The sequence below is a fragment of the Streptomyces sp. LX-29 genome, assembly GCF_029541745.1.
Classification (GTDB): Bacteria; Actinomycetota; Actinomycetes; order Streptomycetales; family Streptomycetaceae; genus Streptomyces.
In genome coordinates, this window is the sequence record NZ_CP089746.1 from 3,163,507 (window position 1) to 3,219,142 (window position 55,636).

Here is a 55,636-nt window from a genome sequence, read left to right on the forward strand (position 1 = left end):
CCTGCCCGGCGGACATGATCGATACGCCGTCGGAGAGTGAAAGATCGTTGCGCCGCGGACGCCGCGCGCCCCCACGACCGGCGCCCCCGGGCCGCTACGCCAGCGGGTCGGGCGCGGCCTCGACGCCGTACTCGGCCAGCTTGGCCTTGCCGCCGTCCACGGCGGTGAGCACCAGCGGGCCCTCCTCGGTCAGCGCGACCGAGTGCTCCCAGTGCGAGGACCAGGAGCCGTCGTCCGTCTTGACGGTCCAGTCGTCGGCGAGCACATGCGTCTTCGCGGTGCCGAGGCTGACCATCGGCTCGATCGCGATGCAGAAGCCGGGCACCAGCTTGGGGCCCTTGCCGCGCTTGCGGGCGACGTAGTTCAGCAGGTGCGGATCCATGTGCATCTCGCTGCCGATGCCGTGCCCGCCGTAGTCCTCGATGATCCCGAACTTGCCGGAGCCGTGCTCACCGGCGGCCGGCCGCGGCTGGCGGCGGATGTACCCCTCGATGGCGCGGGAGATGTCGACCAGACGGTTGCCCTTGCGGACCGCGGCGATGCCCGCCCACATGGACTCCTCGGTCACCCGGCTGAGCTCGACCAGCTCCGGCGCGTGACCGCTGCCCACGAAGGCGGTGAAGGCCGCGTCCCCGTGCCAGCCGTCCACGATGGCCCCGGCGTCGATGGAGATGATGTCGCCGTCCTTGAGGACGGTCTCGGTGTCCGGGATGCCGTGCACCACGACCTCGTTCACCGAGGTGCAGATGGTGGCGGGGAAGCCGCCGTACCCCAGGAAGTTCGACTTCGCACCGTGGTCGGCGATGACCTTGCGGGCCACGTCGTCCAGGTCCTTGGTGGTGGCGCCCGGCACCGCCGCCTCCGCGCAGGCCCGGTGGATGGCCGCGACGACCAGCCCCGCCTCGCGCATCTTCACGATCTGCTCGGGGGTCTTGATCTCGACCATTACCGCTGACGCCTTCCTCTACCTGTACGTGTCTGTACGACGACTGCATCCATCTTGCGCCACCCGACCGCCCACGGCCACGACGGACCCGTCACACCATACGGCGGCCGAAACCCCTCAGGGCTTCGGCCGCCGTACGCACAGGTCTGACGCCGATCGCGGGACCGGTCCCGGTGACGGGAGCCGGCTACGCGTCCTTGCTCGAGCCCCCACCCGGCAGCGCGTCCATCGCGCGCTGGGTGACCTCGGCCACCTTGCCGAGCGCCGAGATGGTCACGACCAGGCCCTGGGCCTTGTAGAAGTCGATGATCGGCTCGGTCTCGCTGTGGTAGACCTCCAGCCGCTTGCGGACCGTGTCCTCGCTGTCGTCATCGCGCTGGTACAGCTCGCCGCCGCAGGCGTCGCAGACGCCCTCCGCGGCCGGCGGGCTGTAGCTGACGTGGAAGACGTGGCTGCTGTCGTTGCGGCAGATCCGACGACCGGCGATCCGCTTGACCACCTCGTCCTCGGGGACCTCGAGGTCCAGGACGGCGTCGAGCTTCTGCTCGTTCTCGGCCAGGATCCGGTCCAGCGCCTCGGCCTGGGCCAGGTTGCGCGGGAAGCCGTCCAGCAGGAAGCCGTGCGCGGCGTCCGACTGGTCCATGCGGTCCTTGGCCATGCCGATGGTGACCTCGTCCGGCACCAGCTGGCCGGCACGCATGTACTCCTGCGCCTTCTGGCCCAGCGGCGTGCCCTGGCTGATGTTCGCGCGGAAGAGGTCGCCCGTGGAGATGTGCGGGATAGACAGGTTCTTGGCGAGGTACGCGGCCTGCGTACCCTTGCCAGCCCCAGGAGGCCCGACGAGGACGATTCGCATCAGCGGAGGAACCCTTCGTAGTGTCGCTGCTGAAGCTGGCTCTCGATCTGCTTCACCGTTTCGAGACCCACACCCACGATGATCAGGATGCTGGTGCCACCGAACGGGAAGTTCTGATTTGCTTTGAGCGTCACCAGCGCCACGGTGGGCACCAGAGCGATCAAGCCCAGGTAGAGCGAGCCGGGCCACGTAATGCGGTTCAGCACATAGCTCAGGTACTCCGCGGTGGGGCGACCAGCCCGGACACCCGGGATGAACCCACCATACTTCTTCATGTTGTCAGCAACTTCTTCGGGGTTGAAGGAGATGGCGACGTAGAAGAAGGCGAAGAAGACGATCAGCAGGAAGTAGGTGACGATGTAGATCGGGTGGTCACCGTTGACGAAGTTGCGCTGGATCCAGACGGCCCAGTCCGCGTTCGAGTTACTGAACTGGACGATCAGCGCCGGAATGTAGAGCAGCGACGAGGCGAAGATGACGGGAATCACACCCGCCTGGTTCACCTTCATCGGGATGTACGTCGAGGTGCCGCCGTAGGAACGGCGACCGATCATGCGCTTCGCGTACTGCACCGGAATGCGGCGCTGCGCCTGCTCGACGAAGACCACCAGGCCGACCATGGCCAGACCGCAGGCGATGACGAGGCCGAACTCCAGCCAGCCGTCCATGATCTTGCCGGACTGCTTGATCTGCCACAGGGAGGCCGGGAAGCCGGAGGCGATGGCGACGAACATCAGGATCGACATGCCGTTGCCGATGCCGCGGTCGGTGATCAGCTCACCGAGCCACATGACGACCGCGGTGCCCGCGGTCATGCAGATGACCATCGTGATGGTGGTGAAGATCGCCTGGTCCGGGACGATATCGCCACGGGCGCTGCAGTTCGGGAAGAGCGAGCCGCTGCGGGCGGTGGCCACCAGGCCGGTGCCCTGCAGGATGGCGAGCGCCACGGTCAGATAGCGGGTGTACTGCGTGATCTTCGCCTGACCGGCCTGGCCCTCCTTCTTGAGGGCTTCGAGGCGCGGGATCACCACCGTCAGCAGCTGCAGGATGATGCTCGCGGTGATGTACGGCATGATGCCGAGCGCGAATACGGTGATCTGCAGCAGTGCGCCACCGCTGAACATGTTCACCAGGCCGAACAGACCCTGCTGGGCCTTGGCCTCGTCCATGCACGTCTGAACGCTCTGGTAGTCGACACCCGGGACCGGGATGTGTGTCCCGAGCCGGTACAACAGAATGATGCCCAGCGTGAACAGCAGCTTCTTGCGCAGGTCGGGTGTCTTGAACGCCCGGGCGAACGCGGTGAGCACGGTGCCTCCTGCGCCCCCCGCGTGCATAGCGCGAGAGGTGACGGTCTTGAGGGTCGACGAATACGGAAACAGCCGCGCGGACATGCCGCGCGGAAGGTAACAACGCACGCCACCTTACCGGCGAGTGCGCCCCCCTTGGAACGACCAACCGGGGATGCCCCATTTCAGGGGCATCCCCGGCCGATTGTGCATCGGGCTCAGACGAGCTCGGTGACGGTGCCGCCGGCGGCGGCGATCTTCTCCTTGGCGGAGCCGGAGACGGCGTCAACCGTCACCTGCAGCGCCACGGAGATCTCGCCGGTGCCGAGCACCTTGACGAGCTGGTTCTTACGAACCGCACCCTTGGCGACCAGGTCGGCCACCGTGACCTCGCCACCCTGCGGGTAGAGCGCGGCCAGCTTGTCCAGGTTCACGACCTGGTACTCGGTGCGGAACGGGTTCTTGAAGCCCTTGAGCTTCGGCAGACGCATGTGGAGGGGCATCTGCCCACCCTCGAAGCGCTGCGGAACCTGGTAGCGGGCCTTGGTGCCCTTGGTGCCACGACCGGCGGTCTTACCCTTGGACGCCTCACCACGACCGACACGGGTCTTGGCGGTCTTGGCGCCCGGGGCGGGCCGGAGGTTGTGGACCTTCAGCGGGTTGTTCTCCGCCATGTCAGTCGACCTCCTCGACCGTCACGAGGTGGCGGACGGTGTGCACCATGCCGCGGAACTCGGGGCGGTCCTCCTTGACAACCACGTCGCCCAGCCGCTTCAGGCCGAGCGAACGCAGGGTGTCGCGGTGGTTCTGCTTGCTGCCGATGTAGGACTTCGTCTGCGTGACCTTGAGGCGAGCCATTACGCACCCACCCCGGCACGCGCCCGCAGCAGAGCTGCGGGGGCGACGTCCTCCAGCGGCAGGCCACGACGGGCCGCGATCTCCTCGGGGCGCTGAAGGCCCTGAAGCGCGGTCACCGTGGCGTGCACGATGTTGATCGGGTTCGACGAACCGAGCGACTTGCTCAGCACGTCGTGGATGCCCGCGCACTCCAGCACGGCGCGCACCGGGCCACCGGCGATCACACCGGTACCGGGGGAAGCCGGCTTGAGCAGGACGACGCCCGCGGCCTTCTCGCCCTGGATCGGGTGCGGGATGGTGCCGCCGATACGGGGGACCTTGAAGAAGTGCTTCTTGGCCTCCTCAACACCCTTGGCGATGGCGGCCGGCACCTCCTTGGCCTTGCCGTAACCGACACCGACGGTGCCGTCACCGTCGCCCACCACGACCAGCGCGGTGAAGCTGAAGCGACGACCACCCTTCACAACCTTGGCGACGCGGTTGATCGCGACAACGCGCTCGACGTAAGCGGTCTTCTCGGCAGCTGCGCCGCCGTCCCGCCGGTCCTTCCGGTCCCGCCGCTCGCCGCCACCGGCGCCGCCACCGCGGCGCTGGGGTCCAGCCATTGGATTTACCTCTCTCGTTTGTCCGCTAGCTCCGGAACCGGGGCTTAGAACTTCAGCCCGGCCTCGCGGGCGGCGTCCGCCAGGGCGGCGATGCGCCCGGCGTACTGGTTGCCACCACGGTCGAACACGACGGCCTCGACGCCGGCGGCCTTGGCACGCTCGGCGACCAGGGCACCGACCTGCTTGGCCTGGGCGCTCTTGTCGCCCTCGCCACCGCGGATCGAAGCGTCCAGGTGCGACGCCGACGCCAGGGTGTGGCCCTTGATGTCGTCGATGACCTGGGCGGTGATGCCCCGGTTGGAGCGCGTCACGACCAGGCGCGGACGCTCGGCCGAACCCGAGATCCGCTTGCGGATCCGGATGTGGCGACGCTTGGCGGCAGCACGCTTGTAAGCATCGCCCTTAGCGATCTTCACACCGTATGCCATGGCTTACTTACCAGCCTTTCCGACCTTGCGGCGGATGACCTCGCCCGCGTACTTCACGCCCTTGGCCTTGTACGGGTCGGGCTTGCGCAGCTTGCGGATGTTCGCGGCGACCTCGCCGACCTTCTGCTTGTCGATGCCCTCGACGCTCAGCTTGGTCGGGGACTCCACCTTGAAGGTGATGCCCTCGGGGGCCTCCACCACGATCGGGTGGCTGTAGCCCAGGGCGAACTCCAGGTTGGAGCCCTTCGCCTGGACGCGGTAACCGACACCGCTGATTTCGAGCGCCTTGCTGTACCCCTGGGTCACGCCGGTGATCATGTTCGCCACCAGCGTGCGGGACAGGCCGTGCAGGGCCTTGTTCTGACGCTCATCGTTCGGGCGGGTGACAACGAGAGTGTTGTCCTCGCCCTTGGCGATCTCGATGGGCGCGGCAACGGTGTGCGAGAGGGTGCCCTTGGGGCCCTTCACTGCGACCGTACGGCCATCGATGGTGACGTCCACACCAGCGGGAACCTGGATGGGCAGCCGTCCAATACGCGACATGGCTATTCCTCCGTTCCCGGGTTACCAGACGTAGGCGAGGACTTCCCCACCCACGCCCTTCTTCGATGCCTGCTTGTCGGTCAGCAGACCGTGGGACGTGGAGATGATCGCCACGCCCAGGCCGCCGAGGACCTTCGGCAGGTTGGTGGACTTTGCGTAGACCCGCAGGCCCGGCTTCGAGATCCGCTTGATGCCGGCGATCGAGCGCTCGCGGTTCGGGCCGAACTTCAGCTCGAGGACGAGGTTCTTGCCGACCTCGGCGTCCTCGACCTTCCAGCCGGTGATGTAGCCCTCCTGCTGGAGGATCTCCGCGATGTGCGACTTGATCTTGCTGTGCGGCATCACGACGGAGTCGTGGTACGCCGAGTTAGCGTTTCGCAGACGCGTGAGCATGTCTGCGATCGGATCGGTCATGGTCATGATGGCCTTCGGCCTCTCTCGCCGGGGTTTCCTATCTGCGCCATCCCTCTCCCCGATCACGTAAACGGTCGGGACGGGTGCGGCGCGGGGACCTACGGCGTAGTAAGACGGTCATGGGCGGCGGGCGCCCAACCCTTCTACTCTACGTGAGCGTCAGGGTCATACAGGACGAGCGCCCGCCATCCATTTGCTTACCGAGAGCCCGGTACCAACCCAAAAGGGCTGGTTACCAGGAGCTCTTGGTCACGCCCGGCAGCTCGCCACGGTGAGCCATCTCACGAAGGCACACGCGGCAGAGGCCGAACTTGCGGTAGACGGAGTGCGGCCGGCCGCAGCGCTGGCAGCGGGTGTACGCGCGCACGCCGAACTTCGGCTTGCGGGCGGCCTTAGCGATCAGAGCCTTCTTCGCCACGGTCAGTTCTCCTTGAACGGGAAGCCGAGGTGACGCAGCAGGGCCCGGCCCTCGTCGTCGTTGGTCGCCGTGGTCACCACGGTGATGTCCATACCCCGGACCCGGTCGATCTTGTCCTGGTCGATCTCGTGGAACATGACCTGCTCCGTGAGACCGAAGGTGTAGTTGCCCCGGCCGTCGAACTGCTTCGGCGACAGACCACGGAAGTCGCGGATGCGCGGCAGCGCGAGCGACAGCAGGCGGTCCAGGAACTCCCACATGCGGTCACCGCGGAGGGTGACGTGGGCACCGATCGGCTGGCCCTCACGCAGCTTGAACTGCGCGATGGACTTGCGGGCCTTGGTGACGGCCGGCTTCTGACCGGTGATCGTGGTGAGGTCGCGGATGGCGCCCTCGATCAGCTTGGAGTCGCGGGCGGCGTCGCCCACACCCATGTTGACCACGATCTTGGTCAAGCCCGGGATCTGCATGACGTTCTCGTAGGAGAACTCCTCACGCAGCTTGCCGGCGATCTCTTCGCGGTAGCGCGTCTTCAGACGCGGCGCGTTGGTGGTGGCAGTCATCAGATGTCCTCACCGGTCCGCTTGGCAACGCGGATCTTGTTGCCGTCCTCGTCGAAGCGGTACCCGACGCGGGTGACGACCTTGTTGCCGTCCTTCTCCACCACGAGCTGAACATTGCTCACGTGGATCGGGGCCTCGACCGTGATGATGCCGCCGGTCTTGGAACCACGGGCGGTCTGACCGGCCTTGGTGTGCTTCTTGACCCGGTTGACACCCTCGACCAGGACGCGGTCCTCGCGGGGGTAGGCCTCGATGACCTTGCCCTGCTTGCCCTTGTCCTTACCGGTGATGACCTGGACCAGGTCGCCCTTCTTGATCTTCATCGGTTACAGCACCTCCGGCGCGAGCGAGATGATCTTCATGAACTTCTTCTCGCGCAGCTCACGGCCCACGGGGCCGAAGATACGGGTGCCGCGGGGGTCGCCATCGTTCTTGAGGATGACGGCCGCGTTCTCGTCGAAGCGGATGTACGAGCCGTCCGGGCGGCGGCGCTCCTTGACGGTGCGCACGACGACGGCCTTGACGACGTCGCCCTTCTTCACGTTGCCACCGGGGATCGCGTCCTTGACGGTGGCGACGATGACGTCACCGATGCCCGCGTAGCGGCGACCGGAACCGCCGAGAACACGGATGCAAAGGATCTCCTTCGCACCAGTGTTGTCGGCGACGCGCAGTCGCGACTCCTGCTGGATCACGTCTATCTCCTGATCGTCTGCCGGTTCCCGGCAGGGGCTTGGTGTGTCAAGCCCCTGCCGAGCCTGGCGGAACTGTCCAGAAGGCGAATGCCTTCAGGAATTACTTGGCCTTCTCGAGGATCTCGACGACGCGCCAGCGCTTCGTCGCGGACAGCGGCCGGGTCTCCATGAGGAGGACGCGGTCGCCGACACCCGCGGCGTTCTGCTCGTCGTGCGCCTTGAGCTTGTTGGTACGGCGGATGACCTTGCCGTACAGCGCGTGCTTGACGCGGTCCTCGACGGCGACGACGACGGTCTTGTCCATCTTGTCGCTGACGACCAGACCCTCACGGGTCTTGCGGAAACCGCGCTGGGTCTTCTCAGTCACATTCTTCTCGCTCATCAGGCGCTCTCCACCGTCTCGATGCCGAGCTCGCGCTCCCGCATCAGGGTGTAGATCCGGGCGATGTCCTTGCGGACGGCCTTCAGCCGGCCGTGGTTCTCGAGCTGTCCGGTCGCCGCCTGGAAGCGGAGGTTGAACAGCTCCTCCTTGGCCTCACGAAGCTTGGCAACGAGGTCCTCGTTGTTCAGCTCGCGCAGCTCGGACGCCTTGGTACCGGCCGCCATCACGACTCACCTGCCTCGCGCCGAACGATCCGGCACTTCATCGGAAGCTTGTGCGCGGCGCGGGTGAGCGCCTCGCGAGCAGTCTTCTCGTTCGGGTAGGACAGCTCGAACATCACCCGACCGGGCTTGACGTTCGCGATCCACCACTCCGGGGAACCCTTACCGGAACCCATGCGGGTCTCGGCCGGCTTCTTCGTGAGCGGCCGGTCCGGGTAGATGTTGATCCAGACCTTGCCGCCACGCTTGATGTGGCGGGTCATGGCGATACGAGCGGCCTCGATCTGCCGGTTGGTGACGTACGCCGGGGTGACGGCCTGGATGCCGTACTCGCCGAACGCCAGCTCCGTGCCGCCCTTGGCCATACCCGACCGCTTCGGGTGGTGCTGCTTGCGGTGCTTGACCCTACGGGGGATCAGCATGGGGGTCAGGCCTCCGTTCCGGTGCTCTCAGCAGCCGGAGCAGCGGACGCGGCGTCGGCCTTGGGGGCCTCGGCGGCGGCGTTCTGCTGCTGCGGCTTACGGCCACGGCCACCGCGCTCGCCACCACGGCGCTGCGGGCGGTCGCTGCCACCACGCGACGGGCGGTTGCCGGCGCGGGCGGCGGCGTTCTCGGCGCGGACCTCGGCGATGTTCTTCACGTCGCCCTTGTAGATCCACACCTTGACGCCGATGCGGCCGAAGGTGGTCTTGGCCTCGAAGAAGCCGTACTCGACGTTCGCGCGGAGGGTGTGCAGCGGCACACGGCCCTCGCGGTAGAACTCCGAGCGGGACATCTCGGCGCCGCCGAGACGACCACCACACTGGATCTTGATGCCCTTGGCGCCCGCCTTCATGGCCGACTGCATGCTCTTACGCATGGCGCGGCGGAAGGAGACGCGGGAGGAGAGCTGCTCGGCGACGGCCTGCGCGACCAGCTGAGCGTCGACCTCGGGGTTCTTGACCTCGAGGATGTTCAGCTGGACCTGCTTGCCGGTGAGCTTCTCCAGGTCGCCACGGATACGGTCGGCCTCCGCGCCGCGACGGCCGATGACGATGCCCGGCCGGGCGGTGTGGATGTCGACGCGGACGCGGTCACGGGTGCGCTCGATCTCGACCTTGGAGATGCCGGCGCGCTCCATGCCGGACGTCATCATCCGACGGATGGCGACGTCTTCCTTGACGTAGTCCTTGTACAGCTTGTCGGCGTACCACCGGGACTTGAAGTCCGTGGTGATGCCGAGCCGGAACCCGTGCGGGTTAACCTTCTGGCCCATTACCGGGTTCCTTCCTTGCTGCTGACGACCACGGTGATGTGGCTGGTCCGCTTGCGGATCCGGTAGGCACGGCCCTGGGCGCGCGGCCGGAACCGCTTCAGGGTCGGGCCCTCGTCGACGTACGCCTCGCTGATGAACAGCGTGGAGGCGTCGGTGTGGTCGTAGTTGTGCGCGGCGTTGGCAATGGCGCTGTCCAGCACCTTGCCTACCGGCACGCTCGCGGCCTGCGGGGCGAAACGCAGGACCGCCTGAGCCTCCGTGGCATCCATGCCACGGATGAGGTCCACCACGCGGCGGGCCTTCATGGGCGTGACGCGGATGTACCGCGCCTGGGCCCTGGCTTCCATGGTTGTCCCTTCGGTGTCAGTCATTGGTCTTCGCTCTCCGCAGATCAGCGACGACGCGACTTGCGGTCGTCCTTCTCATGGCCGCGGAAGGTGCGGGTCGGCGCGAACTCGCCGAGCTTGTGGCCGACCATCGACTCGGTGACGAACACCGGGACGTGCTTGCGGCCGTCGTGCACCGCGATCGTGTGGCCGAGCATGGCCGGGACGATCATCGAGCGGCGGGACCAGGTCTTGATGACGTTCTTGGTGCCGGCTTCGTTCTGGACATCCACCTTCTTGCTCAGGTGGTCGTCGACGAAGGGCCCCTTCTTGAGACTGCGCGGCATCTAAACCCGCTCCTAGCGCTTCTTGTTCGTCTTGCGGCGGCGGACGATGTACTTGTTGCTGGCCTTCTTCGGCGAGCGAGTACGTCCTTCCTTCTTGCCCCAGGGCGAGACCGGGTGGCGACCACCGGAGGTCTTACCCTCACCACCACCGTGCGGGTGGTCGACGGGGTTCATGACCACACCGCGGACGGTCGGGCGAACGCCCTTCCAGCGCATACGGCCGGCCTTGCCCCAGTTGATGTTCGACTGCTCGGCGTTGCCGACCTCGCCAACGGTGGCGCGGCAGCGGACGTCGACCAGGCGGACCTCACCGGACGGCATACGCAGGTGGGCGTAGGCGCCCTCCTTCGCCAGCAGCTGCACGGACGCACCGGCGGAGCGGGCGAACTTGGCACCGCCGCCGGGACGCAGCTCGATGGCGTGGATGGTCGTACCGACCGGGATGTTGCGCAGCGGCAGGTTGTTGCCCGGCTTGATGTCGGCCCCGGGGCCGTTCTCGATCCGAGCGCCCTGCACCAGACCGGCCGGCGCGATGATGTAGCGCTTCTCACCGTCGGCGTAGTGCAGCAGCGCGATGCGCGCGGTGCGGTTCGGGTCGTACTCGATGTGAGCGACCTTCGCCGGGACGCCGTCCTTGTCGTGACGACGGAAGTCGATGACGCGGTACGCGCGCTTGTGACCGCCACCCTGGTGGCGAACAGTGACGCGACCGGCGTTGTTACGACCGCCCTTGCTGTGCAGCGGGCGGACCAGCGACTTCTCCGGCGTGGACCGCGTGATCTCGACGAAGTCGGCGACGCTGGCGCCACGACGGCCCGGAGTCGTCGGCTTGTACTTGCGGATACCCATTTCTCAGTCCTCGTCCGATTCCGGACGACACGGACTCCTAGTTAGGAGACCGGGCCGCCGAAGATGTCGATACGGTCGCCCTCGGCGAGGGTCACGATGGCGCGCTTGGTGTCCTTGCGCTTGCCGAAACCGGTCTTGGTGCGCTTGCGCTTACCCTGCCGGTTGATCGTGTTCACCCCGGTGACCTTGACCGAGAAGACCGTCTCGACGGCCTGCTTGATCTGGGTCTTGTTGGCACGCGGGTCGACGATGAACGTGTACTTGTTCTCGTCCAGCAGCGCGTAGCTCTTCTCGGAGACGACCGGCTTGACCAGGATGTCGCGCGGGTCCGAGAAGGTCTTGCTGGTGATCGTGGCCTCAGACATCAGGCCTCGCTCCCTTCGGTCACAGCGGCCTTGGGGCCAGCGACGAAGGTGTCGAAGGCGGCCTTGGTGAAGACCACGTCGTCGGAGACGAGCACGTCGTACGTGTTCAGCTGGCCCGGCTCCAGGATGTGAACCTGGGGCAGGTTGCGGGCCGACAGCCACGCGACCTCGTCCGAGCGCTCGGCGACCAGGAGCACGTTCTTGCGCTCGCTGATCTTGCCCAGCAGGGCCTTGGCGGCCTTGGTGGACACCGAACCGTCAACGACGCCGGTCACGACGTGGATACGGTCGTGGCGGGCCCGGTCGGAGAGGGCACCGCGGAGGGCGGCGGCCTTCATCTTCTTCGGGGTGCGCTGCGAGTAGTCACGCGGCACGGGACCGTGCACGACGCCACCACCGGCGAACTGCGGCGCGCGGGTCGAACCCTGACGGGCGCGACCGGTGCCCTTCTGGCGGTAAGGCTTCTTGCCGCCACCACGGACCTCGCCGCGGGTCTTGGTCTTGTGCGTGCCCTGGCGGGCAGCGGCCAGCTGCGCGACAACGACCTGGTGGATCAGCGGAACGCTGACCTGCGCGTCGAAGAGCTCAGCGGGGAGCTCGACGGTCCCGGCCTTGTCGCCTGCCGGCGAAAGGATGTCAATGGTGCTCATCGGTTACCTCAGGCCCCCTTGGCCGCGGTACGGACCAGGACGAGGCCGCCGTTCGGACCAGGAACCGCGCCCTTGATGAGCAGCAGGCCCTTCTCCGCGTCAACGGCGTGGACGGTCAGGTTCTGGGTGGTGACCCGCTCATTGCCCATGCGGCCGGCCATGCGCAGGCCCTTGAACACGCGGCCCGGGGTGGCGCAGCCACCGATGGAGCCCGGCGAGCGGTGCTTGCGCTGGGTGCCGTGGCCGGCGCCGAGGCCGGCGAAGCCGTGGCGCTTCATGACACCGGCGGTGCCCTTGCCCTTGCTGGTGCCGGTCACGTCGACCTTGACACCGGACTCGAACACCTCTGCGGTGACCTCCTGGCCGAGCGTGTACTCGCTGGCGTCAGCGGTACGCAGCTCCACCAGGTGGCGGCGCGGGGTGACGTCCGCCTTGGCGAAGTGACCCTTGAGGGGCTTGTTCACCTTGCGCGGGTCGATCTCGCCGAAGGCGATCTGGACGGCGTCGTAGCCGTCCACGTCGTTGGTGCGGACCTGGGTCACGACGCAGGGACCGGCCTTGACGACGGTGACCGGGACGACACGGTTGTTCTCGTCCCACACCTGCGTCATGCCGAGCTTCTCGCCCAGGACGCCCTTGATCTGCTTAGCCATCTCGCGCGTCACCTCAGAGCTTGATCTCGATGTCGACGCCCGCCGGCAGGTCGAGGCGCATCAGCGAGTCAACCGTCTTCGGCGTGGGGTCGAGGATGTCGATGAGGCGCTTGTGCGTGCGCATCTCGAAGTGCTCGCGCGAGTCCTTGTACTTGTGCGGCGACTTGATGACGCAGTACACGTTCTTCTCAGTGGGCAGCGGCACCGGGCCCGCGACCGACGCACCAGTGCGGGTCACCGTCTCGACGATCTTCTTCGCCGAGGAGTCGATGACCTCGTGGTCGTAGGCCTTGAGCCGGATGCGGATCTTCTGTCCCGCCATGGCTACTTCGTAGTCCTGTCTCTCGTAACGCTCTGGGACCCGATGCGTTCGCGTCCTTCTCCGACCCACGCGGTCGGGCGTGTCGCGCCCCTTCCGGCAAATCTCCCAAGGGGGATTCCCTGCGAAGGGGGCGTGGGGGAAGAACACCCACCGGGCGCCTGGCTGGGGCCCCGCTGACACTTCCCGGAAGATTCCCGTACTTCCGCCCCTGATAAGAGGCGACGAGTACTGCGGGACTCGCTTCCAGTCCTCCCGGCGGGAGGCGCGCAGCATCGGCACTCAACCGAGCAACCTGGACAGTGTGCCATACGGGCAGGAAGGCGCGCCAATCGTGGCCGAAGACCGTACCCGCGCGAAGGCGGTTGTCAAACTCGCCGCAGCATGACGGGCTTGATCATTTCGTGACCGGCAATATCACGCCACAGAGCAACCTGGGAAGATCCCGGACCGTCCTATATCACGCTGAAGCAGCCGGGGACTGAGTGCTGCACGACGGGACGGGGTCACCCAGATGGCTGCTCTTTCCGGGGAGGACTCCCCGCGATACGCCGCGCCGCGGCACACCCTCTCACGCCGACGCACCCTGGGCGCGCTGGCCGCCGTGACCGCGGCCACGGTCGCCGGATGCAGCTCCGAGGGGCGCAAGGCCGCCACCGCGGCCCCGGTGCGGTCCGTGGACCCCCACTCGGCGGAGCCCTTCCGGTCCGCCAGCGGCAACGGCGACACCCTCCTGCTCCAGGTGCTGGCCCACCCGGACGACGATCTGTACTTCATGAACCCCGACGCGCAGCACATCCTGCGCTCGGGCACCCCCCTCGTCAGCGTCTACGTCACCGCCGGCGAGGCCAAGGGCATCAACCGGGTCTACGGCGGCCCCATCCCGAAGCCGGACAAGCCCGGCTACTCCTCCGCCCGGCACCAGGGCCTGCGCCAGGCGTACGCCGAGATGCTGGGCCTGGACCGGTTCACCCGCTGGCGGCGCACGGTGATGACGCTCCCCGGCGGCCTCCGCGCGGAGAGCAACGTCCTGACCAACGGGCGACAGAAGGTCCAGCTGGTCTTCCTCAACATCGCCATGCTGTCCGACAACGGCGTCCGCATCCCCGACCTGTGGGAGGTCCCGGGCACCGAGGCCGACACCCTGGTCGCCACCGGCTCCCCGCTCCAGGAGTCCGACACCTACGACCACGAGGCGCTGGTCGACGTGCTCGCCGGGCTGATGGACCGGTTCCGGCCGACGGTGATCCACACCCTGGACCCGGACCCCGACTTCCAGATCCACGACGCCACCCACCCCCGGGACAACGACCAGCCCGGGTGCTCCGACCACCGCGACCACACCCCGGTGGCCCTGTTCACCTGGAAGGCGATCTCCCAGTGGGTGGCCGACGCCTCCCGCCGGGACGGCCGCGCCCCGCGCTTCGTCACCACCGCCTTCCGCGGGTACTACAACCAGCGCTGGCCGCACAACCTGCCGATCGAGATCGTGCGGAACAAGGCCCACATCGTCTCCGCCTACGGTGGCTCCCCCACCTGGCCGTGCGGCAACACCGCGGGCTGCGGCGACTACAGCCAGGGCGGCAACCGGGCGCTGGTCAACCGCAAGGGCTGGGTGCGCTCCACCCACCACCGCTACCCCGGCGGGCTGCCCGCCCCGCAGCTCGACCGCGACGGGCGACTGATCGCCTACGGCGTGCTGGGCACCCAGGCCGTGCGCTGGCGGGAGACCGGCAAGGGCACCGGGCGCTTCGGCGCCCCCGAGAACCTCGGCGGCGGCCCGCTGGCGCCCGCGCTGCACGTGGTCAGGGACACCGCGGGACGACAGCTGCTCTTCGGGCTGCGCTTCACGGACGTGGCCGGCCAGGGCGGTCCCAACCGACGGGACATCGTGGTGCTGGAGCAGCGCGCCCCCGGCGGCTCCTTCCGCCCCTGGCGGGCGCTGGGCACCCCCGAGCTCCTGCCCTCCCGCGGGCGGCGGGTCGGCGCGCCCACCGCCGTCGCCACCCCGGACGGCCGGGTGCACCTGTTCGTCCGCACCGCCGACAAGGGCATCGCCACCCGCGTCCGGGAGGCCGACGGCCGCTGGGGCCCCTGGCAGGACCTGGGCGGCGGCGAGATACAGGACGGCCTGAGCGCGCTGGTCGACCGCGAGGGCCGCATCCACGTCTTCGGCGGCGGCCGGGACACCGTCCACCACTGGTCCCAGGACGCCCCCGGCGGTCCCGTCTTCGCCCGACCGCTGACCGGGCTGCCGCGCCCCGGCAACCAGCCCGGGGCGACACTGGCCCCCGACGGCTCCGTCGCCGTGATCTACCGCGCCCCCGCCACCGCCCAGCCCGCCGTGCACACGGTGCTGTCCGCGCACCACCCGGGCGAGACCCCGCTGCGCTTCTTCGAGGGCTACGGGCCGGTCACCGCGCACACCGTCCGCGCGGCCGGCCGCGACACCCTGCTGCTCCTCAGCCGGGCCATGGACGGCGAGGTGCAGCTGCGCTACGGCACCAAGCCCGGCACCCGCCCACTGCGCTCCCCCGGCCATCTGGTTCCGGTCGGCGCCCCGACACTGCTCCCGGGCGACGAGGCCCATGTCGCCGTGGTCGGCATGTCCCCGGCGGCCACACCCTGGATCTGGCGGCCGCAGGCGACCTCCCGGGCCTGATCACGTTCTTTTCAGGGCTCGGTTCGCCTCCGGGCGCCCTAAGCGACTGCCGACAGTCGACCGTGCTCGCCTGCGCGCCCCTTTTCAGGGCTCGGTTCGCCTCCGGGCGCCTTAAGCGACTGCCGACGGTCGACCGTGCTCGCCTGCTCGTTCCTCACAGGCTCCGCGCGCTCTCCCTTTCGGCAGCCGCGCGCCCTTCGGCTCACTCGCCGGTGAGGCGGCTGCGGGCCCGTCGTACCGTCCCCGGACACGAAAAGACCTGGGCCCCGCCCGCCGTTTCCGGCGAGCGGGGCCCAGGTGCGGTTGCCTTCAGGCAGCCTCAGGTCACTTGTTGATCTTGGTGACCTGGCCGGCGCCCACGGTCCGGCCACCCTCACGGATGGCGAACTTCAGGCCCTCCTCCATGGCGACCGGCTGGATCAGCTCGACCGACATCTCGGTGTTGTCGCCCGGCATGACCATCTCGGTGCCCTCGGGGAGGGTCACGACGCCGGTCACGTCCGTGGTACGGAAGTAGAACTGCGGGCGGTAGTTGTTGAAGAACGGGGTGTGGCGGCCACCCTCGTCCTTCGACAGGATGTACGCCTGGGCCTCGAACGAGGTGTGCGGCGTGACCGAGCCCGGCTTGATGATGACCTGGCCGCGCTCGACGTCCTCGCGCTTGATGCCGCGGAGCAGCAGACCGACGTTCTCACCGGCCTGGCCCTCGTCGAGCAGCTTGCGGAACATCTCGATGCCGGTGACCGTGGTGGTGGTCTTCTCGGTCTTGATGCCGATGATGTCGACGGTCTCGTTGACCTTGAGGACACCACGCTCGATACGACCGGTGACGACGGTGCCACGACCGGTGATCGTGAAGACGTCCTCGATCGGCATCAGGAACGGCTTGTCAACGTCGCGCTCCGGCTGCGGGATGGCCTCGTCGACGGCGTTCATGAGCTTGAGGACCGACTCGCCCCACTCGGCGTCGCCCTCGAGCGCCTTCAGCGCCGAGACCTGGACGACCGGAACGTCGTCGCCCGGGAACTCGTACTCGGAGAGGAGCTCACGGACCTCGAGCTCGACGAGCTCCAGGATCTCCTCGTCGTCCACCATGTCGGCCTTGTTCAGGGCGACGACGATGTACGGAACGCCGACCTGGCGGGCCAGGAGCACGTGCTCCTTGGTCTGCGGCATCGGGCCGTCGGTGGCGGCGACCACGAGGATGGCGCCGTCCATCTGCGCGGCACCGGTGATCATGTTCTTGATGTAGTCCGCGTGACCCGGGCAGTCGACGTGCGCGTAGTGACGCGACTCGGTCTGGTACTCGACGTGCGCGATGGAGATGGTGATACCGCGCTGACGCTCCTCAGGAGCCTTGTCGATCTGGTCGAAGGCCGAGGCCTCGTTCAGGTCCGGGTACTTGTCGTGCAGCACCTTGGTAATCGCCGCGGTCAGCGTCGTCTTACCGTGGTCGATGTGACCGATGGTGCCGATGTTGACGTGCGGCTTAGTCCGCTCGAACTTCGCCTTCGCCACTGGGGTCCTCCTGTGGAGTGGTTCTGTAACGCATCCACACTTTGCGGATGGGTTCAGGTGTTCTTACCGAACCGGCCAGGACCCCGAGGGGGATGCCCTTCGCCGTATTCGAATGGTGGGCCGGCGCCCGGGGCCCGCCGCAGACCACCTGAGCGGCGGTCTGCGGCGGTATGCCCCGATGCCTGATAGCTCCAGCCTAAAGGGGTGGGTAACGAGAGGTGTTACTCGCCCTTGGCCTTCGCGATGATCTCCTCGGCGACGTTCTTGGGAACCTCGGCGTAGGAGTCGAACTGCATGGAGTAGCTGGCACGGCCGGAGGTCTTGCTGCGCAGGTCTCCGACGTAGCCGAACATCTCCGAGAGCGGAACCAGGCCGGTGACCAGCTTGGCGCCGGAACGGTCCTCCATGGACTGGATCTGACCGCGACGGGAGTTGATGTCGCCGATCACATCGCCCATGTAGTCCTCGGGCGTGGTGACCTCGACCTTCATCATCGGCTCGAGCAGGGCCGGGCTGGCCTTGCGGGCGGCCTCCTTGAAGGCCATCGAACCGGCGATCTTGAACGCCATCTCCGAGGAGTCGACCTCGTGGTAGGCGCCGTCGAGCAGCGTGACCTTGACACCCGTGAGCGGGTAGCCCGCGAGCACGCCGAACTCCATGGCCTCCTGGCAACCCGCGTCCACGGACGGGATGTACTCCCGCGGGACACGACCACCGGTGACCTTGTTCTCGAACTCGTACCCGTCGCCCTCGAGCGGCTCGAGCGCGATCTGCACCTTCGCGAACTGGCCGGAACCACCAGTCTGCTTCTTGTGCGTGTAGTCGAGGCGCTCCACGGCCTTGCGCAGGGTCTCGCGGTACGCGACCTGCGGCTTACCGACGTTGGCCTCGACCTTGAACTCGCGACGCATACGGTCGACCAGCACGTCCAGGTGCAGCTCGCCCATGCCGGAGATGATGGTCTGGCCGGTCTCCTCGTCAGTCTTGACGCGGAAGGACGGGTCCTCCTCGGCCAGGCGCTGGATGGCGATACCCAGCTTCTCCTGGTCGCCCTTGGACTTCGGCTCGATGGCGACCTCGATCACCGGGGCCGGGAAGTCCATGGACTCCAGGATCACCGGGTTGGTCGGGTCGCACAGCGTCTCACCGGTGGTGGTCTGCTTCAGGCCCATGACGGCGACGATGTCACCGGCGCCCACCGACTCGATCTCCTCACGCTTGTTGGCGTGCATGCGGTAGATCTTGCCGATGCGCTCCTTCTTGCCCTTGACGGAGTTCTGGACCTGCGATCCAGACTCCAGGCGGCCGGAGTACACGCGGACGAAGGTGAGCTTGCCGAGGTGCGGGTCGCTCATGATCTTGAACGCCAGCGCCGACAGCGGCTCCTCGTCGGACGGCTTGCGCTTGACGACCTCGTCCGGGTTGCTGACCGCCTGGCCCTCGATCGCCTCGATGTCGATCGGGGAGGGCAGGTAGCGCACGACCGCGTCGAGCAGGGGCTGGACGCCCTTGTTCTTGAACGCGGTGCCACAGAACACCGGGGTGACGGTGGTGCCGCCGCCCTTGCCGGAGTTGATGGTGATACGGCGGATCGCCGCGTACAGCTGCTCCTCGGTGGGCTCCTGGCCCTCCAGGTACAGCTCCATCATCTCTTCGTCGTTCTCGGCGACGGCCTCGAGCAGCTTGCCGCGCCACTCGTCAGCAGCCTCGATGTGGGTGGCCGGGATGTCGACGACGTCGTACATCTCGCCCTTGGTCGCCTCGGCGGACCAGACCAGGGCCTTCATGCGGACCAGGTCCACGACGCCCTTGAAGTCGGCCTCGGCGCCGATCGGGAGCTGCATGACGATCGGGGTCGCACCGAGCCGGTCGACGATCATGTCGACACAGCGGTGGAACTCCGCGCCGGTGCGGTCCAGCTTGTTGACGAAGCAGATGCGCGGCACGCCGTAGCGGTCGGCCTGACGCCACACGGTCTCGGACTGGGGCTCGACACCCGCCACACCGTCGAACACCGTGACGGCACCGTCGAGCACGCGCAGCGAGCGCTCCACCTCGACCGTGAAGTCGACGTGGCCCGGGGTGTCGATGATGTTGATGGTGTGGTCGACGTCCTCCAGCGGCCAGTGGCAGGTGGTCGCGGCGGACGTGATCGTGATGCCGCGCTCCTGCTCCTGCTCCATCCAGTCCATCGTCGCGGCGCCGTCGTGCACCTCGCCGATCTTGTAGGACACGCCGGTGTAGAACAGGATCCGCTCGGTGGTGGTCGTCTTGCCCGCGTCGATGTGGGCCATGATCCCGATGTTGCGGACCTTGGCCAGGTCAAGTGAAGTGGTGGCCATGTGGCTCAGTCTTCTCTCGGTTCTCGATGGGGGTAGCGACTACCAGCGGTAGTGCGCGAAGGCCTTGTTGGACTCGGCCATCTTGTGGGTGTCCTCGCGACGCTTGACGGAGGCGCCCAGACCGTTGCTGGCGTCCAGCAGCTCGTTCATGAGGCGCTCGGTCATGGTCTTCTCGCGACGGGCGCGGGAGTAGCCCACGAGCCAGCGCAGCGCGAGGGTGGAGGCACGGCCGGGCTTGACCTCGACCGGAACCTGGTAGGTCGCGCCACCGACGCGGCGGGACTTGACCTCGAGAGCCGGCTTGACGTTCTCCAGAGCGCGCTTGAGCGTGATGACCGGGTCGTTACCGGTCTTCTCGCGCAGGCCCTCCATGGCGCCGTACACGATGCGCTCGGCGGTGGAACGCTTGCCGTTCAGCAGGATCTTGTTGATCAGCGAGGTGACAAGAGGAGAGTTGTAGACCGGGTCGATGATGACCGGGCGCTTCGGGGCGGGGCCCTTACGAGGCATTCTTACTTCTCCTTCTTGGCGCCGTAGCGGCTGCGAGCCTGCTTGCGGTTCTTGACGCCCTGCGTGTCGAGCGAACCACGGATGATCTTGTAGCGAACACCCGGAAGGTCCTTCACACGACCGCCACGCACGAGCACGATCGAGTGCTCCTGCAGGTTGTGGCCCTCACCCGGAATGTAAGCGGTGACCTCGATCCCGCTGGTCAGACGCACACGCGCGACCTTACGCAGGGCCGAGTTCGGCTTCTTCGGGGTGGTCGTGAAAACACGCGTGCAGACGCCGCGGCGCTGGGGCGAACCCTCCAGTGCGGGCGTCTTGTTCTTCTCGACCTTGTCCTGCCGGCCCTTGCGGACCAGCTGCTGGATCGTAGGCACCGTTTCTCCGGTTTCTGTGTGCCAGTCTCAGTAAAGCTAACCTGGGGTTTCTCCGACCCACGCGGTCGGGTGTGTCGCGAACCTCATACGCTTCCGCCGAGGCGAAAGGTGCGTATTTGGTCGGCGTCTCGGCCTCGGCATCCCGTGCGGACGAGTGCACGCACAAGGACCCGGGCACACCCCAGGCACAAGGTCTGAGCGTACCTACCTCATCCACTTCGGTCAAAACAAATGCCCCCCGCCGGGACACGCCGGACCTCCACCGATTCGCCGCCGCCTCCACCCCGCGCGCACCACGCGGCCGTCCCGAGGAGCCCGTACGAGCCCACGGTGGCCGCCCCGCCCGCCCCGCGGCCACCGCCCGGCACCGACGCCGCGCCGGGACCCGCGACGGCCGGAGAGGCCCGGTGGGGCGCGACCACGGCCCTGTCCCAGCCGAGGGGCCGCGTACCCTGCCGCCTCCCTCGGCCGGCCCGGAGGAGTCCGGGACACCCGTCCGTCGCGAGCCGCCGCACCACGGCCCCGGGCTCATCCGGGGCGCCGCCGGCCGGGCGCGGACACCCCGGAAAAGCCGCAGGGCGGCCACCCCCGTGGGGGTGGCCGCCCTGCGTCGCCTGTGGCGTCTTACTGGTTGTACGGACCGTAGTCGTAGTCCTCCAGCGGGACCGCCTGGCCGGTGCCGGTGCCGAAGGGCGAGTAGTCGATGTCGTCGTAACCGACGGCCGAGTACATCGCGGCCTTCGCCTCCTCGGTCGGCTCGACCCGGATGTTGCGGTAGCGGGACAGGCCCGTACCGGCCGGGATGAGCTTACCGATGATGACGTTCTCCTTGAGGCCGATCAGGGAGTCCGACTTGGCGTTGATCGCCGCGTCGGTGAGCACCCGGGTCGTCTCCTGGAAGGACGCCGCCGACAGCCAGGACTCCGTCGCCAGCGAGGCCTTGGTGATACCCATCAGCTGCGGACGACCGGAGGCCGGGTGGCCGCCTTCCTGGACCACACGACGGTTCTCGGTCTCGAACTTCGAGCGCTCGACGAGCTCGCCCGGCAGCAGCTCCGCGTCGCCGGACTCGATGATCGTCACGCGGCGGAGCATCTGCCGGATGATGATCTCGATGTGCTTGTCGTGGATCGACACACCCTGCGAGTTGTAGACCTTCTGGACCTCGCCGACCAGGTGGACCTGGACGGCGCGCTGGCCGAGGATCCGCAGCACGTCGTGCGGGTTGGTGGCACCCACGGTCAGCGCCTGGCCGACCTCGACGTGCTCGCCCTCGGAGACCAGCAGACGGGCACGCTTGGAGATGCCGAAGGCGGTCTCGTCGGAGCCGTCGTCCGGGGTGACGATGATCTTCTTGGTCTTCTCGGTCTCCTCGATCCGGACGCGGCCGGCCGCCTCCGAGATCGGGGCGACACCCTTGGGCGTACGGGCCTCGAAGAGCTCGACGACACGCGGCAGACCCTGGGTGATGTCGTCACCGGCCACACCACCGGTGTGGAAGGTACGCATCGTCAGCTGGGTACCGGGCTCACCGATGGACTGGGCGGCGATGATGCCGACCGCCTCACCGATGTCGACCAGCTTGCCGGTGGCCAGCGAGCGGCCGTAGCACATGGCGCAGGTGCCGACGGCGGACTCGCAGGTGAGCACCGAGCGGGTCTTGACCTGCTCGACGCCGTACTTGACGAGCTCCTGGATGAGCACGTCGCCCAGGTCGGTACCGGCCGGGGCCAGCACCTTGCCGTCGACGACGATGTCCTCGGCGAGGCAGCGCGCGTACACGCTGGTCTCCACGTCGTCCGTCTTGCGGAGCACACCGTCCGCGCCGCGGGACGCGATCGCCAGCTTGAGGCCGCGCTCGGTGCCGCAGTCCTCCTCGCGGATGATGACGTCCTGCGAGACGTCGACCAGACGACGGGTCAGGTAACCCGAGTCGGCGGTACGGAGGGCGGTGTCCGCGAGACCCTTACGGGCACCGTGGGTGGAGATGAAGTACTCCAGCACGGAGAGACCCTCACGGAACGACGCCTTAATGGGCCGCGGGATGGTCTCGTTCTTCGCGTTCGACACCAGACCACGCATACCGGCGATCTGCCGCATCTGCATCATGTTTCCTCGGGCACCCGAGTCAACCATCATGAAGATGGGGTTCGTCTTGGGGAAGTTCGAGTTCATCGCCTCGGCGACCTCGTTGGTCGCCTTGGTCCAGATCGCGATGAGCTCCTGGGTGCGCTCGTCCTTGGTGATCAGACCGCGCTCGTACTGCTTCTGGACCTTCTCGTCCTGCGCCTCGTAGCCCGCGACGATGGCCTTCTTGGCCTCGGGGACGACGACGTCGGAGATCGCGACGGTGACACCGGAGCGGGTGGCCCAGTGGAAACCGGCCGCCTTCAGGTTGTCCAGGGTCGCCGCGACGATGACCTTCGGGTAGCGCTCGGCGAGGTCGTTGACGATCTCGGAGAGCTGCTTCTTGCCCACCGAGTAGTCGACGAACGGGTAGTCCTCGGGCAGCAGCTCGTTGAAGAGCGCGCGGCCCAGCGTGGTGCGCAGCCGGAAGCTGTCACCCGGCTGCCACGCGGCGGCCTCGACACCCTCGTCACCCTCCTCCGTGACCGGCGGGGTCCAGCCACGCGGCGGGACGGTGCCGATCGGGAAGCGGATGTCGACCTTCGCCTGGAGCGAGAGCTCGCGGGCGTCGAAGGCCATGATCGCCTCGGCGGTGGAGCCGAAGGACCGGCCCTCACCCACGACCTCGCGCTCCTCCTCGTCGGTGGTGAGGAAGAACAGACCCAGCACCATGTCCTGGGTCGGCATGGTCACCGGACGGCCGTCGGCCGGCTTGAGGATGTTGTTCGAGGACAGCATCAGGATGCGGGCCTCGGCCTGGGCCTCCGCGGACAGCGGGAGGTGGACGGCCATCTGGTCACCGTCGAAGTCCGCGTTGAACGCGGTGCAGACGAGCGGGTGGATCTGGATGGCCTTGCCCTCGACCAGCTGCGGCTCGAAGGCCTGGATGCCCAGACGGTGCAGGGTGGGCGCACGGTTCAGCAGCACCGGGTGCTCGGCGATGACCTCTTCGAGCACGTCGTACACGACCGTGCGGCCGCGCTCGACCATGCGCTTCGCCGACTTGATGTTCTGCGCGTGGTTGAGGTCCACCAGGCGCTTCATCACGAACGGCTTGAAGAGCTCCAGCGCCATGGCCTTGGGCAGACCACACTGGTGCAGCTTGAGCTGCGGGCCGACGACGATGACGGAACGGGCCGAGTAGTCGACACGCTTACCGAGCAGGTTCTGACGGAATCGACCCTGCTTACCCTTCAGCATGTCGCTGAGGGACTTCAGCGGACGGTTACCGGGGCCGGTCACCGGGCGACCGCGGCGGCCGTTGTCGAACAGCGCGTCGACGGCCTCCTGCAGCATCCGCTTCTCGTTGTTCACGATGATCTCGGGGGCACCGAGGTCAAGGAGACGCTTGAGACGGTTGTTGCGGTTGATCACACGGCGGTACAGGTCGTTCAGGTCGGAGGTCGCGAAGCGGCCACCGTCCAGCTGCACCATCGGACGCAGGTCCGGCGGGATGACCGGGATGCAGTCCAGAACCATGCCGTTGGGGCTGTTGCGGGTCTGCAGGAAGGCGGAGACGACCTTCAGGCGCTTGAGCGCACGGGTCTTCTTCTGGCCCTTGCCGGTCCGGATGATCTCCCGAAGCCTCTCGGCCTCCTCATCCAGGTCGAAGGACTCCAGGCGCTTCTGCAGCGCCGCGGCGCCCATGCCGCCCATGAAGTAGGTGCCGAAGCGGTCCCGCAGCTCGCGGTAGAGCAGCTCGTCGCCCTCGAGGTCCTGGACCTTGAGGTTCTTGAAGCGGTTCCACACCTCGTCGAGGCGGTCGATCTCGCGCTGCGCACGGTCGCGCAGCTGCTTCATCTCACGCTCGGCGCCCTCGCGCACCTTGCGGCGCACGTCGGCCTTGGCACCCTCGGCCTCCAGCTCGGCCAGGTCGGACTCGAGCTTCTTGGCGCGGGCCTCCAGGTCGGCGTCGCGGCGCTGCTCGATCTGCTGGCGCTCGACGGAGACGTGGGCCTCCAGCGAGGGCAGGTCGCGCGTGCGGCGCTCGTCGTCCACCCACGTGATCATGTAGGCGGCGAAGTAGATGACCTTCTCGAGGTCCTTCGGGGCGAGGTCGAGCAGGTAGCCCAGCCGCGACGGGACGCCCTTGAAGTACCAGATGTGGGTGACGGGAGCGGCCAGCTCGATGTGGCCCATCCGCTCACGACGCACCTTGGCGCGAGTCACCTCGACGCCGCAGCGCTCACAGATGATGCCCTTGAAGCGGACACGCTTGTACTTGCCGCAGTAGCACTCCCAGTCCCGGGTCGGACCGAAGATCTTCTCGCAGAAGAGTCCGTCCTTTTCGGGCTTCAGGGTGCGGTAGTTGATGGTCTCCGGCTTCTTGACCTCGCCGTGAGACCACTGCCGGATGTCGTCCGCGGTCGCCAGGCCGATCCGCAGCTCGTCGAAGAAGTTGACGTCGAGCACTTGTCGTCAATCCCTCTTTCAGGGTCGTGCCCCTCGCGCTAGCGAGAAATCTTGTCGGGGCAGTGTGGTCTGACTTGGGGGTCCGGGGACGGCCGGGGCTTGAGGGCTCTCAAGCCCCGGCCAGACCCGTCAGACCTCTTCGACGCTGCTCGGCTCGCGCCGGGACAGGTCGATACCGAGCTCCTCCGCAGCGCGGAAGACGTCCTCATCGGTGTCACGCATCTCGATGGACATGCCGTCGCTGGACAACACCTCCACGTTGAGGCACAGGGACTGCATCTCCTTGATGAGCACCTTGAAGGACTCGGGGATGCCGGGCTCCGGGATGTTCTCGCCCTTGACGATGGCCTCGTAGACCTTCACGCGGCCGGTGACGTCGTCGGACTTGATGGTCAGCAGCTCCTGGAGGGCGTACGCGGCGCCGTAAGCCTCAAGCGCCCACACCTCCATCTCACCGAAGCGCTGGCCACCGAACTGAGCCTTACCACCCAGCGGCTGCTGGGTGATCATCGAGTACGGACCGGTGGACCGGGCGTGCAGCTTGTCGTCCACCAGGTGGTGCAGCTTGAGGATGTACATGTAGCCGACCGAGATCGGGTCCGGGAACGGCTCGCCGGAGCGGCCGTCGAACAGCCGGGCCTTACCGGAGGGGAGCACCAGGCGCTCGCCGTCACGGTTGGGCACGGTGTGCTCGAACAGACCCGCCAGCTCGTCCTCGCGGGCACCGTCGAAGACCGGGGTCGCGACGTTGGTGCCGGGAGCGACCTCGTCGGCGCCGATCGCCTGGAGCCGCTGCATCCACTCCTCGCTGCCCTCGACCTTCCAGCCTCGGGAGGCCAGCCAGCCGAGGTGGATCTCCAGGACCTGTCCCGGGTTCATTCGGGACGGGACACCCAGCGGGTTGAGGATGATGTCGACCGGGGTGCCGTCCTCTAGGAACGGCATGTCCTCGACCGGCAGGATCTTGGAGATGACACCCTTGTTGCCGTGGCGGCCGGCGAGCTTGTCACCGTCGGTGATCTTGCGCTTCTGCGCGACGTAGACGCGGACCAGCTGGTTCACGCCCGGCGGCAGCTCGTCGCCCTCCTCGCGGTCGAAGACGCGGACGCCGATGACCTTGCCGGTCTCGCCGTGCGGCACCTTCAGCGAGGTGTCACGGACCTCACGGGCCTTCTCACCGAAGATCGCGCGCAGCAGGCGCTCCTCCGGGGTCAGCTCGGTCTCACCCTTCGGGGTGACCTTGCCGACCAGGATGTCGCCGGCGATGACCTCGGCGCCGATGCGGATGATGCCGCGCTCGTCGAGGTCGGCCAGGACCTCCTCGGAGACGTTCGGGATGTCCCGGGTGATCTCCTCGGGGCCGAGCTTGGTGTCACGGGCGTCGACCTCGTGCTCCTCGATGTGGATCGAGGAGAGGACGTCGTCCTGCACGAGGCGCTGCGACAGGATGATCGCGTCCTCGTAGTTGTGACCCTCCCACGGCATGAACGCGACCAGCAGGTTCTTGCCGAGCGCCATCTCACCGTTCTGGGTGGACGGACCGTCGGCGAGCACCTGGCCCTCGATCACCCGGGCGCCCTCGTCGACGACGACCTTCTGGTTGAAGGAGGTGCCCTGGTTGGAGCGGGAGAACTTGGCCACGCGGTAGGTGGTGTACGTGCCGTCGTCGTTGGCCACCGTCACGTAGTCGGCGGAGACCTCCTGGACGACACCGTCCTTCTCGGCCTTGATGACGTCGCCGGCGTCGACCGCGCAGCGGTACTCCATGCCGGTGCCGACCAGCGGCGACTCCGCCTTGATCAGCGGAACGGCCTGGCGCATCATGTTCGATCCCATGAGCGCGCGGTTGGCGTCGTCGTGCTCGAGGAACGGGATCATGGCGGTCGCGACCGACACCATCTGGCGCGGCGAGACGTCCATGTAGTCCACGTCGGCCGGGGCCACGTAGTCGATCTCGCCACCACGGCGGCGGACCAGGACGCGGGCCTCCTCGAACCGGTTGTCGGCGGTCAGCGGCGCGTTGGCCTGCGCGATGACGAAGCGGTCTTCCTCGTCAGCGGTCAGGAAGTGCACCACTTCGGTGACGACACCGTTCTCGTCGACCTTGCGGTACGGGGTCTCCACGAAACCGAACGCGTTGACCCGGCCGTACGAGGCCAGCGAGCCGATCAGACCGATGTTCGGGCCTTCGGGGGTCTCGATCGGGCACATGCGGCCGTAGTGCGACGGGTGCACGTCACGGACCTCGAAGCCGGCCCGCTCACGGGAGAGACCACCCGGGCCCAGCGCCGACAGACGACGCTTGTGGGTCAGACCCGACAGCGGGTTGGTCTGGTCCATGAACTGGGACAGCTGGCTGGTGCCGAAGAACTCCTTGATGGAGGCGACGACCGGCCGGATGTTGATCAGGGTCTGCGGCGTGATCGCCTCGACGTCCTGGGTGGTCATCCGCTCACGGACGACGCGCTCCATACGAGCCAGACCGGTGCGGACCTGGTTCTGGATGAGCTCGCCGACGTTGCGCAGACGACGGTTGCCGAAGTGGTCGATGTCGTCGGTCTCGACGACGATCGTCTGACCGTTGGCGCCGACCGTCTCGGCCTCGCCCGCGTGCAGCTTCACCAGGTACTTGATCGTCGCGATGATGTCGTCGACGGTCAGCACGCCGGCGTCGAGCGGGGCGTCCGCGGCCAGCTTCTTGTTGACCTTGTAGCGGCCGACCTTGGCCAGGTCGTAGCGCTTCGGGTTGAAGTAGAGGTTCTCCAGCAGCGTCTGCGCGGCCTCACGCGTCGGCGGCTCGCCCGGACGCAGCTTGCGGTAGATGTCGAGCAGCGCGTCGTCCTGGCCCTGGGTGTGGTCCTTCTCCAGGGTGGCGCGCATGGACTCGTACTCGCCGAACTCCTCGAGGATCTGCTCGGTGGTCCAGCCGAGCGCCTTGAGCAGGACGGTCACGGACTGCTTGCGCTTGCGGTCGATGCGGACACCGACCATGTCGCGCTTGTCGACCTCCATCTCCAGCCAGGCACCCCGGGAGGGGATGATCCGGGCGGAGAAGATGTCCTTGTCGGACGTCTTGTCGATGGAGGAGTCGAAGTAGACACCCGGCGAGCGCACCAGCTGCGACACCACGACACGCTCGGTGCCGTTGATGACGAAGGTGCCCTTGTTGGTCATGAGCGGGAAGTCGCCCATGAAGACCGTCTGGGACTTGATCTCGCCGGTCTCGTTGTTGGTGAACTCGGCGGTGACGAAGAGCGGCGCGGCGTAGGTGAAGTCGCGCTCCTTGCACTCGTCGATCGAGTTCTTCGGAGGCTCGAAACGGTGGTCGCGGAAGGTCAGCGACATCGACCCGGAGAAGTCCTCGATCGGGGAGATCTCCTCGAAGATCTCCTCCAGACCGGACTTGGTGGGGACGTCCTGACCGCTGTCCAGCGCTGCCTCGACGCGAGCCTTCCAGGCGGCATTGCCGAGCAGCCAATCGAAGCTCTCGGTCTGCAGCGCGAGGAGGTTCGGAACCTCGAGAGGCTCCTTGATCTTCGCAAAGGAGATGCGCAGCGGGGCGGTGCTGGCGCCGTTGTTCGTATTGGCGGTCGAGGCGTTGCGCGAGGCGGCCAAGAGGGGGTCCTTCCGAGGGCTCGGACTCACTACGCGCGTACCGGTCCCACCGCACACATCGAGACGAAATCCCAGGTCAGGGCACTTCAATCAGCTGTGTTCAACGGTGGGCATGCCCCTGGTGACGGGCAGGGAGCAGCTAACAGGCAGCGCAAAGGGTCAGTGTAGCCACTCGGCACACTGATGTCCAGAGCAGGGTTTCGGAGACCGTCGCTGCTCCCACTCTTCCTCCGGAAGGCAATCTCTCCACCCGGGAGGGTTGCCCCTCATTGTCACTCAACGCCAACCGCGAGCTACGCGCTGAAGGCGCATTTCGATACTGCCCACTCCGGCACCGATCCATGCCTCGAACCTGGATCGGTGCTGACGTCGCGTCCTGAGAATTGCGCGCTGCGTGCCGTTCGTCAAGGCCCCGCACTCCGGTGAGATCGTCACAGGACGTGGCGGCGGGCAACGAAGATCACCATACCTGTCGGGGCGGAGAAGGCAACGCAGCCGTCACGGGAACGCCGAAGGGCGACCACCCAGACGGGTGATCGCCCTTACGGTACGACCGAGTGGGCCCGCGCCGTGCGACGCGGAGCCCCACTAGGCCGTGAGGGTCACTTGACCTCGACGGAGGCGCCGGCGCCCTTGAGGGACTCGGCGGCCTTCTCGGCCTGCTCCTTGTTGACCTTCTCCAGGACCGGCTTCGGGGTGCCGTCCACGAGGTCCTTGGCCTCCTTCAGACCCAGGGAGGTCAGCTCACGCACGACCTTGATGACCTGGATCTTCTTGTCGCCGGCACCGGTGAGGATGACGTCGAACTCGTCCTTCTCCTCGACGGCCTCGGCGGCAGCGCCACCAGCGGCACCACCGGCGACGACGACCGGCGCGGCAGCGGCGGCGGTGACGTCGAACTTCTCCTCGAACGCCTTCACGAACTCGGAGAGCTCGATGAGGGTCATCTCCTCGAACTGCGCGAGCAGCTCGTCCTGGGTGAGCTTCGCCATGGTGGCGGTCCTTCCACTAAGTCGGCGGGTGCCGGATGTACATGTGAGGCGGGCGTGCGCCTTACGGCGTTACTGCGTCGACGTCTGGCCCGCTGTGACCGCGCCGCTCAGGCGGCGGTCAATGTGCGAGCCGAGTTACTCGGCACCGCCCTGCTCGGCCTGCTTGGCGCGCAGCGCGTCCACGGTGCGGACGAGCTTCGACGGCAGCGCCTGGAAGACAGAGGCAGCCTGGGACTGCTTGCCCTTCATGGCACCGGCCAGCTTGCTGAGCAGAACCTCGCGGGACTCGAGGTCCGCAAGCTTCTTGATCTCGTCGGCGGACAGCGCCTTACCTTCAAGGACACCGCCCTTGATGACGAGAGCGGGGTTCTCCTTGGCGAAGTCACGAAGACCCTTCGCCGCCTCGACCGGGTCCCCGGTCACGAAGGCAACGGCGGTCGAGCCCTTGAGGTGCTCGTCCAGGGTGATCCCGGCCTCATTGGCCGCGATCTTGGTCAGCGTGTTCTTCACCACACGGTACTGCGCGTTGCCACCGAGCGAACGGCGCAGCTGCTTGAGCTGCGCAACGCTGAGCCCGGTGTACGAGGTCACAACAGCGGCGTTGGAGCTACGGAACTTGTCCGTGATCTCCTCGACAGCTGTGGCCTTGTCGGGCCTCGCCATGAGCCTCGGCCTCCTTCCGGGTGGTAACGGACCGCGTAGCGTCGGGAAGGCGGCTGGGCAAAACGAAACGCCCCGGCGCAGGCGCGCGGGGCGTGACTCAACCGAATGAATCCATAAGGAATCACTTGGGAGTAGCTTCCACAGTCACCTGCGCAGGTCGCCCGCAGCTAGCGGATCCTTCGGCCGCCGCACCCCATGAGAGGCACAGCAACGACCAGCGGTCTTTGGCTTCCGTGGAAGCGTACGCGAATGGTGCTTCGGCAGGCAAATCAGCTCTGCGGGAGCGCGTCCTCGAAGTTCATCGTGTCCGCGGTGGGCGGCTCCTCCACCGAGACGTCCGTGCCGTAGTCGGTGTAGTAGACGGTGGAGTCGTACGCGCCGCTGGTGCTGTCGGCCCGCTCGCGCTTCTTGAGCAGCAGGTCGTTCTCGTCGACCCACACGTCGATGGTCTCGGTCTCCATGCCGGCCTGCTGCAGCTGCGCCTGGAGGTTCTTCAGGTCCTCCTCGGTGAGGTCCTTGGACTGCATCTTGGCCAGGTCCGCCACCTTCACCGTGCCGGTGTAGTGGGTGGTGTCGATGCCTCGGACCTTCTCCTCGCCCATGCTCTTGACCTTGCCGGTGGCGACGAGCAGTTGGACCGCGCGGGCCGGGTCGGTGTTCTGCATCTGGTCCTGGAGGAACTTGCCGGACGCGCCCGCCTGCTTCGCGAGGGTGGCGTAGTCGTACTTCATCCAGTGCTTGCCGCCGGCCTTGGGGTCGGCCGCCAGGGCGTCACCGAGGTTCACGAACATGGCGTCCGGGGTGTAGCGGGCCTCCATGGGCTTGTTGTCCATGGGGGTGCCGGAGACGGCGCCGCCGGTCTGGGTGATGGTCATGGTGGCGCGCATGCCGTCCGACCAGTCCATCTGACCCTTCATCGAGGTGGTCGCGGGGCCCATCTGGGTCGTGCCCTCGACCTTGGCCGAGTTCTGCTTCCGCGTGTGCTCCGAGACGTTCTGCAGGGCGGTGAGCGCGTTGCCGGCCGCCGGGCCCACCTTGTCGCCGCCGGTGCTGTTGCCGCCGCCGGCCTTGTCCGAGTCGGAGCCGCAGCCGGTCAGGGCTATCGCCAGCACGGCGACGCTCGCGGCCGCCGCGACGCGGCCCTTCAGACGAGTCGTGTGCACAAGTCCCCCTCGTTTTGCTTCTTGCCGTCAACAGGCGGGGAGCAGCCTAGCGGAGATGGGGGACGGTGCAACGCGGCGAGCCCGGCCCCCCGTTGGGGGGGCCGGGCTCGCATCGCTTTCGCCGCTACGCGACCGCCGTCAGTCTCAGACGGTCTCGTCCTCGACGAGGAGGTTGCGGGTGCGGTTCGAGTCGACCTGGATGCCGGGGCCCATCGTGGTGGTGATGGTGGCCTTCTTGATGTAACGGCCCTTGGCGGCGGACGGCTTCAGACGCAGGATCTCCTCCAGCGCCGCACCGTAGTTCTCCACGAGCTTGGTGTCGTCGAAGGACACCTTGCCGATGATGAAGTGGAGGTTCGAGTGCTTGTCGACGCGGAACTCGATCTTGCCGCCCTTGATCTCGGTGACGGCCTTGGCGACATCCGGGGTGACGGTGCCGGTCTTCGGGTTCGGCATCAGACCACGCGGACCGAGCACGCGGCCGAGGCGGCCGACCTTGCCCATGAGGTCCGGGGTGGCGACGACGGCGTCGAAGTCCAGGCGGCCCTTGGCGACCTCGTCGATGAGCTCGTCGGAGCCGACGATGTCGGCGCCCGCGGCACGCGCGGCCTCGGCACGGTCGCCGGTCGCGAAGACCAGGACCCGGGCGGTCTTACCGGTGCCGTGCGGAAGGTTCACGGTGCCACGGACCATCTGGTCGGCCTTACGCGGGTCAACGCCCAGACGGAAGGCGACCTCGACGGTGCCGTCGAACTTGGTGGCGGAGGTCTCCTTGGCGAGACGGACGGCCTCGAGGGGGGCGTACAGACGCTCCCGGTCGATCTTCGCGTCCGCGTTGCGAAGAGTCTTGCTGCGCTTCACTGCTGCTCCTGCGGTTCAGGGATGGAGTCGTGGTCCGGGCCAGCGCCTGGCCCTGCCACTGAAGACGTACGGGGCTGAACTCAGCCTTCGACCGTGATGCCCATGGAGCGGGCGGTGCCGGCGATGATCTTCTCGGCGGCGTCCAGGTCGTTGGCGTTCAGGTCGGGCATCTTGGTGGTGGCGATCTCGCGGACCTGGTCGCGGGTGATCTTGGCGACCTTGGTCTTGTGCGGCTCGCCGGAGCCCTTCTCCACGCCCGCGGCCTTGAGGATCAGCTTCGCGGCCGGCGGAGTCTTGGTCACGAAGGTGAAGGAACGGTCCTCGTAGACCGTGATCTCCACCGGCACGACCATGCCACGCTGCGACTCGGTCGCGGCGTTGTAGGCCTTGCAGAACTCCATGATGTTGACGCCGTGCTGACCCAGCGCGGGGCCGACCGGCGGAGCCGGGTTCGCGGCACCGGCCTGGATCTGGAGCTTGATAAGCCCCGTGACCTTCTTCTTCTTGGGAGGCATGCTCTCTCCGGGTCCTGTATTCCGGGCTCGCCGCCGGACGCTGTGACCCGGTGTCGACGGTCGATCGTGCTCGGGCCCTCGCTCGGACCTCCGCGCGCTCTCCCCTTCGACACCGGCGCGCCCTTCGGCTCACTCGGCGTGTGAGAGGTTTTCCGCCTCCGGTCCGGATCATCCGGATGGAGGCATACCGCACAACGATAACGGGTAAGGCCATGCGGCTAAAAACCGAGCAGGTCAGGCAGTCCCCCGGCTCTCACCGGGAGGCGCCCCGAGGGGCCCGCCTGACCTGTTCGGACGTCTGGTATCCGGAAGGACGATCAGTTCTTCTGGATCTGGTCGAAGCTCAGCTCGACCGGGGTCTCGCGGCCGAAGATCTCGACGAGGCCCTTGACCTTCTTCGAGTCGGCGTTGATCTCGTTGATGGTCGCCTGGAGGGTGGCGAACGGACCGTCGGTGACGGTGACCGAGTCGCCGACCTCGAAGTCCAGCACCTGGACCTCGACCTTGCGGCTGGGCGCCGGGCGGCCCTCGGCCTCGGCGGCCTCCTTGGCGGCCTTCGCCTCGGCCTCGGGGGCGAGCATCTTGACGATCTCGTCCAGGGTCAGCGGGTACGGGTCGTAGGCGTTGCCCACGAAGCCGGTGACACCCGGCGTGTTCCGCACGACGCCCCAGGACTCGTTCGTCAGGTCCATGCGCACCAGCACGTAGCCGGGGAGCTTGTTCTGGCGGACGGTGCGGCGGTCGCCGTTCTTGATCTGGACGACCTCCTCCTGCGGCACCTCGGCCTGGAAGATGTAGTCCTCGACGTTGAGCGAGACGGCGCGCTGCTCGAGGTTGGTCTTCACGCGGTTCTCGTAGCCCGCGTAGGTGTGGATGACGTACCACTCGCCGGGGAGGGTGCGCAGCTCCTCGCGCAGGGCGGCGACCGGGTCGACGGCCTCGGCGGCCGGCTCCTCGGCCTCCTCCTCGGCGGTCTCCTCGTCCTCGGCTTCCTCGGCCTCGTCCTCGACGGACTCCTCGTCTTCGACGGACTCCTCGTCCTCGACGTGGAGCGCGGCCTCCTCGGCCGCCTGGCCCGCCTCGGCGTCGACAGCCTCGACCTGGTCGTCGTCGGCCGCCTCGACGATGTCGAGCTCGTCCTCAACGGACTCGACGGGCTCGTTCAGGTTCGGGTCAGACACGGTGGCTGCTTCTTCCTGGCTTCAAGAGGGGTGGAACGAGTGAAGGGGCAGCCCGGTGGGGCCGCCCTCACGGATGAGCTAGCCGAAGACGTACTTGACGGCTTCGCTGAACCCAAAGTCAATCACGGTAACGAGGCCGATCATGATGACGACGAAGACGATCACCACCATGGTGTACGTCGTCAGCTGGCCGCGCGTCGGCCAGACGACCTTGCGGAGCTCGGCGACGACCTGGCGGTAGAACAGCGCGAGGCGACCGAGAGGGCCCTTCTTCCCGCGCTTGCCACCGCGGCGACCCTTCTTGGCCGCCACCTCGTCCTCGGGACGACCGCTCTCAGGCGTCGCGGTGGAGCCAAGGGCTTCCGTCACTCGTCCTCACCTGAATCCGGATCGTGGCCGTGCCGCGTCCGGCCCGGCCGTACAGCGGTGCTTCCCGCATTACGCATGTGATACACGCGCATCCTCATGAAGATGCGTGTAGCAGGGCCGGAGGGACTTGAACCCCCAACCGCCGGTTTTGGAGACCGGTGCTCTACCAATTGAGCTACGACCCTTCGCGGCTCACCAACCTACCGCATCCGACCGGCTGCACGGAGTGTGCGGGACGGAAACGATGGCGTGTGTGGCCAACGACGGATGAGTGTACGTGTTCTGCGGCCGGGCGTCGAACGAGATATCCGTCGAGCTCGCCGCGACCCCCGTTTTCGGCCCGGTTTCCGGCCCGGTTCGCGGCCCCGGTCCGGCCGGGGAAACCCCGTGGTCAGCCGGGGATCCGGCCCGGAAAAACCCGGTGGGACACGCCGTGGGACGCGTCCCGAAACCCGTGTGTCCCGGCCGTCGCGAGGATGCGACGATGCATGCATGAGCGCTGCTACTCCTGCCCCGTCCGCACCCACCGACCGCCGGGTCTCGGCCCGCGTCGGGTCGATCTCCGAGTCGGCCACCCTCGCCGTCGACGCCAAGGCCAAGGCCCTCAAGGCCGCCGGCCGCCCGGTGATCGGCTTCGGCGCGGGCGAGCCGGACTTCCCCACCCCCGACTACATCGTCGAGGCCGCGGTGGAGGCCTGCCGTGACCCCAAGAACCACCGCTACACCCCCGCCGGCGGCCTGCCCGAGCTGAAGGCCGCGATCGCCGCCAAGACGCTGCGCGACTCCGGTTACGAGGTCGAGGCGGCGCAGGTGCTCGTCACCAACGGTGGCAAGCAGGCGATCTACGAGGCGTTCGCCGCGATCCTGGACCCGGAGGACGAGGTCATCGTCCCGGCTCCGTACTGGACCACCTACCCCGAGTCCATCCGGCTGGCGGGCGGCGTCCCGGTCGATGTCGTCGCCGACGAGACCACCGGCTACCGGGTCTCGGTGGAGCAGCTGGAGGCGGCGCGCACCGAGCGCACCAAGGTGCTGCTCTTCGTCTCCCCGTCCAACCCGACCGGCGCGGTCTACAGCCGCGCCGAGGTGGAGGCGATCGGCCGCTGGGCGGCCGAGCACGGGCTGTGGGTGCTGACCGACGAGATCTACGAGCACCTGGTCTACGGCGACGCGGAGTTCACCTCGCTGCCGGTGGTCGTGCCCGAGCTGCGCGAGAAGTGCATCGTGGTCAACGGCGTCGCCAAGACCTACGCGATGACCGGCTGGCGGGTGGGCTGGGTCATCGGCCCGAAGGACGTCATCAAGGCCGCGACCAACCTCCAGTCGCACGCCACCTCCAACGTCTCCAACGTCGCCCAGCGCGCGGCCCTCGCGGCGGTCTCCGGCGATCTGGAGGCGGTCGACGAGATGAAGGTCGCCTTCGACCGGCGGCGCCGCACCATCGTGCGGATGCTCAACGAGATCGAGGGCGTGTTCTGCCCGGAGCCCGAGGGTGCGTTCTACGCCTACCCGTCGGTCAAGGGGCTGCTGGGCAAGGAGATCCGCGGCAAGCGGCCCGCGACCTCCGTCGAGCTGGCCGAGCTGATCCTCGAGGAGGCCGAGGTCGCGGTGGTCCCGGGTGAGGCCTTCGGCACCCCGGGTTACCTGCGCCTGTCGTACGCGCTCGGCGACGAGGACCTGGTCGAGGGCGTCTCGCGGCTGCAGAAGCTGCTGAGCGAGGCGCGCGCCTAGGCGGACGCTCCCCGGCGGGTCCGGGACCGGTTGCGGGGCCCTTCGGGGCCCCGCACGCGTATTCGGGGATGTGCTCCTGTGGGGAATCCCCCTTCCGGTCCCGGTGTCCGATACGGCAGGATCTTGGGATGTTGCAGTCCCCTGGAGACCCCCCTCCGCACGACCGGGCAGTCCCGCCCCACGGGGCACCCGGCACGCGAGAGCTGCGCCTGTTGCCCAAGGCGCACCTGCATCTGCACTTCACCGGCTCGATGCGACCCGGCACCCTGCTGGAGCTGGCCGACAAGTACGGCGTCCACCTGCCGGAGGCGCTCAGCGGCGGCGAACCGCCGAGGCTACGGGCCACCGACGAACGCGGCTGGTTCCGCTTCCAGCGGCTCTACGACATCGCCCGGTCCTGCCTGCGAGAGCCGGAGGACATCCAGCGGCTGGTGCGCGAGGCGGCCGAGGAGGACGTTCGGGACGGCTCGCAGTGGCTGGAGATCCAGGTCGATCCGACCTCGTACGCCCCGCGGCTGGGCGGACTGATCCCGGCCATGGAGATCATCCTGGACGCGGTGGACCGCGCGGCGCGCGATACCGGCCTGGGCATCCGGGTGCTGGTCGCGGCCAACCGCATGAAGCACCCTCTGGACGCGCGCACGCTGGCCCGACTCGCGGTGCGCTATCGCGACCGCGGGGTCGTCGGCTTCGGCCTGTCCAACGACGAGCGGCGCGGCCTCGCGCGGGACTTCGACCGCGCCTTCGCCATCGCGCGGGAGGGCGGGCTGCTGGCGGCGCCGCACGGCGGCGAGCTGACCGGCCCGCACAGCGTCCGGGACTGCCTGGACGATCTGCACGCGGCCCGCGTGGGGCACGGCGTGCGCGCCGCGGAGGACCCGCGCCTGCTGCGCAAGCTCGCCCAGCGCGGCGTGACCTGCGAGGTGTGCCCGTCGTCCAACGTGGCCCTCGGGGTCTACGAGCGCCCGGGGGACGTGCCGCTGCGCACCCTCTTCGAGGCGGGCGTGCCGATAGCGCTGGGCGCCGACGATCCGTTGCTCTTCGGTTCCCGACTGGCCGCCCAGTACGAGCTGGCACGCGTGCACCACGGCTTCACCGACACGGAGCTGGCCGAGCTGGCCCGCCAGTCGATCCGCGGCTCGGCCGCGCCGGCGGAGGTCCAGAAGCAGGTGCTGGCGGGGATCGACGACTGGCTGGCGGGCTGAGACGGCGCCGGGGCGGGTGCGGGCTGAGGCGGCGCCTGGGGCGGGCGCGGGCCGCTACCGCCCCGTACGACCCCGGGGCCGCCCGGGGGAGCTCTGTGGCGCCCTCGACGACGGCGCCGGGCCCGGCAGCCCCCTGGCCGCCCCGTGACGCGCCGTGATCGGCGCCCGTGGGCGGCGGGGCCCGGTGAGTTCGCCCCGGCGCCGGACCGTCCCCGTCCCCTGGCGCGTGGACGCGTCCCTAGAGGCTCACGCCGACCGTCACGGGCTCGTTGACCAGGGTGACCCCGAAGGCGGCGTGGACGCCGTCGCGGACCTCGCGGGCGAGCGTCAGCAGGTCCTCGGTGGTGGCCCGGCCGCGGTTGGTGAGCGCGAGCGTGTGCTTGCCGGAGATGCGGGCCGGGCCGTCCCCGTAGCCCTTGGTGAAGCCGGCCTTGTCGATCAGCCAGGCGGCGGAGGTCTTGATGTGGCCGTCGCCCGCCGGGAAGGCGGGCGGGGCGACGTCCGGGCCGAGCCGCTCGGCCACGCGGCCCAGGAAGGCGGCGTGCTCGACCTCGCTGAGGATCGGGTTGGTGAAGAACGACCCCGCCGACCAGGTGTCGTGGTCTTCCGGGTCCAGCACCATGCCCTTGCCCGCGCGGAGCTTCAGCACGGTCTCGCGGGCGGTGGCGGCGGGGACCCGGTCGCCCACCTCGACACCGAGCACCCGCGCGGTCTCGCCGTACTTGATCGGCGCGGAGAGTCCGTCCGCGTCCTCCAGGGCGAAGCGGACCCGCAGCACGACGAAGCGGGTGGGGTCGTCCTTGAAGCGGCTGTGCCGGTAGCCGAAGCCGCAGTCGGCGTTGGGGATGGTCACGACCTCGTCGGCACGCCGGTCGTAGGCGACGACCTCGGTGATCGTGGCCGAGACCTCCTGGCCGTACGCGCCGACGTTCTGGATCGGCGTGGCACCGGCCGAGCCCGGGATGCCGGCCAGGCACTCGATCCCCGCCAGACCCGCCTCGACGGTGCGCGCCACGGCCTCGGGCCAGTTCTCGCCGGCGGCCAGTTCCAGCTGGGTGCCGTCAAGGGTGAAGCCGGTGGTCGCGATGCGCAGCGCGGTGCCGGCGAAGCCCTTGTCCGAGATCACCAGGTTGCTGCCGCCCCCGATGATCAGCAGCGGGGTGCCGGCGGCGTCCGCCTCGCGCACGACCGCGATCACGTCGTCGTCCGTGGTGGCCGTGATCAGCCGGGTGGCCGGCCCGCCGAGCCGGAAGGTGGTCAACGGGGCAAGCGGGGCGTCATGGAGTTCCTGCACCCGCACAAGGGTACGGGGTGCCTTTCCGGCGGCCGGCCGGGCCGGGGCGTCGCCCCGGCCCCGTAGGGCCCTCCGGCGCGACCGGGTCGGCCGGATCCGCCGGATCGGCTGGGGGGCGCCGTGCGCGCCCCGGGCGGCCGAGCCGGCCGGCGGCGCCTACACGGCCGACGGGACCCGGGCGGGCGCCTCGGATGCCTCCGGCGCCTCGGAACGTGCCGGGGCCTCGGAGCCGGCGACCGCGCGGGACGGCAGCAGCAGGGCGGCCACCGCCGCCAGGGCCACCGCGGCGGCGCCGACCCACAGCGCCGGCGCGATGCCGTCGACGAAGGCGGCGGGCGACTCGTAGCCGCCCCGTGACGAGAAGACGGAGGCCAGGACGGCGACGCCGAGGGTGCCGCCGACCTCACGGAGGGCGTTGTTGGCGCCGGAGGCGATGCCCTGCTCCGCCGGGCGGACGCTGGACATGACCAGGTTGGCCGCCGGGGCGAAGTAGAGCGCCATGCCGATGCCGCTGATGACCAGCGCGGGCAGCTGCGCGGCATAGGAGACGTCGGCGTCCATGACGAGCGCGAAGAGCGCCAGGCCGACCGCCTGGAGGGCGAGCCCCACGGCGACGACGGGACGGCCGCCCACGCGGTCGGAGAGGTATCCGGCGATGGGCGCGACGATCATCGGCATGCCGGTCCAGGGCAGCATCCGCAGCCCGGCCTCGGTGGGCGAGTAGCCGCAGACCTGCTGGAGGAACTGGCTGAGCAGGAAGATCGAGCCGAACATCCCCAGGAACATCAGCAGGCTGGCCGCGTTGATCGCCGAGAAGGCGCGTCCGCGGAAGAGCCGCATCGGCAGCATCGGGTTGCGGCCGCGGACGCCGTGGCGGACGAAGGCGAAGAGCAGCACGGCGCCGACGATCAGCCCGGTGAGCACCCGGCCGCTGGTCCAGCCGTGCGGGGTGGCGCTGACCAGCCCGTAGACGATCCCGAAGAGGCCGAGGCTGACCAGGACGGTGCCGGGGACGTCGAGCCGGGCGCCGGGCGCGCGGGACTCGCTCAGCCGCAGTCGGGCGAGCGGCAGCAGGGCGATGCCGAGCGGCACGTTCAGCCAGAAGATCCACTGCCAGGAGACGTGCTCGGTGAGGCCGCCGCCGATGAGCGGGCCGCTGGCGACGGCGAGGCCGTTGACGGCTCCCCAGATGCCGTACGCCATGCCCCGGCGCTCGGCCGGCACCGCGCTGGTGAGCAGGGTGAGGGTGAGCGGCATCATGATCGCGGCGCCGACACCCTGCACCGCGCGGGCGGCGATCAGCCCGTCGAGGCCGGAGGCCATGGCGGCGACGGCCGAGGCCCCGGTGAAGATCGTGAGACCGACCAGGAAGAGCCGGCGGCGTCCGTAGCGGTCGCCCAGGGCGGCGCCGGTCATGAGCAGCACCGCGAAGGTGAGGGTGTAGGCGTTCACCGTCCATTCGAGGTCCGCGAGGCCGCCCCCGAGGTCCTCGCGGATGGCCGGCAGCGCGGTGGTGACCACCAGGTTGTCCAGGGCCGCCATGAAGCCGGCGACGCTGGTGATGACCAGTGCCCAGACGGCGTCCCCGCGCCGGGCGGGCTGGTGCTGTTCCATGAATCCCCCTGAAGATTAGTTATTGCTTACTAACTTTCGTGCTCATGGCGATGCGCGGGGCGGGCGCGGAGGAACGAGGGCCACTCCCCCGTGGCGGTCCGCCGTCGACCGATCCCCGCCCCGCGCGGTCCGCTACCGCCCCCGCTCGACCGGGATCTCGGAGAAGTCCGACCAGACCCGGTGATCCGGCGGGAAGCCCAGCGAGGCCAGGACGTTGATCAGCATTCCGTAGGCCATGAACTCGGTCGTCTCGCCGACGTCCGCCCCCAGGGCCAGGTGGGACGAGTCCCACAGCTCCGCCCAGCTGGCGCGGATCGCCTCGCCGAACTCGCGGTCTCCCGCCGCCTCGGCCGAGGCCACGGCGACGTAGACCTGCATCTGCATGAGCAGCCGCTCGGGGTCGGCGAGGAGCTTCTTGTAGGCCTCGGCCATCGCCATGTGCGCGCCCTCGGGCGGCACGTCGCGCGCCGCCTCCGCCATCGCCTCCCGGGTCTCCCGGAGGCAGCGGGTGGCCGCCGCCAGGAAGATGGCCTGCTTGTTCGGGAAGAGCCGGAACAGGTACGGCTGCGAGACCCCCACCCGACGCGCGATCGCCTCGGTGGACGTGCCGCGGTAGCCACCGCGCGCGAACTCGGTGATCGCGGCCCGGATGACGCTCTCGCGCCGCTCTTCCGCACTCATTCTGACCATGGAAAGGAAGTTAGTGGCCAATCACTAACAGGTCAAGGGCGAAAGCCGCCCCCGGTCCGTCGGGCCGGGGGCGACAGAGACGCTTGCGGTGCGCCGCGCGGTGCGCGCCAGGGCGAGCGCACACCCGCGCGAAGGTGAACGCGCACCCGCGCGGGCGCCGGCGGACGAGCGCGGCCGCCATGCGGGCGCGGTCAGGCGAGAGCGACCACCGCGCGGGACATGCCGAGGACCTTGCGCCCCTCGTTCATGGCCACCAGGTCCACGCGGACCGTGCGGGCCTCGTCGTCGAGCTTCACGGCGACCTTGGCGCTGACCTCGATCAGGCTGCCCTTGTCGTCGTTGGGGACCACGACCGGCTTCGTGAAGCGCACCCCGTAGTCGACCACCGCCGCCGGGTCGCCAGCCCAGTCGGTCACCACGCGGATCGCGGACGCCATGGTGAACATGCCGTGCGCGATGACGTCGGGCAGGCCGACCTCGGTGGCGAACTTCTCGTTCCAGTGGATCGGGTTGAAGTCGCCCGAGGCGCCCGCATACGCGACGAGTGTGGCGCGGTTCACGGAGAAGGTCTGCGGCGGCAGCTCGGTGCCGACCTCGACATCGGCGTAGGAAACCTTCGCTGTCATCTACGTCACTCCTGCCCGGCGGCGCGCGCCACCAGCTTCGTGTGCGAGACCACCACGAGCTCGCCGTTCTCGTCACGCAGCTCGTTGCGGACCAGCAGCACGTCGTTGCCCGCCAGGGACTTGATGTCCTCGATGGTGGAGACGACGGTGAGGCGGTCCCCCGCGTGGATCGGCCGGTTGTAGGCGAACTTCTGGTCGCCGTGCACCACCCGGCTGTAGTCCAGCCCGAGCTCCGGGTCCTCGACGGCCTGCTGCGCGACCTTGGTGGTGATCGCGAAGGGGAAGGTCGGCGGTGCGATCACGTCCGGATAACCCAGCGCCCTGGCCGCCTCGGGGTCCACATAGGCGGGATTCGGATCGCCGATGGCCTCGGCGAATTCACGGATCTTCTCCCGACCGACCTCATACGGCCGGGTGGGCGGATAGGTCCGCCCGATGAAGGACGGGTCGAGTGCCATCGCTCGGCACCTCCTTGCGCGTGTCGCGGCGTGTCGCGGCGTGAAGGGTGGAACCACAACAGCACGAGGCCGCCCCCGCTGTGGGGGCGGCCTCGTGGGTGAGACTGGGTTATCGCGTCTCGCGGTGCGCGGTGTGCGCGTTGCAACGCGGGCAGTGCTTCTTCATCTCAAGGCGATCCGGGTCGTTACGCCGGTTCTTCTTGGTGATGTAGTTCCGCTCCTTGCACTCCACGCAGGCCAGCGTGATCTTCGGGCGGACGTCGGTGGCAGCCACGTGAGTGCTCCTTGACGAACGGATGGATTAACGCAGAAAGAGTAGCCGATCGAAGGACCGACCCCGCAATCGGCTACTAGCAGTAGCGGTGACCGGACTTGAACCGGTGACACAGCGATTATGAGCCGCTTGCTCTACCGACTGAGCTACACCGCTGAGATGCGATTGGCTCCCGCCCGGCCGTAACCGGGCGAGAAGCCTCACACACCAGAGCCCCAATACGGAATCGAACCGTAGACCTTCTCCTTACCATGGAGACGCTCTGCCGACTGAGCTATTGGGGCGAGCGATGAAGACATTACACGCTTGGCCGCCGAAGGTGAAATCCGTATCGGGGCCGCCGAACCGCCTGTCGCCACAACGCCCTCCCAGGGCCCCGCTGCCCCGCGCGACGCGCCTGGAGCCGGGCCGCGCCGGCGCGCCCGTCACGCCCCGGAACCGTGCCGGGTGCCGGACCTCCAGCCCCCGGCGGCCGGTCAGCGGGCAGCGGGCCGGGCGGGAACCGGCCACGAGTTCCGCACCCGACCGTGGCCGGGCGTGGCGCGGGAGCCCCAGGCGCGGTCGGTGCCGCGGCAGGCAGTCGACGGGGCGTCGGGCGCGTGACGCTGAACACATGCCCCGTTGAGGGCGATCGGGCCGTGGGCGCGGCCCGGAGGGTTCGCGACACCGTCGAGCCGTAGGGGCCTGGAGACCGGCGGACGCGGCCGGGGAGGCCGGACACGGGCGCACGCGGCCCGGGAGGCCGGAGGCGGGCGCACGCGGCCCGGGAGGCCGGAGGCGGACAGAAGCCGCCGCCGCCCAGGGGAGGTCCGACACGGATGGACGCGGCCGGGAAAGCCCGCCACGCGGGCGGGTGCGGCCGGGGGAAGCCTGAGACGGACGGGTGCGGCCGGGGGAAAGCCCGAGACGGACGGGGCCGGCCCCGGGAGGCCGGAGGCGGGCGAACGCGGCCCCGAGGGGCCCGGTCGGGCTTGGACTCCCTGCGAGGCCCGGAGGCGAGCGGACACGGCGTGACGCGGTATCCGGCATGGGCGCGCGGTGAGAGGCCGCGTGAGGAGCCCGAGCGGCCCCGAGCGGCGCCATCGGCGCGCCTCGGGGCTCGGAGGCCACCAGGGCCCGTTCCAGCGCCTCGTTCGAGCGCCTCGCCGGGCGGCGGCCACGGCTCGCGTCCAACGGGCGGGGAACGGCGGGCCGCGCGGGCGGTGGCGCCGCCCGCGCGGCCCCGGCCCGTCGTCACGCGTGGCCGCGTGCGCCCATGAGTCGAGAGCGCCGAGCCCCCGCTCGGCGCGGCATCGCGCCGCCCTTCCAGCCCGAACCGCACCGGCACTCCGTCCGGGGAGGGCACGCGTCCGGGCGGCATGCGGGCGGCGCCGGGGCCACGCCGGGAGCCGTGGGTGCGGCACACCGGAGCCACGCCGGGGAGCCGTGGGTGCGGCAAGCCGGGGCCACACCGGTACGACTATTCGCCTCCTCCTCGAAGCCGCCCGCGCGGCGCCCTAGGCTCGGACCACGCTGAGTGATCTTGGCCACGTGCGCGCCACCGCGCCCTCGACCGCGCCCCGCGTACGCCCCTCCCGCGACCCACTCGCCACTTCCAGGAGTGCGATGCCCGACAGTCAGCCCCAGCCGCAGCCTCAGCCGCACCAGCCGCGCCACCCCGCCCGCAGCGAAGGCGCGGCCCCGGAGGCCGCCACGCTGGTGCTCGGCGGCGCCCGGCTCGCCGACGGCCGCACGGTGGACGTGCGGCTCAGCGGCGGTCGGATCGAGGCGGTCGGCACGGCGGGCAGCCTGACCGCCCCCGCCGCCCGTGTGGACCTCAACGGCTACCTGCTGCTCCCGGCCCCCGCCGAGCCGCACGCGCACTGCGACACCGCCCTGACGGCGGACGTCGAGGGCCCGCTGTCGTACGCGCCCGAGGACATCCAGCGCCGCACCACGGAGGCCGCGCTGCTCCACCTCGGCCACGGGGCGACCGCGCTGCGCACCCACGTTCGCATCGGCGGGGTCCACGGGCTGCGCTCGCTGGAGGCGGTGCTCTCCGCGCGGCGGGCGCTGCGCGGCCTGGCGGACCTCACCGCCGTCGCGGTGCCCCGGGTGCTGACGGGGGCGGCCGGGGCGGACGGGCTGGCGATGTTGCGGGACGCGGTGAAGATGGGCGCGACGGTGATCGGGGGCTGCCCGGACCTCGATCCCGACCCGACCGGCCACGCCGAAGCGGTCCTGAGCGTGGCCGCCGAGCACGGCTGCGCCGTGGACCTGCACACGGACGGCACGGATCCGGCGCGGCTGTCCCGACTGGCGGCCATGGCGGGCGGGCTGCGCCCGGGCGTGAGCATCGGTCCGTGCGGGGGCCTGGGGCTGCTCCCGCGCGAGGTGGCGGCCCGCGCGGCGGACCAGTTGGCGGCCGCCGGCGTCACGGTCGTCTGCCTGCCGCAGGGCGACTGCGGCGGCCTGGAGGAGCGCGCCGCGCCGAGCGGCCCCGCGCGGGCCGCCCACGCCGCCCACTGCGCCCCCGCGCGGCTCCTTCGAGCGGCCGGCGTACGGGTCGCCGCCGGCAGCGGCGCGTTGCGGGACGCGGCCAACCCCGTCGGCCGCGGGGACCCGCTGGAAGCGGCCTATCTGCTCGCCTCGCGCGGAGAGCTGCGACCCGAGGAGGCGTACGACGCCGTCTGCGGCAGCGCTCGGGCGGCCATGGGGCTGGCGGAGGTACGGGTGGAGGCCGGCTTCCCCGCGGAGCTCCTGGCCGTCCGGGGCGAGGGCGTCGCGGCCGTGCTGTCGCTCGCCTACAGCCGCATCGTGGTGCACCGCGGGCGCGTGGTGGCGCGCACCAGCGCGGTCCGGGAGTACTGCGACTCGGCCGTCGCGGTCGCCTTGGATCTGCCGCGCCAGTCCCGGGCTCGCGACGGCGGCAGCAGCGGCTCCGGCTCCGGCGGCCCACAGCAGCCGGGGTAGGCGAACGAGGCCACCGCGCGGAGCGCCGAACAGCCTGCCGCGGCGTCGGTGGCGACAGACCGGTGTCATCGCGTCACCACCACCCGACGCGACGGCGGCCGCCGGCCGGTGCGCGGCCGGGGAAACGCCCGCGGAGCGCCGGGCCCGAGCGACCGGGCGAGCGCACGCCGGCCGCCACCGAGGAGGCGGCCGACGGCGCCGGGTGCGACCACGGCCCGGCCAGGGCACCGCGCCCACCAGGCGGGACGGCCGCGTCAGGGCACGGTGCGACGGCGGCCGGCCGGCGCTCGGTCAGGAGCGTTCAGAGAGCCGCCCACGGGGGTGAGCGCGATCAGCCGGACGGACGCACAGCACCCGCCACCTCGGCCCCGGCCCGGGGCCAATGGGAGGGCGCGGGGCCGGTGGGAGGGCGCAGGGCCCGCCGACAGGCGCGTCGCGTCCACGTCCGGGCACGGAACAGCGCACTCTGGCACCACCACGGGCCACGCTCACCCCAGGGCGGCCGTGGCACGACCGCTCGCGACCGCGACGCCACACACGAACGCACCGGCAACCGGGAGCGCCGCGCGGGGCGTCCGGGCGAGGCGTCCTTGCGAGGCATCCGGGCGAGGCGTCCTTGCGGCGGCAGCGGACCCCGGGCTCGTCGTCCGGTCCCGGGGTCCGCCGGCGCGTCGGAGGGTCAGACGCCCTCGTCCGAGAGGTCGTCGTAGCCCAGGTCCTCGTCCGCGAACTCCTCGTAGTCCAGGTCCTCGTCCGAGAACTCGTCGTAGCCCACGTCCTCCGGGTCGCCCGGCTCGCCCGTGCGGCCGAAGGGGCCGAAGCCGAAGCCCGCCGCCAGGTCTTCGAGGTGGATCTGGGTGGCGCCGGACGGGGCGGTGATCTTGTTGCCCTCGCCGAACGTCACCGAGAGGCCGAACTTCTCGCCCTTCTTCAGGTCGTCGATGAGCGGGGCGAGGTCCGTGGTGGCGCCCGCCAGCTCGCCGTTCTTGACCGCGAAGTCGATGGAGATCTTCTTGTTGGGGAGACCCTTGAGGTCCTCGTCGGTCGGCAGGCCGTCGGAGCCGCCCGGCATGTCCTTGGCGTAGGTCCGGAGCTTGTCGACCATGCCGGTCAGCAGGGTCCGCACCGGACCGGTGGCGACCAGGTGCTGGGCGCCGTCGCGGCTGCCCTTGTCCTTGATCGTGATCTCGCGGTCGAAGAGCTTGCGGAGCCCGTCCAGAAGCTTCTTCTCGGCCTTGTCGGCCTTCTTCTCGTCCTTCGCGGCGCCGCCGGCCTCCCCGGCCTCCTTCAGCTCCTTGGTGTCGAGCTTGACCCATCCGCCGGTGAGCACCGCCTTGATGCCCTTGGACTCGTCTTCGGGCACCAGCGCGTCGATGTCCTCGGCGCTCGGCGTGGGGAAACCGATGAGCTCGCCGAACTTCTTCACGTCGAGGCGGTAATAGGCCATTTCATCGACGACGCGGTACTCCGCCAGTTCGCTGTCACCGATGCCGATGGACAGGCCGGCGCCGACCATGTCCTTCTCGCCCGCCTCCGCCAGCGGCTTCTTCGCGGTCGCGGAGAAGGTGAACCGGAGGTCGGCCAGGTGCTTCGCCTGCTTGAGCGTCAGCGGCTCCGACTCGGGGTCCTTCTTGGACAGCTCGACGAGCTGCTCGGGCTTCACGTCGAGTTCGAGCGACATGGACACCGACGACCGTTCGCCCAGTTTGTCTGCGGCGTTCGAGAGCTTCTTCCCCGCGGAGATGTTCTCGACGGCGCCGCAGGCGGCGACGCCGGTGGCCAGGACCGCGGCGCAGCCCGCGGCCGCTATGGACCTGCGGAGGGTGGTGGAGGCGGAAATGACGGTCTCCTCGTTTGACGCGAAATCGTTCCTTGAGACTCACGAGCCCCGCAGAGGGTTGCACAGCTCCGGAAGGTCACACGGCGTACGGTCGGGATCATGCGCACAGTCATCGCTGGTGGACATGGTCAGATCGCGCTGCGGCTGGAGCGGCTGCTCGCCGGGCGCGGTGACGAGGTCGCGGGTGTCATCCGCCGACCCGAGCAGGCGGGCGACCTGTTGGCGGCCGGGGCCGAACCCGTCGTCTGCGATCTGGAGACGGCGACGGTGGCCGACGTCGCGCGGCACCTGGAGGGCGCGGACGCGGCGGTCTTCGCGGCGGGCGCGGGCCCGGGCAGCGGCGCCGCGCGCAAGGAGACGGTGGACCACGCGGCCGCGGTGCTCTTCGCGGACGCCGCGGAGGCGGCCGGGGTGCGGCGGTACGTCGTCGTGTCCTCGATGGGAGCGAACCCCGCCCTCCCGGACGAGCCCCCCGCGGGCATGGACCCGGTCTTCGCCGTCTATCTGCGGGCGAAGGGCGCCGCGGACGCGAACGTGTCGGCCCGCTCCGGCCTCGACTGGACGATCCTGCGGCCGGGCCGGCTCACGGACGACCCCGGCACGGGGCTGGTGACCCTCGCCGAGCACACCGGTCGCGCCGCCGTCTCCCGCGATGACGTGGCCGCCGCGCTGGCGGCCCTCCTGGACGAGCCCCGCACCGCCCGCCGCACCCTGGAGCTGATCAACGGCTCGGACCCGGTGGTGGAGGCGGTGCGGCGGGTGGTGGAGGGGTAGCCCGAGCCGGGCGGGTCAGAAGCCCACGCGGGTGCCCTCGTCGGCCCGGGCCACCGACTCCTGCCCGAACTCCTTCTCGTACGCCGAGCGGATGCCCTCGATGCGCGGGTCGTTGATCCGTGCCTCGGCGACCGGGTACAGCAGGGTCAGCACGTACGACCGCTCGCGCTCGATCCTGCCGTTCTCGTCGCGCCACTGGCCGCGCCCGTCCTGGATGGTCAGTCCGGCCGGGAAGTTCGGCGTGACCTCGCGGTCGACGAAGTCCATGAACTGCCGGTCGGTGACCGGCGCGCCGCCGTCGGGGCGCTCGGTCCCGAAGAACAGGCGGGTCTCCACGTACGGCTTGCCGCGCGAGGCGGCGGCGGAGACCGGGGGCGCGGCTCGGTCGTCGTCCAGCGCGGCGTACGCGGTGACCGGTGTGGCGGCCGCGAGGATGAACGCCGCCCCGAGGGCGGCGGTGCGGGCGCGCGGCTTCTTCGTCGGCACGGGGGCGTCCCTTCGTAGGGCCCGGCGCATCGGGCGCCGCGGCTCCCCCGGGCTCTGCCCATCCGGCGCCCGGTTCAGCCCTCCGACCGCTACACCCGCTTCACCCGCTTCGCCCGCATGGCGCGACCTCGACCCCGGGCCGCGGCGGGCGGCCGGACCGGCCTCCGCCGCGCCTCAGCCGAGGTCGTTCGCCTCGGTCGTCTCCACGGTCGAGGTCGGTCGCCTCAGTCGTCTCCACGGTCGAGGTCGGTCGCCTCGGGCCAGAGCCGGTCGCCTCAGCCCGCGGGGCGCGGGGCCCGCCGGTCGATCGCCTCGGCCGACCTCGCCCCTCCCGCCGAGGGGTCGCCCGCCCCGGGCCGGGGTCGTCGGCTCAGCCGCCTCACTCGCCTCACTCGCCTCAGCCGAGGGCATCGCATCGGCCGAAGGCGTCGACGTCACTTCCGCCGCAGCTCCTTGACCTCACCCTGGGCCTTGGCCGTCAGCTGCTCGGCGAGGTCCGTCAGCGCGCGGGCACCCGCCAGCTCCTCACCGATCCGGCGTTCGTCCGGGTCCTTGCGGTCCCGCGTCGCCTTCCCGTGCGCCCGGAGCTCCGCCCCGTCCCGCAGCCGCAGCAGCGCCGCCGCCTTGGTGTGGGTCTCGTCTTCGTCGAACTCGATTTCCACATGCCAGCCCGCAACCTCCACGATCAGCACCTCCGCGACGAAGCTCTGGAGCACCTGGGCCGACAAAACGTAACCGCTCACTCACGCACCGTCGTCGCTCACTGGTCCGGGAATCCCGAAGACCACCCGTCCGGGGGCGCCGAAAAGTGCCGCGAGGCACCGAGGCGGAATGCGGAAAGGGCACACGAAAAGACCCCCGGCGAACTGCTTTATCGCAGTTCGCCGGGGGTCTCACCCAGTGTGGCGGCGCCAGGATTCGAACCTGGGTAGGCTAAGCCGACGGATTTACAGTCCGCTCCCATTGGCCACTCGGGCACACCGCCTGGGGCATCGCCGTGGTCGCCCCTTCTTTCGTCGGGACTCCCTGGCAACGACGTAAACCATACCCGATGTCCGGGGGTGTTTCGCCACTGGGTTGATCCCCGCTCGATCATGGGTTGGGTGGCTAGGCTGACCCGTGTGGTCCGGGCGGGCCGCACCCATGACCGATCTACGTACGAGGAGCCAACTCAATATGGCCGACTCCAGTTTCGACATCGTCTCGAAGGTCGAGCGGCAGGAGGTCGACAACGCCCTCAACCAGGCGAGCCGCGAGATCTCCCAGCGCTACGACTTCAAGAACGTCGGGGCCTCCATCGAGTGGTCGGGCGAGCGCATCGAGATGCGTGCCAACTCCGAGGAGCGGGTCAAGGCGATCCTCGACGTCTTCCAGTCCAAGCTGGTCAAGCGCGGGATCTCGCTGAAGGCGCTGGACGCGGGCGAGCCGCAGGCCTCCGGCAAGGAGTACAAGATCTTCGCCACCCTCGAGGAGGGTATCTCCCAGGAGAACGCCAAGAAGGTCGCCAAGATCATCCGTGACGAGGGCCCCAAGGGCGTCAAGGCGCAGGTGCAGGGCGACGAGCTGCGGGTGTCCTCCAAGAGCCGGGACGACCTGCAGGCCGTCATCGCGCTGCTCAAGGGCAAGGACCTCGACTTCGCGGTGCAGTTCACCAACTACCGGTGAGGCGGCGGGGCGGCGGCCGGTGCCGTCGCCCCGCGTCTCCACCGCGTCCCAGGACCCCGTCGGCCCGGCCGGCGGGGTCCTGGCTCGCTACGGGACCTGCCCGGACGCCCCCGCGCACACGCCCCCGCCCGCCGGCGGCGCGCCCCGCGGCGTCAGCGTCGCGCGCCGAACGGCTCGTCGGTGCGGACGATCTCGTGGCCCAGCGGGGTGAGCGAGATCGGGATGAGCTTGAAGTTGGCCAGGCCGAGCGGGATGCCGATGATCGTCAGACAGAGCAGCACGCCGGTGACCACGTGTCCGAGCGCCAGCCACCACCCGGCGAGCACCAGCCACAGCACATTGCCCACGCAGGAGGGGGCGCCCGCGTCGCGGCGGAGGACGGCGGTGCGGCCGAAGGGCCACAGGGCGAAGCCGGCGATGCGCCAGGAGGCGATCGCGAAGGGGATGCCGATGATCGTGATGAACGGGATCAGTCCGGCGACCAGGTAGCCGATGGCCATCCAGAAGCCGCAGAGGACCAGCCAGACCAGGTTGAGCAGCGTCTTCATCAGCGGTGACCTGCCATCTGTTCCAGGCGGGCGATGCGCTCCGCCATGGGCGGGTGGGTGGAGAAGAGCTTGGCCATGCCGGGACCCGGCCGGAACGGGTTGGCGATCATCATGTGGCTGGCCGTCTCCAGCCGCGGCTCGGGCGGCAGCGGCAACGCCTTGGTGCCGGCGTCGAGCTTGCGCAGGGCGCTGGCGAGGGCGAGCGGATCGCCGGTGAGCTGGGCCCCGGAGGTGTCCGCCTCGTACTCCCGGGAGCGGCTGACGGCCAGTTGGATGAGCGCGGCGGCGATCGGACCGAGGATCATGATCATCAGCATCCCGAGGAAACCGGGGCCCTCGTCGTCGTCGGAGCGTCCGATGGGAATCAGCCAGGCGAAGTTGACCAGGAACATCACCACGGAGGCGAGCGCTCCGGCGACCGACGAGATCAGGATGTCGCGGTTGTAGACATGGCTGAGCTCGTGTCCGATCACCCCGCGCAGCTCGCGCTCGTCCAGGATGCGCAGGATGCCCTCGGTGCAGCACACGGCGGCGTTGCGCGGGTTGCGACCGGTCGCGAAGGCGTTGGGCGCGTCGGTCGGGGAGATGTAGAGCCGGGGCATGGGCTGCCGCGCGGCCGTCGACAGCTCGCGGACCATCCGGTAGAGCTGCGGGGCCTCGAACTCGCTCACCGGTCGGGCGCGCATGGCCCGCAGCGCCAGCTTGTCGCTGTTCCAGTAGGCGTACGCGTTGGTGGCCAGCGCCACGAAGACCGCGATGATCAGGCCCGTACGGCCGAAGAGACTGCCGATCACGATGATGAGCGCGGACAGGCCCCCGAGGAGTACGGCCGTCTTGAGCCCGTTGTGCCGTCGGTGCACGGTACGCCCTCCAAGTGGTGCGGCAGGGGAACCCTTTGCCTGGTGTATCCACTTTCCAGTGGACCCTCCTGATCTGGTCAACGCCAGATGAGCAGGGCTGGTTCCCTTGCGCACGCGCGGCGGCGGCTGGGCCGTCGGGGTGATCCGCGGGCCGGTAGGCGCCCGGTGGCGCTCCCTGTCCGGGGCGTCGCCGCGCGACCACGGCCCTCGCCCGGCACGCCGAACGGCGCCCCGCGCGGGAGCGCCCTACGGCGCGGCGCCCCCTGGGGCTACAGCAGGGTGCCGGAGGCGAAGCGCAGGACGAGCTGCGGGGCGCCCGACAGGACGACGCCCAGGACCGCGGCCAGGCCGATGGCGGCGGTGAGCGGGGCCGGGATGCGGACGGGGACCACGGGGCCGGGGGCGCCGACCTCCGCCGGCTCCCCGGGCGCGGCCTCGGCCCGCTCCTCCGGCGCCCGGAAGAGGATCGCCGTCCACTGGAGGTAGTAGTAGAGCGCGATCACGACGTTGATCGCCATGACCACCGCCAGCCAGCCCAGCCCCGCGTCGACCGCCGTCGAGAAGACGGTGACCTTGGCGAAGAGGCCGATGACGCCCGGCGGCAGGCCGGCCAGGCAGAGCAGGAAGAAGCCGAGCGAGAGGGCGGCCAGCGGGCGGGAGGCGTACAGCCCGCGGTAGTCGGCGACGCGGTTGGCCGCGTGGCTGCGGGCGACCAGCGCGGCGACCGCGAAGGCGCCGAGGTTCACGGCCGCGTACATGAGCGCGTACGCCACGGTGGAGCCGATGGCCTCCCGGGCGTCCCGCGCGGTGTCGGCGTAGCCGGCGGCGGCGATCGGCACCAGCAGGTACCCCGCCTGGCCGACGGAGGACCAGGCCAGCAGGCGGACCGCGCTGTGCGCGCGCTCGGGGCGCTGACGCAGCGCGGCGACGTTGCCGGCGGTCATGGTGGCCGCGGCGAGCACGGCCAGCGCCGGCCCCCACACCTCGTCGTAGGAGGGGAAGGCGAGGACGGTGACCAGGATGACGCCGGTGAAGCCGACCGCCTTGCCGACGACCGAGAGGTAGGCGGCGACCGGCAGCGGCGCGCCTACGTAGGTGTCGGGCACCCAGAAGTGGAAGGGCACGGCCGCGGTCTTGAAGGCGAAGCCGACCAGGGTCAGCACCACGCCGGCCTGGGCGAGGGTCTCCAGCCGCGGGTCGACGCGGGTGAGCCCCTCGGCGATCTCGGACAGGTGGAGGCTGCCGGTGGCGGCGTACAGGAAGCTGACGCCCAGCAGCGTGACGGCGGTCGCGGTGACCGAGGAGAGGAAGAACTTCAGGGCGGCCTCGGAGGAGAGCCGGTCCCCGCGGCGCATGCCGACCAGCGCGAACGCCGGCAGCGAGGCGACCTCCAGGGCGACGACGAGGGTCGCCAGGTCGCGCGAGGCCGGCAGCAGGGCGGCGCCCGCGGCCGAGGAGAGCAGCAGGAACCAGAACTCGCCGGCGGGGAGTCGCTGGTCGTCCACCGCGTTGACGGAGAGCAGGGCGGTCAGCAGGGCGCCGCCGATCACCAGGAACTGGATGGCGAGCGCGAAGTGGTCGGCCGCGTAGCTGCACACCCCGGTCTGGCCGGAGGTGGTGAGGCAGAACGTCCGGCGGTCGCCGTCGAGCAGCGGCAGCAGCGAGAGCCCGGCCAGCACCAGGCCGCCGATGGAGACCCAGCCCAGCAGCGGCTTCCTGGCCTCCGGCAGGAACAGGTCGGCCACGAGGACGGCCAGGGCGACGACGGCCGCGATGGTGGGCGGGGCGATGGCGAGCCAGTCGACGGACTGGACGACGCTCGCGGCCCCGTCCGCCGCGAGGGCGGTCGTCGGGGCGTGGACGGTCATCGGGGTCATCAGCTACCGCCTCCGAGGAGGTTCTGCACGGCCGGTTCGGTGAGGCCGAGGAGGACCGCGGGCCACAGTCCGGCGAGGACGGTGAGGGCGACGAGAGGGGTCCAGGCCGCGAACTCGTACGGGCGGACGTCGACCGCGGCGCCGGCGCCGCCGGCCGGGGCCGCGGTGCCGGCCTCCTCGGCCGGGTCGCCCATGCACACCCGGCGCACGACGATCAGCAGATAGGCGGCGGTGAGCAGGGTGCCGAAGGCCGCGAAGGCGAGGTAGGTCAGGTACGCGGGGCGGCTGAGGCCCGCGGCGGGCTCGAACGCGCCGAACATGGCGAGCATCTCGCCCCAGAAGCCGGCCAGTCCGGGCAGGCCGAGGGAGGCGACGGCACCGAAGGCGAGCAGCCCGCCCAGGCGCGGGGCCCGGCCGTAGAGCGCCCCGCCGGTACGCCCGGCGAGGTGGTCGAGGTCGGTGCTGCCGTACCGGTCCTTCACTGCGCCGACCAGGAAGAACAGCAGGCCGGTGATGAGGCCGTGGGCGACGTTGGCGAAGAGCGCGCCGTTCACCCCGGTGGGGGTGAGGGTGGCGATGCCGAGCAGCACGAAGCCCATGTGGCCGACGGAGGAGTACGCGATCAGCCGCTTGAGGTCGCCCTTGGCGCCCGCGCGGGCCAGCGCCAGGCAGGCGAGCGACCCGTAGATGATGCCGACGACCGCGAAGGCGGCGAGGTACGGGGCGAAGGTGTGCGCGCCCTCGGGGGCGATGGGCAGCACGATCCGCACGAAGCCGTAGGTGCCCATCTTCAGCAGCACGCCCGCCAGCAGCACGGAGCCGACGGTCGGGGCGGCGGTGTGGGCGTCGGGCAGCCAGGTGTGCAGCGGCCACATCGGCGACTTCACGGCCAGGCCGACGCCGATGGCGAGGACCGCGATGAGCTGCGTGGTGTGGCTCAGTCCGGCGCCGTTGTCGGTGGCGAGTGCCACCATGTCGAAGGTGCCGCCCTTGAGCCCGACGAGCAGGAGGCCCAGCAGCATCACGACCGAGCCGAGCAGCGTGTAGAGGATGAACTTCCAGGCGGCGGCCTCGCGCCCCTCGCCGCCCCACCGGTTGATGAGGAAGTACATCGGGATGAGCACCATCTCGAACGCCAGGAAGAACAGCATCAGGTCCAGGACCGCGAACGAGGCGAGGGTCCCGGACTCCAGCACGAGCAGCAGCGAGACGAACGCCTTCGGGGACGGGCCCGCGGGCATGTTCACGTAGCTGTAGACCGCGCAGAGGAAGGTCAGCAGCGCCGTCAGCACGAGGAGGGGGAGCGAGATGCCGTCCACGCCGAGGTGGATGCGGATGTCCAGCGCCGGGATCCAGCTGATGTCGGTCTGGGCCTGCATCCGCGCCGGCTGGTCGTGGTCGAAGCCGACGGCCAGGGCGATGGCCGCGGCCAGGACCGCGCCGGTGACGGTGACGCCGTGCCGCAGCACCGCCTGGTCGGGGTCGCGGCCCTTCAGTCCGGGCGGGGCCGGGAGCAGGGCGGCGACGGAGCCGATCAGGGGGAGGACGACTACGGCCGCGAGGAGGAGCTGCATAGCGGTGTCATTCACGGGTCAGGCTCCGGCTGCGACGAGGACGGCGGCGACGGCCAGCACGAGCGAGCCCGCGAGCAGCGCGCTCAGATAGGTCTGCACATTGCCGGTCTGGGCGCGCCGGACGGCCGCGCCCAGCAGGCCGGGGGCGGTGCCCGCGCCCCGCACGTACGCGTCGACGACCTCGCGGTCGAGGAAGCGGACGAGCGTGGCGGCGGCCCGCACGGGGCGGACGAACAGCGCGGTGTAGACGGCGTCGAGGTGGAATCCGGCCGCCGCGTGCGGGTGGAGCGGGCCGAGCAGCAGCCGGCCGGGGTCCACATGGTCGGGGGCCGCGGCGCCGGCCGGGTACGGCTCCTCGTGGGTGTACGGCTGCTCGTGGCTGGCGATGGCCCCGGCCTCGACCAGGGCGGGCTCGGCGCCGGCGGCCGCGGGGGCGGGTCCGGCGGTCGGCACGAGCGGGGCGGGGGCCGCGAGCGCGGCGGTGCGCCGCCAGGCCCCGTAGGTGATGAGCCCGCCGGCCAGGGCCAGCCCGGTGCCCACCAGGGAGGTGGTCAGCGTCGGGTCGAGGGAGCGGTCGTCGAACCAGCCGGGGAGGTGGTTGAAGAGCAGTCCGGAGGTGAGCGCGGGGACGGCGAGCACCCACAGGACGAGGTTCATGGCGAGCGGCACCTGCCGGGCCGGTGGCTCGGCGGGCGCCGGAGGCTCGGGCGCCACGGTCTTGGCGGCGCGCGTCGCCCGGCCCGGGTTGCCGGCCAGCAGCCACAGCCGGGTGGCGTAGGCCGCGGTGAGCAGCGCCGTGAGCAGCCCGGCGACCAGCACCGTCCAGCCGGCCGCGGCCGGGATGCCGTGGGCGTGGCCGAGCGCGGTGTGCTCGGCGGA

The 55,636-nt window shown here is 69.6% G+C and carries 57 protein-coding genes and 4 tRNA genes (1 of these 61 cut by a window edge); 6 read left to right on the plus strand and 55 right to left on the minus strand.

Translation table 11 applies throughout. The annotated features are described in order from the left end of the window. Nucleotides 1–94: 94 nt before the first annotated feature. From map to rpsJ, 24 genes are all read right to left on the minus strand, one after another. A complete protein-coding gene (gene map / locus LRS74_RS13450; RefSeq protein ID WP_144380958.1) occupies nucleotides 95–946 on the minus strand; it encodes a type I methionyl aminopeptidase in 852 nt (283 codons plus the stop codon). 187 nt (nucleotides 947–1,133) lie between these two features. Further along, a complete protein-coding gene (locus LRS74_RS13455; protein ID WP_277741238.1) occupies nucleotides 1,134–1,802 on the minus strand; it encodes an adenylate kinase in 669 nt (222 codons plus the stop codon). Then, nucleotides 1,802–3,115 carry a preprotein translocase subunit SecY gene (secY, locus tag LRS74_RS13460; RefSeq protein WP_277744740.1) on the minus strand — a complete coding sequence of 438 codons (1,314 nt, stop codon included), beginning with the start codon at nucleotides 3,113–3,115 and terminating at the stop codon, nucleotides 1,802–1,804. The genes LRS74_RS13455 and secY overlap by 1 nt, the downstream gene beginning before the upstream one ends. Before the next feature lie 197 nt (nucleotides 3,116–3,312). Next, the gene (gene rplO, locus LRS74_RS13465) at nucleotides 3,313–3,768 is read right to left on the minus strand and encodes a 50S ribosomal protein L15 (protein ID WP_277741239.1); all 456 of its coding nucleotides are present in this window, start codon (nucleotides 3,766–3,768) and stop codon (nucleotides 3,313–3,315) included. Nucleotide 3,769: 1 nt separating this feature from the next. Then, on the minus strand, nucleotides 3,770–3,952 hold the full coding sequence (gene rpmD, locus LRS74_RS13470) for a 50S ribosomal protein L30 (RefSeq protein WP_041130781.1): 183 nt from the start codon (nucleotides 3,950–3,952) through the stop codon (nucleotides 3,770–3,772). Further along, on the minus strand, nucleotides 3,952–4,557 hold the full coding sequence (gene rpsE / locus LRS74_RS13475; protein ID WP_277741240.1) for a 30S ribosomal protein S5: 606 nt from the start codon (nucleotides 4,555–4,557) through the stop codon (nucleotides 3,952–3,954). The genes rpmD and rpsE overlap by 1 nt, the downstream gene beginning before the upstream one ends. Before the next feature lie 44 nt (nucleotides 4,558–4,601). Continuing rightward, nucleotides 4,602–4,985, minus strand: coding sequence for a 50S ribosomal protein L18 (rplR, locus tag LRS74_RS13480; protein WP_277741241.1), 384 nt, complete (start codon nucleotides 4,983–4,985; stop codon nucleotides 4,602–4,604). Nucleotides 4,986–4,988: 3 nt separating this feature from the next. Then, nucleotides 4,989–5,528 carry a 50S ribosomal protein L6 gene (rplF, locus tag LRS74_RS13485; protein WP_277741242.1) on the minus strand — a complete coding sequence of 180 codons (540 nt, stop codon included), beginning with the start codon at nucleotides 5,526–5,528 and terminating at the stop codon, nucleotides 4,989–4,991. A gap of 21 nt (nucleotides 5,529–5,549) precedes the next feature. Next, nucleotides 5,550–5,948, minus strand: coding sequence for a 30S ribosomal protein S8 (gene rpsH / locus LRS74_RS13490; RefSeq protein ID WP_065963010.1), 399 nt, complete (start codon nucleotides 5,946–5,948; stop codon nucleotides 5,550–5,552). Nucleotides 5,949–6,174: 226 nt separating this feature from the next. Next, nucleotides 6,175–6,360, minus strand: coding sequence for a type Z 30S ribosomal protein S14 (locus LRS74_RS13495; RefSeq protein WP_003956452.1), 186 nt, complete (start codon nucleotides 6,358–6,360; stop codon nucleotides 6,175–6,177). 2 nt (nucleotides 6,361–6,362) lie between these two features. After that, nucleotides 6,363–6,923: a 50S ribosomal protein L5 gene (gene rplE, locus LRS74_RS13500; protein WP_144380947.1), complete on the minus strand. Its 561-nt coding sequence runs from the start codon at nucleotides 6,921–6,923 to the stop codon at nucleotides 6,363–6,365. After that, entirely contained in the window at nucleotides 6,923–7,246 is a 324-nt protein-coding gene (gene rplX, locus LRS74_RS13505) for a 50S ribosomal protein L24 (protein ID WP_144380945.1), read from the minus strand. Before rplX ends, rplE begins: the two co-directional genes overlap by 1 nt. A gap of 3 nt (nucleotides 7,247–7,249) precedes the next feature. Next, on the minus strand, nucleotides 7,250–7,618 hold the full coding sequence (gene rplN / locus LRS74_RS13510; protein ID WP_055718836.1) for a 50S ribosomal protein L14: 369 nt from the start codon (nucleotides 7,616–7,618) through the stop codon (nucleotides 7,250–7,252). A 100-nt stretch (nucleotides 7,619–7,718) separates the two neighbouring features. Further along, a complete protein-coding gene (rpsQ, locus tag LRS74_RS13515; RefSeq protein WP_144380943.1) occupies nucleotides 7,719–8,000 on the minus strand; it encodes a 30S ribosomal protein S17 in 282 nt (93 codons plus the stop codon). Then, nucleotides 8,000–8,224 (minus strand): 50S ribosomal protein L29, encoded by a 225-nt coding sequence (gene rpmC / locus LRS74_RS13520; protein ID WP_065963002.1) that lies wholly within the window; start codon nucleotides 8,222–8,224, stop codon nucleotides 8,000–8,002. Before rpmC ends, rpsQ begins: the two co-directional genes overlap by 1 nt. After that, nucleotides 8,224–8,643, minus strand: coding sequence for a 50S ribosomal protein L16 (gene rplP / locus LRS74_RS13525; protein WP_014178774.1), 420 nt, complete (start codon nucleotides 8,641–8,643; stop codon nucleotides 8,224–8,226). Before rplP ends, rpmC begins: the two co-directional genes overlap by 1 nt. A gap of 5 nt (nucleotides 8,644–8,648) precedes the next feature. After that, complete coding sequence (rpsC, locus tag LRS74_RS13530) at nucleotides 8,649–9,476, minus strand: 30S ribosomal protein S3 (protein WP_144380941.1); 828 nt, start codon at nucleotides 9,474–9,476, stop codon at nucleotides 8,649–8,651. Further along, on the minus strand, nucleotides 9,476–9,823 hold the full coding sequence (rplV, locus tag LRS74_RS13535) for a 50S ribosomal protein L22 (RefSeq protein WP_043264895.1): 348 nt from the start codon (nucleotides 9,821–9,823) through the stop codon (nucleotides 9,476–9,478). Before rplV ends, rpsC begins: the two co-directional genes overlap by 1 nt. 44 nt (nucleotides 9,824–9,867) lie before the next feature. Next, complete coding sequence (rpsS, locus tag LRS74_RS13540; protein ID WP_014054167.1) at nucleotides 9,868–10,149, minus strand: 30S ribosomal protein S19; 282 nt, start codon at nucleotides 10,147–10,149, stop codon at nucleotides 9,868–9,870. 12 nt (nucleotides 10,150–10,161) lie between these two features. Then, nucleotides 10,162–10,998, minus strand: coding sequence for a 50S ribosomal protein L2 (gene rplB, locus LRS74_RS13545; RefSeq protein ID WP_144380940.1), 837 nt, complete (start codon nucleotides 10,996–10,998; stop codon nucleotides 10,162–10,164). Between the two features lie 41 nt (nucleotides 10,999–11,039). Then, nucleotides 11,040–11,363, minus strand: a complete 324-nt coding sequence (rplW, locus tag LRS74_RS13550; RefSeq protein WP_144380938.1) for a 50S ribosomal protein L23 — start codon at nucleotides 11,361–11,363, stop codon at nucleotides 11,040–11,042. Next, a complete protein-coding gene (gene rplD, locus LRS74_RS13555) occupies nucleotides 11,363–12,013 on the minus strand; it encodes a 50S ribosomal protein L4 (protein WP_277741244.1) in 651 nt (216 codons plus the stop codon). The genes rplW and rplD overlap by 1 nt, the downstream gene beginning before the upstream one ends. An 8-nt stretch (nucleotides 12,014–12,021) precedes the next feature. Continuing rightward, a complete protein-coding gene (rplC, locus tag LRS74_RS13560) occupies nucleotides 12,022–12,666 on the minus strand; it encodes a 50S ribosomal protein L3 (RefSeq protein ID WP_144380934.1) in 645 nt (214 codons plus the stop codon). Between the two features lie 13 nt (nucleotides 12,667–12,679). Beyond that, nucleotides 12,680–12,988, minus strand: coding sequence for a 30S ribosomal protein S10 (gene rpsJ / locus LRS74_RS13565; protein WP_003948644.1), 309 nt, complete (start codon nucleotides 12,986–12,988; stop codon nucleotides 12,680–12,682). A 511-nt stretch (nucleotides 12,989–13,499) separates the two neighbouring features. Between rpsJ and LRS74_RS13570 the strand changes: the two genes are divergently transcribed. After that, entirely contained in the window at nucleotides 13,500–15,647 is a 2,148-nt protein-coding gene (locus tag LRS74_RS13570; protein WP_277741245.1) for a PIG-L family deacetylase, read from the plus strand. Between the two features lie 324 nt (nucleotides 15,648–15,971). On the opposite strand, the gene tuf is transcribed toward LRS74_RS13570, so the two are convergent. From tuf to LRS74_RS13640, 14 genes are all read right to left on the minus strand, one after another. Then, nucleotides 15,972–17,165 (minus strand): elongation factor Tu, encoded by a 1,194-nt coding sequence (gene tuf / locus LRS74_RS13575; protein ID WP_144380932.1) that lies wholly within the window; start codon nucleotides 17,163–17,165, stop codon nucleotides 15,972–15,974. A gap of 221 nt (nucleotides 17,166–17,386) precedes the next feature. Further along, on the minus strand, nucleotides 17,387–19,507 hold the full coding sequence (fusA, locus tag LRS74_RS13580; protein ID WP_277741246.1) for an elongation factor G: 2,121 nt from the start codon (nucleotides 19,505–19,507) through the stop codon (nucleotides 17,387–17,389). Nucleotides 19,508–19,546: 39 nt separating this feature from the next. Further along, entirely contained in the window at nucleotides 19,547–20,017 is a 471-nt protein-coding gene (gene rpsG, locus LRS74_RS13585; RefSeq protein WP_135340137.1) for a 30S ribosomal protein S7, read from the minus strand. A gap of 2 nt (nucleotides 20,018–20,019) precedes the next feature. After that, nucleotides 20,020–20,391, minus strand: coding sequence for a 30S ribosomal protein S12 (rpsL, locus tag LRS74_RS13590; RefSeq protein ID WP_003948652.1), 372 nt, complete (start codon nucleotides 20,389–20,391; stop codon nucleotides 20,020–20,022). Between the two features lie 624 nt (nucleotides 20,392–21,015). Beyond that, a complete protein-coding gene (locus tag LRS74_RS13595; protein ID WP_277741247.1) occupies nucleotides 21,016–24,930 on the minus strand; it encodes a DNA-directed RNA polymerase subunit beta' in 3,915 nt (1,304 codons plus the stop codon). 129 nt (nucleotides 24,931–25,059) lie between these two features. Beyond that, nucleotides 25,060–28,545: a DNA-directed RNA polymerase subunit beta gene (gene rpoB / locus LRS74_RS13600; RefSeq protein WP_144380928.1), complete on the minus strand. Its 3,486-nt coding sequence runs from the start codon at nucleotides 28,543–28,545 to the stop codon at nucleotides 25,060–25,062. 602 nt (nucleotides 28,546–29,147) lie between these two features. Beyond that, on the minus strand, nucleotides 29,148–29,537 hold the full coding sequence (gene rplL, locus LRS74_RS13605) for a 50S ribosomal protein L7/L12 (protein ID WP_144380927.1): 390 nt from the start codon (nucleotides 29,535–29,537) through the stop codon (nucleotides 29,148–29,150). Nucleotides 29,538–29,672: 135 nt separating this feature from the next. Beyond that, entirely contained in the window at nucleotides 29,673–30,200 is a 528-nt protein-coding gene (rplJ, locus tag LRS74_RS13610; protein WP_144380926.1) for a 50S ribosomal protein L10, read from the minus strand. Between the two features lie 269 nt (nucleotides 30,201–30,469). After that, nucleotides 30,470–31,363, minus strand: coding sequence for a hypothetical protein (locus LRS74_RS13615; protein WP_277741248.1), 894 nt, complete (start codon nucleotides 31,361–31,363; stop codon nucleotides 30,470–30,472). A gap of 144 nt (nucleotides 31,364–31,507) precedes the next feature. Further along, nucleotides 31,508–32,224, minus strand: a complete 717-nt coding sequence (gene rplA / locus LRS74_RS13620) for a 50S ribosomal protein L1 (RefSeq protein ID WP_277741249.1) — start codon at nucleotides 32,222–32,224, stop codon at nucleotides 31,508–31,510. A gap of 80 nt (nucleotides 32,225–32,304) precedes the next feature. Further along, the gene (gene rplK, locus LRS74_RS13625) at nucleotides 32,305–32,739 is read right to left on the minus strand and encodes a 50S ribosomal protein L11 (RefSeq protein WP_020869305.1); all 435 of its coding nucleotides are present in this window, start codon (nucleotides 32,737–32,739) and stop codon (nucleotides 32,305–32,307) included. 317 nt (nucleotides 32,740–33,056) lie between these two features. Then, the gene (nusG, locus tag LRS74_RS13630) at nucleotides 33,057–33,920 is read right to left on the minus strand and encodes a transcription termination/antitermination protein NusG (protein WP_277741250.1); all 864 of its coding nucleotides are present in this window, start codon (nucleotides 33,918–33,920) and stop codon (nucleotides 33,057–33,059) included. 78 nt (nucleotides 33,921–33,998) lie between these two features. Then, nucleotides 33,999–34,289, minus strand: a complete 291-nt coding sequence (gene secE, locus LRS74_RS13635; RefSeq protein ID WP_144380923.1) for a preprotein translocase subunit SecE — start codon at nucleotides 34,287–34,289, stop codon at nucleotides 33,999–34,001. Between the two features lie 112 nt (nucleotides 34,290–34,401). Beyond that, nucleotides 34,402–34,474, minus strand: a tRNA-Trp gene (locus LRS74_RS13640). Between the two features lie 307 nt (nucleotides 34,475–34,781). On the opposite strand from LRS74_RS13640, the gene LRS74_RS13645 reads away from it, so the two are divergent. Beyond that, nucleotides 34,782–36,020, plus strand: coding sequence for a pyridoxal phosphate-dependent aminotransferase (locus LRS74_RS13645; RefSeq protein ID WP_277741252.1), 1,239 nt, complete (start codon nucleotides 34,782–34,784; stop codon nucleotides 36,018–36,020). Nucleotides 36,021–36,148: 128 nt separating this feature from the next. Then, a complete protein-coding gene (locus tag LRS74_RS13650; RefSeq protein WP_277741253.1) occupies nucleotides 36,149–37,225 on the plus strand; it encodes an adenosine deaminase in 1,077 nt (358 codons plus the stop codon). 238 nt (nucleotides 37,226–37,463) lie between these two features. Here LRS74_RS13650 and LRS74_RS13655 read toward each other — a convergent pair whose 3' ends face one another. The 8 genes from LRS74_RS13655 to LRS74_RS13690 form a co-directional block, all read right to left on the minus strand. Next, nucleotides 37,464–38,519 (minus strand): UDP-N-acetylmuramate dehydrogenase, encoded by a 1,056-nt coding sequence (locus tag LRS74_RS13655; RefSeq protein WP_277741254.1) that lies wholly within the window; start codon nucleotides 38,517–38,519, stop codon nucleotides 37,464–37,466. Between the two features lie 156 nt (nucleotides 38,520–38,675). Then, a complete protein-coding gene (locus LRS74_RS13660) occupies nucleotides 38,676–40,133 on the minus strand; it encodes a DHA2 family efflux MFS transporter permease subunit (protein ID WP_277741255.1) in 1,458 nt (485 codons plus the stop codon). A 132-nt stretch (nucleotides 40,134–40,265) separates the two neighbouring features. Beyond that, nucleotides 40,266–40,823, minus strand: a complete 558-nt coding sequence (locus LRS74_RS13665) for a TetR/AcrR family transcriptional regulator (RefSeq protein WP_277741256.1) — start codon at nucleotides 40,821–40,823, stop codon at nucleotides 40,266–40,268. A gap of 191 nt (nucleotides 40,824–41,014) precedes the next feature. Then, the gene (locus LRS74_RS13670; RefSeq protein ID WP_144380917.1) at nucleotides 41,015–41,449 is read right to left on the minus strand and encodes a MaoC family dehydratase; all 435 of its coding nucleotides are present in this window, start codon (nucleotides 41,447–41,449) and stop codon (nucleotides 41,015–41,017) included. Nucleotides 41,450–41,454: 5 nt separating this feature from the next. After that, a complete protein-coding gene (locus tag LRS74_RS13675) occupies nucleotides 41,455–41,907 on the minus strand; it encodes a MaoC family dehydratase N-terminal domain-containing protein (RefSeq protein ID WP_277741257.1) in 453 nt (150 codons plus the stop codon). 109 nt (nucleotides 41,908–42,016) lie between these two features. After that, nucleotides 42,017–42,181: a 50S ribosomal protein L33 gene (gene rpmG, locus LRS74_RS13680; RefSeq protein WP_004571794.1), complete on the minus strand. Its 165-nt coding sequence runs from the start codon at nucleotides 42,179–42,181 to the stop codon at nucleotides 42,017–42,019. Nucleotides 42,182–42,264: 83 nt separating this feature from the next. Then, nucleotides 42,265–42,337, minus strand: a tRNA-Met gene (locus LRS74_RS13685). Nucleotides 42,338–42,392: 55 nt separating this feature from the next. Beyond that, a tRNA-Thr gene (locus LRS74_RS13690) sits at nucleotides 42,393–42,465 on the minus strand. 1,321 nt (nucleotides 42,466–43,786) lie between these two features. On the opposite strand from LRS74_RS13690, the gene LRS74_RS13695 reads away from it, so the two are divergent. Further along, the gene (locus LRS74_RS13695; protein WP_277741258.1) at nucleotides 43,787–45,133 is read left to right on the plus strand and encodes a hydrolase; all 1,347 of its coding nucleotides are present in this window, start codon (nucleotides 43,787–43,789) and stop codon (nucleotides 45,131–45,133) included. A gap of 679 nt (nucleotides 45,134–45,812) precedes the next feature. Here the strand turns inward: LRS74_RS13695 and LRS74_RS13700 are convergent. Further along, complete coding sequence (locus tag LRS74_RS13700) at nucleotides 45,813–46,814, minus strand: hypothetical protein (protein ID WP_277741259.1); 1,002 nt, start codon at nucleotides 46,812–46,814, stop codon at nucleotides 45,813–45,815. A gap of 258 nt (nucleotides 46,815–47,072) precedes the next feature. Between LRS74_RS13700 and LRS74_RS13705 the strand changes: the two genes are divergently transcribed. Next, nucleotides 47,073–47,747, plus strand: coding sequence for an NAD(P)H-binding protein (locus LRS74_RS13705; RefSeq protein WP_277741260.1), 675 nt, complete (start codon nucleotides 47,073–47,075; stop codon nucleotides 47,745–47,747). 15 nt (nucleotides 47,748–47,762) lie between these two features. Here LRS74_RS13705 and LRS74_RS13710 read toward each other — a convergent pair whose 3' ends face one another. The 3 genes from LRS74_RS13710 to LRS74_RS13720 form a co-directional block, all read right to left on the minus strand. Further along, nucleotides 47,763–48,263 (minus strand): DUF3574 domain-containing protein, encoded by a 501-nt coding sequence (locus LRS74_RS13710; protein ID WP_277741262.1) that lies wholly within the window; start codon nucleotides 48,261–48,263, stop codon nucleotides 47,763–47,765. Between the two features lie 404 nt (nucleotides 48,264–48,667). Beyond that, nucleotides 48,668–48,919 carry a dsRBD fold-containing protein gene (locus LRS74_RS13715; RefSeq protein ID WP_277744741.1) on the minus strand — a complete coding sequence of 84 codons (252 nt, stop codon included), beginning with the start codon at nucleotides 48,917–48,919 and terminating at the stop codon, nucleotides 48,668–48,670. Nucleotides 48,920–49,136: 217 nt separating this feature from the next. Next, nucleotides 49,137–49,218: transfer RNA gene (locus LRS74_RS13720), tRNA-Tyr, on the minus strand. Nucleotides 49,219–49,409: 191 nt separating this feature from the next. Between LRS74_RS13720 and LRS74_RS13725 the strand changes: the two genes are divergently transcribed. Continuing rightward, nucleotides 49,410–49,898, plus strand: a complete 489-nt coding sequence (locus LRS74_RS13725; protein ID WP_277741263.1) for a YajQ family cyclic di-GMP-binding protein — start codon at nucleotides 49,410–49,412, stop codon at nucleotides 49,896–49,898. A 152-nt stretch (nucleotides 49,899–50,050) separates the two neighbouring features. On the opposite strand, the gene LRS74_RS13730 is transcribed toward LRS74_RS13725, so the two are convergent. From LRS74_RS13730 to LRS74_RS13750, 5 genes are all read right to left on the minus strand, one after another. Continuing rightward, nucleotides 50,051–50,446: a YccF domain-containing protein gene (locus tag LRS74_RS13730; RefSeq protein WP_277741264.1), complete on the minus strand. Its 396-nt coding sequence runs from the start codon at nucleotides 50,444–50,446 to the stop codon at nucleotides 50,051–50,053. Continuing rightward, nucleotides 50,446–51,306, minus strand: coding sequence for a zinc metalloprotease HtpX (gene htpX, locus LRS74_RS13735; protein WP_277741265.1), 861 nt, complete (start codon nucleotides 51,304–51,306; stop codon nucleotides 50,446–50,448). Before htpX ends, LRS74_RS13730 begins: the two co-directional genes overlap by 1 nt. A 269-nt stretch (nucleotides 51,307–51,575) precedes the next feature. Then, complete coding sequence (locus LRS74_RS13740) at nucleotides 51,576–53,174, minus strand: NADH-quinone oxidoreductase subunit N (protein ID WP_277744742.1); 1,599 nt, start codon at nucleotides 53,172–53,174, stop codon at nucleotides 51,576–51,578. Between the two features lie 8 nt (nucleotides 53,175–53,182). After that, complete coding sequence (locus LRS74_RS13745) at nucleotides 53,183–54,757, minus strand: NADH-quinone oxidoreductase subunit M (protein ID WP_277744743.1); 1,575 nt, start codon at nucleotides 54,755–54,757, stop codon at nucleotides 53,183–53,185. An 18-nt stretch (nucleotides 54,758–54,775) separates the two neighbouring features. Further along, a protein-coding gene (locus LRS74_RS13750; protein WP_277741266.1) for an NADH-quinone oxidoreductase subunit L crosses the window boundary here: on the minus strand, nucleotides 54,776–55,636 show its 3' portion. Its footprint extends 1,215 nt past the window's final position; the window shows 861 of its 2,076 coding nt (coding positions 1,216–2,076); its start codon lies beyond the right edge, outside the window; the stop codon is at nucleotides 54,776–54,778.

Excerpts from the sequence above, each read along its gene's own strand:
- map (WP_144380958.1), bottom strand. The coding sequence starts at position 946 with ATGGTCGAGATCAAGACCCCCGAGCAGATCGTGAAGATGCGCGAGGCG.
- LRS74_RS13455 (WP_277741238.1), bottom strand. The coding sequence starts at position 1,802 with ATGCGAATCGTCCTCGTCGGGCCTCCTGGGGCTGGCAAGGGTACGCAG.
- rplO (WP_277741239.1), bottom strand. The coding sequence starts at position 3,768 with ATGGCGGAGAACAACCCGCTGAAGGTCCACAACCTCCGGCCCGCCCCG.
- rpmD (WP_041130781.1), bottom strand. The coding sequence starts at position 3,952 with ATGGCTCGCCTCAAGGTCACGCAGACGAAGTCCTACATCGGCAGCAAG.
- rpsE (WP_277741240.1), bottom strand. The coding sequence starts at position 4,557 with ATGGCTGGACCCCAGCGCCGCGGTGGCGGCGCCGGTGGCGGCGAGCGG.
- rplR (WP_277741241.1), bottom strand. The coding sequence starts at position 4,985 with ATGGCATACGGTGTGAAGATCGCTAAGGGCGATGCTTACAAGCGTGCT.
- rplF (WP_277741242.1), bottom strand. The coding sequence starts at position 5,528 with ATGTCGCGTATTGGACGGCTGCCCATCCAGGTTCCCGCTGGTGTGGAC.
- rpsH (WP_065963010.1), bottom strand. The coding sequence starts at position 5,948 with ATGACCATGACCGATCCGATCGCAGACATGCTCACGCGTCTGCGAAAC.
- rplE (WP_144380947.1), bottom strand. The coding sequence starts at position 6,923 with ATGACTGCCACCACCAACGCGCCGCGTCTGAAGACGCGCTACCGCGAA.
- rplX (WP_144380945.1), bottom strand. The coding sequence starts at position 7,246 with ATGAAGATCAAGAAGGGCGACCTGGTCCAGGTCATCACCGGTAAGGAC.
- rpsQ (WP_144380943.1), bottom strand. The coding sequence starts at position 8,000 with ATGAGCGAGAAGAATGTGACTGAGAAGACCCAGCGCGGTTTCCGCAAG.
- rpmC (WP_065963002.1), bottom strand. The coding sequence starts at position 8,224 with ATGGCGGCCGGTACCAAGGCGTCCGAGCTGCGCGAGCTGAACAACGAG.
- rplP (WP_014178774.1), bottom strand. The coding sequence starts at position 8,643 with ATGCTGATCCCCCGTAGGGTCAAGCACCGCAAGCAGCACCACCCGAAG.
- rpsC (WP_144380941.1), bottom strand. The coding sequence starts at position 9,476 with ATGGGCCAGAAGGTTAACCCGCACGGGTTCCGGCTCGGCATCACCACG.
- rplV (WP_043264895.1), bottom strand. The coding sequence starts at position 9,823 with ATGGAAGCCAGGGCCCAGGCGCGGTACATCCGCGTCACGCCCATGAAG.
- rpsS (WP_014054167.1), bottom strand. The coding sequence starts at position 10,149 with ATGCCGCGCAGTCTCAAGAAGGGGCCCTTCGTCGACGACCACCTGAGC.
- rplB (WP_144380940.1), bottom strand. The coding sequence starts at position 10,998 with ATGGGTATCCGCAAGTACAAGCCGACGACTCCGGGCCGTCGTGGCGCC.
- rplW (WP_144380938.1), bottom strand. The coding sequence starts at position 11,363 with ATGTCTGAGGCCACGATCACCAGCAAGACCTTCTCGGACCCGCGCGAC.
- rplD (WP_277741244.1), bottom strand. The coding sequence starts at position 12,013 with ATGAGCACCATTGACATCCTTTCGCCGGCAGGCGACAAGGCCGGGACC.
- rplC (WP_144380934.1), bottom strand. The coding sequence starts at position 12,666 with ATGGCTAAGCAGATCAAGGGCGTCCTGGGCGAGAAGCTCGGCATGACG.
- rpsJ (WP_003948644.1), bottom strand. The coding sequence starts at position 12,988 with ATGGCGGGACAGAAGATCCGCATCCGGCTCAAGGCCTACGACCACGAG.
- LRS74_RS13570 (WP_277741245.1), top strand. The coding sequence starts at position 13,500 with ATGGCTGCTCTTTCCGGGGAGGACTCCCCGCGATACGCCGCGCCGCGG.
- fusA (WP_277741246.1), bottom strand. The coding sequence starts at position 19,507 with ATGGCCACCACTTCACTTGACCTGGCCAAGGTCCGCAACATCGGGATC.
- rpsG (WP_135340137.1), bottom strand. The coding sequence starts at position 20,017 with ATGCCTCGTAAGGGCCCCGCCCCGAAGCGCCCGGTCATCATCGACCCG.
- rplL (WP_144380927.1), bottom strand. The coding sequence starts at position 29,537 with ATGGCGAAGCTCACCCAGGACGAGCTGCTCGCGCAGTTCGAGGAGATG.
- rplJ (WP_144380926.1), bottom strand. The coding sequence starts at position 30,200 with ATGGCGAGGCCCGACAAGGCCACAGCTGTCGAGGAGATCACGGACAAG.
- rplK (WP_020869305.1), bottom strand. The coding sequence starts at position 32,739 with ATGCCTCCCAAGAAGAAGAAGGTCACGGGGCTTATCAAGCTCCAGATC.
- LRS74_RS13645 (WP_277741252.1), top strand. The coding sequence starts at position 34,782 with ATGAGCGCTGCTACTCCTGCCCCGTCCGCACCCACCGACCGCCGGGTC.
- LRS74_RS13650 (WP_277741253.1), top strand. The coding sequence starts at position 36,149 with ATGTTGCAGTCCCCTGGAGACCCCCCTCCGCACGACCGGGCAGTCCCG.
- LRS74_RS13660 (WP_277741255.1), bottom strand. The coding sequence starts at position 40,133 with ATGGAACAGCACCAGCCCGCCCGGCGCGGGGACGCCGTCTGGGCACTG.
- LRS74_RS13665 (WP_277741256.1), bottom strand. The coding sequence starts at position 40,823 with ATGGTCAGAATGAGTGCGGAAGAGCGGCGCGAGAGCGTCATCCGGGCC.
- LRS74_RS13670 (WP_144380917.1), bottom strand. The coding sequence starts at position 41,449 with ATGACAGCGAAGGTTTCCTACGCCGATGTCGAGGTCGGCACCGAGCTG.
- LRS74_RS13675 (WP_277741257.1), bottom strand. The coding sequence starts at position 41,907 with ATGGCACTCGACCCGTCCTTCATCGGGCGGACCTATCCGCCCACCCGG.
- LRS74_RS13695 (WP_277741258.1), top strand. The coding sequence starts at position 43,787 with ATGCCCGACAGTCAGCCCCAGCCGCAGCCTCAGCCGCACCAGCCGCGC.
- LRS74_RS13700 (WP_277741259.1), bottom strand. The coding sequence starts at position 46,814 with ATGTCGCTCGAACTCGACGTGAAGCCCGAGCAGCTCGTCGAGCTGTCC.
- LRS74_RS13705 (WP_277741260.1), top strand. The coding sequence starts at position 47,073 with ATGCGCACAGTCATCGCTGGTGGACATGGTCAGATCGCGCTGCGGCTG.
- LRS74_RS13710 (WP_277741262.1), bottom strand. The coding sequence starts at position 48,263 with ATGCGCCGGGCCCTACGAAGGGACGCCCCCGTGCCGACGAAGAAGCCG.
- LRS74_RS13725 (WP_277741263.1), top strand. The coding sequence starts at position 49,410 with ATGGCCGACTCCAGTTTCGACATCGTCTCGAAGGTCGAGCGGCAGGAG.
- LRS74_RS13730 (WP_277741264.1), bottom strand. The coding sequence starts at position 50,446 with ATGAAGACGCTGCTCAACCTGGTCTGGCTGGTCCTCTGCGGCTTCTGG.
- LRS74_RS13740 (WP_277744742.1), bottom strand. The coding sequence starts at position 53,174 with ATGACCGTCCACGCCCCGACGACCGCCCTCGCGGCGGACGGGGCCGCG.
- LRS74_RS13745 (WP_277744743.1), bottom strand. The coding sequence starts at position 54,757 with ATGCAGCTCCTCCTCGCGGCCGTAGTCGTCCTCCCCCTGATCGGCTCC.